The sequence below is a fragment of the Arthrobacter sp. Leaf69 genome, assembly GCF_001422645.1.
Lineage (GTDB): Bacteria > Actinomycetota > Actinomycetes > Actinomycetales > Micrococcaceae > Arthrobacter.
Genome location: NZ_LMLR01000010.1, coordinates 854,566 through 900,814 on the forward strand (window position 1 = coordinate 854,566; position 46,249 = coordinate 900,814).

Annotated in this window: 41 protein-coding genes and 1 pseudogene (1 of these 42 cut by a window edge); 23 read left to right on the forward strand and 19 right to left on the reverse strand. The window is 67.9% G+C overall.

Translation table 11 applies throughout. The features are described 5' to 3' along the window. From ASE96_RS09260 to ASE96_RS09280, 5 genes are all read left to right on the forward strand, one after another. Nucleotides 1-639 carry the 3' portion of an ABC transporter permease gene (locus ASE96_RS09260; RefSeq protein ID WP_056429059.1) on the forward strand. It extends 348 nt beyond the left edge of the window, so only the last 639 of its 987 coding nucleotides appear in the window; the start codon falls outside the window, past its left edge; its stop codon occupies nucleotides 637-639. Between the two features lie 2 nt (nucleotides 640-641). Beyond that, nucleotides 642-1,667, forward strand: a complete 1,026-nt coding sequence (locus tag ASE96_RS09265) for an ABC transporter permease (protein WP_056429063.1) — start codon at nucleotides 642-644, stop codon at nucleotides 1,665-1,667. Continuing rightward, on the forward strand, nucleotides 1,664-3,931 hold the full coding sequence (locus ASE96_RS09270; protein ID WP_056429064.1) for a dipeptide ABC transporter ATP-binding protein: 2,268 nt from the start codon (nucleotides 1,664-1,666) through the stop codon (nucleotides 3,929-3,931). The genes ASE96_RS09265 and ASE96_RS09270 overlap by 4 nt, the downstream gene beginning before the upstream one ends. 53 nt (nucleotides 3,932-3,984) lie before the next feature. Then, nucleotides 3,985-5,679 carry an ABC transporter family substrate-binding protein gene (locus tag ASE96_RS09275; protein WP_056429325.1) on the forward strand — a complete coding sequence of 565 codons (1,695 nt, stop codon included), beginning with the start codon at nucleotides 3,985-3,987 and terminating at the stop codon, nucleotides 5,677-5,679. Between the two features lie 129 nt (nucleotides 5,680-5,808). Then, complete coding sequence (locus ASE96_RS09280; protein ID WP_056429066.1) at nucleotides 5,809-6,864, forward strand: Gfo/Idh/MocA family protein; 1,056 nt, start codon at nucleotides 5,809-5,811, stop codon at nucleotides 6,862-6,864. A 145-nt stretch (nucleotides 6,865-7,009) separates the two neighbouring features. Here the strand turns inward: ASE96_RS09280 and ald are convergent, their stop codons facing one another. After that, nucleotides 7,010-8,128, reverse strand: coding sequence for an alanine dehydrogenase (gene ald, locus ASE96_RS09285; protein ID WP_056429068.1), 1,119 nt, complete (start codon nucleotides 8,126-8,128; stop codon nucleotides 7,010-7,012). Between the two features lie 258 nt (nucleotides 8,129-8,386). Between ald and ASE96_RS09290 the strand changes: the two genes are divergently transcribed. Continuing rightward, nucleotides 8,387-9,607, forward strand: coding sequence for a PucR family transcriptional regulator (locus ASE96_RS09290; protein WP_056429072.1), 1,221 nt, complete (start codon nucleotides 8,387-8,389; stop codon nucleotides 9,605-9,607). Between the two features lie 367 nt (nucleotides 9,608-9,974). Here ASE96_RS09290 and ASE96_RS09300 read toward each other — a convergent pair whose 3' ends face one another. Both ASE96_RS09300 and ptsP read right to left on the reverse strand, forming a co-directional pair. Further along, nucleotides 9,975-10,397, reverse strand: coding sequence for a helix-turn-helix domain-containing protein (locus tag ASE96_RS09300; protein WP_056429078.1), 423 nt, complete (start codon nucleotides 10,395-10,397; stop codon nucleotides 9,975-9,977). 77 nt (nucleotides 10,398-10,474) lie between these two features. Continuing rightward, the gene (ptsP, locus tag ASE96_RS09305; RefSeq protein WP_056429081.1) at nucleotides 10,475-12,160 is read right to left on the reverse strand and encodes a phosphoenolpyruvate--protein phosphotransferase; all 1,686 of its coding nucleotides are present in this window, start codon (nucleotides 12,158-12,160) and stop codon (nucleotides 10,475-10,477) included. A 204-nt stretch (nucleotides 12,161-12,364) separates the two neighbouring features. Here ptsP and ASE96_RS09310 point away from each other — a divergent pair, with 204 nt between their 5' ends. The 5 genes from ASE96_RS09310 to ASE96_RS09330 all read left to right on the forward strand — a co-directional run bounded on the left by ASE96_RS09310 (nucleotide 12,365) and on the right by ASE96_RS09330 (nucleotide 18,228). Continuing rightward, nucleotides 12,365-13,093 carry a TetR/AcrR family transcriptional regulator gene (locus ASE96_RS09310; RefSeq protein WP_056429084.1) on the forward strand — a complete coding sequence of 243 codons (729 nt, stop codon included), beginning with the start codon at nucleotides 12,365-12,367 and terminating at the stop codon, nucleotides 13,091-13,093. A gap of 59 nt (nucleotides 13,094-13,152) precedes the next feature. Continuing rightward, nucleotides 13,153-15,135: a PTS mannitol transporter subunit IICBA gene (locus ASE96_RS09315; RefSeq protein ID WP_056429087.1), complete on the forward strand. Its 1,983-nt coding sequence runs from the start codon at nucleotides 13,153-13,155 to the stop codon at nucleotides 15,133-15,135. After that, the gene (locus ASE96_RS09320; protein ID WP_056429091.1) at nucleotides 15,135-16,283 is read left to right on the forward strand and encodes a mannitol-1-phosphate 5-dehydrogenase; all 1,149 of its coding nucleotides are present in this window, start codon (nucleotides 15,135-15,137) and stop codon (nucleotides 16,281-16,283) included. Before ASE96_RS09315 ends, ASE96_RS09320 begins: the two co-directional genes overlap by 1 nt. Before the next feature lie 191 nt (nucleotides 16,284-16,474). Further along, nucleotides 16,475-16,963 carry a MarR family winged helix-turn-helix transcriptional regulator gene (locus tag ASE96_RS09325; protein WP_056429094.1) on the forward strand — a complete coding sequence of 163 codons (489 nt, stop codon included), beginning with the start codon at nucleotides 16,475-16,477 and terminating at the stop codon, nucleotides 16,961-16,963. 38 nt (nucleotides 16,964-17,001) lie between these two features. Further along, nucleotides 17,002-18,228, forward strand: a complete 1,227-nt coding sequence (locus tag ASE96_RS09330; protein WP_056429097.1) for an MFS transporter — start codon at nucleotides 17,002-17,004, stop codon at nucleotides 18,226-18,228. 114 nt (nucleotides 18,229-18,342) lie between these two features. Here the strand turns inward: ASE96_RS09330 and ASE96_RS09335 are convergent, their stop codons facing one another. Then, nucleotides 18,343-19,794: a sugar porter family MFS transporter gene (locus tag ASE96_RS09335; RefSeq protein ID WP_056429099.1), complete on the reverse strand. Its 1,452-nt coding sequence runs from the start codon at nucleotides 19,792-19,794 to the stop codon at nucleotides 18,343-18,345. A 268-nt stretch (nucleotides 19,795-20,062) separates the two neighbouring features. Between ASE96_RS09335 and ASE96_RS09340 the strand changes: the two genes are divergently transcribed. After that, nucleotides 20,063-20,578: a hypothetical protein gene (locus ASE96_RS09340; protein ID WP_056429101.1), complete on the forward strand. Its 516-nt coding sequence runs from the start codon at nucleotides 20,063-20,065 to the stop codon at nucleotides 20,576-20,578. A 148-nt stretch (nucleotides 20,579-20,726) separates the two neighbouring features. Here the strand turns inward: ASE96_RS09340 and rraA are convergent, their stop codons facing one another. Continuing rightward, on the reverse strand, nucleotides 20,727-21,203 hold the full coding sequence (rraA, locus tag ASE96_RS09345; RefSeq protein WP_056429102.1) for a ribonuclease E activity regulator RraA: 477 nt from the start codon (nucleotides 21,201-21,203) through the stop codon (nucleotides 20,727-20,729). Nucleotides 21,204-21,313: 110 nt separating this feature from the next. Here rraA and ASE96_RS09350 point away from each other — a divergent pair, with 110 nt between their 5' ends. From ASE96_RS09350 to ASE96_RS09375, 6 genes are all read left to right on the forward strand, one after another. Then, the gene (locus ASE96_RS09350; protein WP_056429105.1) at nucleotides 21,314-22,630 is read left to right on the forward strand and encodes an MFS transporter; all 1,317 of its coding nucleotides are present in this window, start codon (nucleotides 21,314-21,316) and stop codon (nucleotides 22,628-22,630) included. Between the two features lie 192 nt (nucleotides 22,631-22,822). Beyond that, on the forward strand, nucleotides 22,823-23,389 hold the full coding sequence (locus ASE96_RS09355; RefSeq protein WP_442853890.1) for a TetR/AcrR family transcriptional regulator: 567 nt from the start codon (nucleotides 22,823-22,825) through the stop codon (nucleotides 23,387-23,389). 301 nt (nucleotides 23,390-23,690) lie between these two features. Continuing rightward, a complete protein-coding gene (locus ASE96_RS09360) occupies nucleotides 23,691-24,902 on the forward strand; it encodes an NAD(P)-dependent malic enzyme (RefSeq protein ID WP_056429111.1) in 1,212 nt (403 codons plus the stop codon). Between the two features lie 108 nt (nucleotides 24,903-25,010). Continuing rightward, entirely contained in the window at nucleotides 25,011-25,511 is a 501-nt protein-coding gene (locus ASE96_RS09365; RefSeq protein WP_056429113.1) for a DUF456 domain-containing protein, read from the forward strand. Between the two features lie 37 nt (nucleotides 25,512-25,548). Further along, a complete protein-coding gene (locus ASE96_RS09370; RefSeq protein ID WP_056429116.1) occupies nucleotides 25,549-26,538 on the forward strand; it encodes a hypothetical protein in 990 nt (329 codons plus the stop codon). 75 nt (nucleotides 26,539-26,613) lie between these two features. After that, the gene (locus ASE96_RS09375) at nucleotides 26,614-26,970 is read left to right on the forward strand and encodes a nuclear transport factor 2 family protein (protein ID WP_056429120.1); all 357 of its coding nucleotides are present in this window, start codon (nucleotides 26,614-26,616) and stop codon (nucleotides 26,968-26,970) included. Between the two features lie 42 nt (nucleotides 26,971-27,012). Here the strand turns inward: ASE96_RS09375 and ASE96_RS09380 are convergent, their stop codons facing one another. Continuing rightward, nucleotides 27,013-27,663 (reverse strand): LysE family translocator, encoded by a 651-nt coding sequence (locus tag ASE96_RS09380; protein WP_056429123.1) that lies wholly within the window; start codon nucleotides 27,661-27,663, stop codon nucleotides 27,013-27,015. Nucleotides 27,664-27,766: 103 nt separating this feature from the next. On the opposite strand from ASE96_RS09380, the gene ASE96_RS09385 reads away from it, so the two are divergent. Further along, nucleotides 27,767-28,222 carry an Lrp/AsnC family transcriptional regulator gene (locus ASE96_RS09385; RefSeq protein ID WP_082492652.1) on the forward strand — a complete coding sequence of 152 codons (456 nt, stop codon included), beginning with the start codon at nucleotides 27,767-27,769 and terminating at the stop codon, nucleotides 28,220-28,222. A gap of 9 nt (nucleotides 28,223-28,231) precedes the next feature. On the opposite strand, the gene ASE96_RS09390 is transcribed toward ASE96_RS09385, so the two are convergent. Further along, nucleotides 28,232-28,690 (reverse strand): Lrp/AsnC family transcriptional regulator, encoded by a 459-nt coding sequence (locus ASE96_RS09390; RefSeq protein WP_200913032.1) that lies wholly within the window; start codon nucleotides 28,688-28,690, stop codon nucleotides 28,232-28,234. Nucleotides 28,691-29,114: 424 nt separating this feature from the next. On the opposite strand from ASE96_RS09390, the gene gluQRS reads away from it, so the two are divergent. From gluQRS to ASE96_RS09405, 3 genes are read left to right on the forward strand one after another with little or no spacing between them, the layout of a single operon-like run. Next, the gene (gene gluQRS / locus ASE96_RS09395; RefSeq protein ID WP_056429126.1) at nucleotides 29,115-30,011 is read left to right on the forward strand and encodes a tRNA glutamyl-Q(34) synthetase GluQRS; all 897 of its coding nucleotides are present in this window, start codon (nucleotides 29,115-29,117) and stop codon (nucleotides 30,009-30,011) included. Nucleotides 30,012-30,020: 9 nt separating this feature from the next. Then, on the forward strand, nucleotides 30,021-30,716 hold the full coding sequence (locus ASE96_RS09400; protein ID WP_056429129.1) for an HD domain-containing protein: 696 nt from the start codon (nucleotides 30,021-30,023) through the stop codon (nucleotides 30,714-30,716). 2 nt (nucleotides 30,717-30,718) lie between these two features. Further along, nucleotides 30,719-31,720 carry an NADP-dependent oxidoreductase gene (locus tag ASE96_RS09405; RefSeq protein ID WP_056429134.1) on the forward strand — a complete coding sequence of 334 codons (1,002 nt, stop codon included), beginning with the start codon at nucleotides 30,719-30,721 and terminating at the stop codon, nucleotides 31,718-31,720. A gap of 22 nt (nucleotides 31,721-31,742) precedes the next feature. On the opposite strand, the gene ASE96_RS09410 is transcribed toward ASE96_RS09405, so the two are convergent. The 10 genes from ASE96_RS09410 to ASE96_RS09455 form a co-directional block, all read right to left on the reverse strand. Beyond that, complete coding sequence (locus ASE96_RS09410) at nucleotides 31,743-33,059, reverse strand: ATP-binding protein (protein ID WP_056429135.1); 1,317 nt, start codon at nucleotides 33,057-33,059, stop codon at nucleotides 31,743-31,745. A 121-nt stretch (nucleotides 33,060-33,180) separates the two neighbouring features. Beyond that, nucleotides 33,181-34,764, reverse strand: coding sequence for an amino acid permease (locus ASE96_RS09415; RefSeq protein ID WP_056429136.1), 1,584 nt, complete (start codon nucleotides 34,762-34,764; stop codon nucleotides 33,181-33,183). 27 nt (nucleotides 34,765-34,791) lie between these two features. Further along, nucleotides 34,792-36,207, reverse strand: coding sequence for an aspartate ammonia-lyase (locus tag ASE96_RS09420; RefSeq protein ID WP_056429139.1), 1,416 nt, complete (start codon nucleotides 36,205-36,207; stop codon nucleotides 34,792-34,794). A gap of 8 nt (nucleotides 36,208-36,215) precedes the next feature. Further along, entirely contained in the window at nucleotides 36,216-37,265 is a 1,050-nt protein-coding gene (locus ASE96_RS09425) for an asparaginase (protein ID WP_056429142.1), read from the reverse strand. A 71-nt stretch (nucleotides 37,266-37,336) separates the two neighbouring features. Then, entirely contained in the window at nucleotides 37,337-38,044 is a 708-nt protein-coding gene (locus ASE96_RS09430) for a FadR/GntR family transcriptional regulator (RefSeq protein ID WP_056429144.1), read from the reverse strand. A 92-nt stretch (nucleotides 38,045-38,136) separates the two neighbouring features. Then, a complete protein-coding gene (locus ASE96_RS09435; protein WP_056429147.1) occupies nucleotides 38,137-38,736 on the reverse strand; it encodes a DUF305 domain-containing protein in 600 nt (199 codons plus the stop codon). A 124-nt stretch (nucleotides 38,737-38,860) separates the two neighbouring features. Continuing rightward, a complete protein-coding gene (locus ASE96_RS09440) occupies nucleotides 38,861-39,412 on the reverse strand; it encodes a hypothetical protein (protein ID WP_056429149.1) in 552 nt (183 codons plus the stop codon). A 166-nt stretch (nucleotides 39,413-39,578) separates the two neighbouring features. After that, nucleotides 39,579-40,535 (reverse strand): L-lactate dehydrogenase, encoded by a 957-nt coding sequence (locus ASE96_RS09445; RefSeq protein WP_056429152.1) that lies wholly within the window; start codon nucleotides 40,533-40,535, stop codon nucleotides 39,579-39,581. Nucleotides 40,536-40,552: 17 nt separating this feature from the next. Beyond that, on the reverse strand, nucleotides 40,553-41,296 hold the full coding sequence (locus tag ASE96_RS09450; RefSeq protein WP_056429155.1) for a glucose 1-dehydrogenase: 744 nt from the start codon (nucleotides 41,294-41,296) through the stop codon (nucleotides 40,553-40,555). A 213-nt stretch (nucleotides 41,297-41,509) separates the two neighbouring features. Continuing rightward, the gene (locus ASE96_RS09455) at nucleotides 41,510-42,127 is read right to left on the reverse strand and encodes a uracil-DNA glycosylase (protein WP_056429157.1); all 618 of its coding nucleotides are present in this window, start codon (nucleotides 42,125-42,127) and stop codon (nucleotides 41,510-41,512) included. Between the two features lie 484 nt (nucleotides 42,128-42,611). Here ASE96_RS09455 and ASE96_RS09460 point away from each other — a divergent pair, with 484 nt between their 5' ends. Then, nucleotides 42,612-44,744, forward strand: a complete 2,133-nt coding sequence (locus ASE96_RS09460; RefSeq protein ID WP_200913017.1) for a beta-glucosidase family protein — start codon at nucleotides 42,612-42,614, stop codon at nucleotides 44,742-44,744. A 23-nt stretch (nucleotides 44,745-44,767) separates the two neighbouring features. Here ASE96_RS09460 and ASE96_RS09465 read toward each other — a convergent pair. Together ASE96_RS09465 and ASE96_RS19815 are read right to left on the reverse strand one after the other, a co-directional pair. After that, nucleotides 44,768-45,945: HNH endonuclease (locus ASE96_RS09465; RefSeq protein ID WP_235500182.1), on the reverse strand; the 1,178-nt coding region annotated here is incomplete at its 5' end. Nucleotides 45,946-46,075: 130 nt separating this feature from the next. Next, nucleotides 46,076-46,249: pseudogene (locus ASE96_RS19815) on the reverse strand (HNH endonuclease); the annotation flags it as partial.

The window sequence follows — 46,249 nt, forward strand, 5'->3', positions numbered from 1 at the left end:
ATCGCCCTGGGCGTCTACACGGCGGCCCGGCAGTACAAAGCCTCGGACCGGGTCATCACCTCCTACAGCTACCTCGTCTACATTGTGCCCGCGCCGATCGCCTACTTCCTGGTGCAGCTCGGAGCCATCAACATCAACGAGACGGTCGGTGAACGCATCTTCTTCGTCACCGGCATTTCGACGCCCGGCCTGGAGGGGGACGGCTGGGCGCAGTTCGTGGACATGCTGGCCCACTATGCGGTGCCGACCTTCGCGATCACCATCGTGGGCTGGGGCGCCTACCAGATCGCCCAGCGCCAATACCTCCTGGACAACGTCAACGCCGACTTCGTCCGGACCGCGCGGGCCAAGGGACTCACCCGCAACCAGGCCATCAGCCGGCACGCCCTGCGTGTGTCCTTCATCCCTGTCGCACAAAGCATCGCCTTCACGATCCCGGCGATCTTCGCCGGCGGCTTCTTCGCTGAAAAGATCTTCGCCTGGCACGGCGTCGGTTCGTGGAGTATCGACGCGATCGCCCTGCAGGACGTCAACGCCGCGACGGCTACCCTCGCCTACGGCTCCGTGATCTTTGCGATCGGCGCGATCCTCGCGGACTTCGCCACCACGCTGGTCGACCCGAGAGTGCGGGTGCAGTAACCATGACAAACCTCAACACCATCGACCCGGCCGCCGTCACCGGCGAGGCCAAAATCGAGAACAACGACGTCGTCATCGCGAAGTCGACGATCATCCTCCGCCGCTTCCTGCGCAACAAGACAGCCGTCGTGGGCCTCGTCATCTTCGTGGCGCTGACCCTGTTCTCCCTGGTCGGCGGCCTTTTCTCCAGCTGGGACAAGGAAACGATCGACCCCTTTAGCATTGGCATGCCGCCGTCGGCCGAGCACCTGCTGGGCACCTCGCAGGCCGGCATCGACCTGTACGCCCTCACCGTCGAGGGCACCCGGGTCTCGATCCTGATCGGCCTCGTCGTCGGCCTCGTCTCGGTCCTGATCGCGGCGGTGTACGGCTGCACCATGGCCTACTTCGGCGGGAAGGTGGACAAGGTCATGCTGTTCATCCTTGAGGCCCTGATCATGATGCCGGCGCTGCTGGTCGTGGCCGTGGCCACGAGCGGCGGCGGCAACGGCCTGCAGGAGAGCCTGCCCAGCTGGCTGCTGCTGATCATCGTGCTGCTCGTCTTCAGCTGGATGGGCACTGCCCGCCTCATCCGCTCGCTGTCCATGTCCCTGATGTCCCGCGACTTCGTCAAGGCAGCCCAGTACATGGGCATCCCGCCGCGGCGCATCGTCTGGCGGCACCTTGTCCCGAACATCGGCTCGCTCCTTGTCCTTGACATCACCCGCGGAGTCACCGGCGCGATCCTGGCCGAGGTTGCCTTCTCCTTCATCGGCATCGGCATCAAGGTTCCGGATGTGAGCCTGGGCGTGCTGATCGGCCAGGCGACGTCCCAGGTCTCCACGTTCCCGTGGATGTTCTGGGTCCCGCTGACCGTCATGTTCCTGCTGACCGGTTCGCTCGCCATGATGAACGACGGCCTGCGGGACGCGTTCGACCCCAGCTCCAGCTCCATCGGCGGCGCCAAGAAGCGCGCCTCCGGCAAGGGCAGGACCGGCAGGAATCAGAAGAAAGGCCAGACCGGCAAGACACAGGAGAAGGCCTCATGAGCCACGAAATGACCGCCAGCGCCGAATCCTCCGAGCTCTCCGCCTCCGGTCTCTCCACTGCTGAGCGCCTGCGCGTCGCCGGTCTGCACGCCGCAGGTGATGCCGTGCTCTCCGTCCGTGACCTGAACGTCCGCTTCAACACGGAGAACGGGGTGGTCCACGCCGTCCGCGGCATCGACTTCGACCTCCATGCCGGCAGGACGCTGGGCATCGTCGGCGAATCGGGGTCCGGCAAGTCCGTCACCTCCATGGCCATCCTGGGCCTCCTGCCGGACACCGCCCAAGTCACCGGCTCGGTCCGGCTCCAGGGCAAGGAGCTGCTGGGCCTCAGCGACAAGGCGATGTGCCGGCACCGCGGCAACGACATCGCCATGGTCTTCCAGGATCCGTTGTCCTCCCTGACCCCGGTCTACACGGTGGGCACCCAGATCATCGAGGCGCTCACGGTCCACAACCCCGCCATGAGCAAACAGGCGAAGGAGGCGCGCGCCGTCGAACTCCTCGGCATGGTGGGCATCCCCAGCCCGAAGGACCGGCTCAAGGCCTTCCCGCACGAATTCTCCGGCGGCATGCGCCAGCGCGTGATGATCGCCATCGCCATCGCGAACAACCCGCGGGTGCTGATCGCTGACGAGCCGACGACGGCGCTCGACGTCACCATCCAGGCGCAGGTCCTCGAGGTGCTGCACACCGCGCAGGAGGAAACCGGCGCCGCCGTCGTGATGATCACCCACGATCTGGGCGTCGTCGCCGGCATGGCGGACGACATCATGGTGATGTACGCCGGCAAGCCCGTGGAGACCGGCAGCGTCGATGACATCTACTACAACCCGCGGATGCCTTACACGATGGGCCTGCTGGGCGCGGTGCCGCGCGTCGACGTGGCCGAGAAGACCTCGCTGGTACCGATCGAGGGCATCCCGCCGAATCTTGTCCACACCCCGACGGGCTGTTCCTTCGCGCCGCGCTGCCCGCTGGCCGGCGACGCGTGCCTCGACGGGGAGCCGGAGCTGTGGCCCGTCGCGGGGGCCGGACTGGACGGCGGCCTGCAACACAAGGCCGCCTGCATCAAGACCGACTCCCTCGGCGGTGACGTGGACGTCCGCGAGGTCTTCCGGGCCCCGGCCGTGCCGGTGTCACACTTTGACGCGATCCCGCGTGCAGAGCGCCGGACCGTGCTGGAGCTCCGGGAAGTGCGGAAACACTTCCCGCTGATGAAGGGCGCCCTGATCAAGCGCCGCATCGGCACCGTCAAGGCCGTCGACGGGCTGAGCTTCGATATCCGCGAGGGTGAGTGCTTCTCGATCGTCGGCGAGTCCGGCTGCGGCAAGACCACCACCCTGCTCGAAATCATGGAGTTCCACAAAGACCAGGACGGCGAGGTGGTCATCGGCGGCCTCAGCAACAAGCAAGCCGCGGATGCCAGAACCAAGGGCGCCATGCGCAAGGAACTCCAGATGGTGTTCCAGGACCCCACCGGCGCCCTCGACCCGCGTTTCACCGTCTTTGAAGTGCTGTCCGAGCCGCTTGAGAACGCGGGCATGGCCAAGCCCCAGATCCGCGCGCGGATCATGGAGCTGATGGAACTCGTGGGCCTCCAGCCGGACCACGTGAACCGCTTCCCCAACCAGTTCTCCGGTGGCCAGCGCCAGCGCATCGGCATCGCCCGCGCCCTGGCCGTGAACCCCAAGCTGGTGGTCCTGGACGAACCGGTATCGGCCCTGGACGTGTCCGTTCAGGCCGGCGTGATCAACCTCCTGGACAAGCTCCGCGCCGAACTCGGGCTGAGCTACCTGATGGTGGCCCACGACCTCTCCGTGGTGCGGCACATCTCCAACCGCGTGGCCGTGATGTACCTGGGCAAGATTGTGGAGATCGGGGACGTCGACGCGGTCTTCGACAATCCGCGCCACCCCTACACCCGGGCACTGCTCTCCGCGATTCCGGTACCCGACCCGGTCCTGGAGCGCACCCGGGAACGGATCATCCTGCAGGGGGATCTGCCCTCGCCGCTTGAGGCGCCCAAGGGCTGCAACTTCGCCACCCGCTGCCCGGTCTTCGCCGCCCTGCCGGCGGCCAAGCAGGAGAAATGCCTCACCCTTGAGCCGGCGCTGGAAGCGGCCGCGGCTCCCGCCCCGGCCGCAGGTTACCGGGCTGCCGGCCTTCCGGCCGCACCCGCGGCCCCCACAGACCAGCACTTCGCCTGCTTCTACCCGGACGGCGAACTGGACGCGGACATGTTGGTTGTCCACGAGTCCCTCTGACTTACCAAACCGCACCTGCATCACAACTCGCACAAAAAATGAAGGGGATCATGATGAAGAATCTGACCAAGATCGGCGGGGTGGCCGCCGTCGCGGCAGCACTCGCGCTGACCGGCTGCGGCGGAGGCGGCGCCACCACGTCCGCCGAGAGCGCCAAGGCCCAGGACGCCTCCGGCGACATCAACAAGCTCATCAGTGTCAACGCCAAGAAGGCCGATGAGCTGAAGCAGGGCGGCACCGTGACGCTGCCGGTCGGCAACATCGGCCCGGACTTCAACGGCTTCTCCAACGCGGGCAACTCCGCGGACAACACGGAACTGCACTACCCGATCGACGAGGCCGGCTACGTGGGCTGCTGGAAGCTCGACTTCGACGGCACCAGCAAGCTGAACACCAACTTCTGCGAAGACTTCCAGAGCGAGGTCAAAGACGGCAAGCAGACCATCACCATCAAGATCAACCCGAAGGCCGAGTACAACGATGGCACCCCCATCAACGCCGACACCTTCGTGAACACCTGGACGATGCTCAACGGCAAGAACAAGGACATCGACATCGTGTCCTCCGGTGCCTACGAGTTCATCGACTCCGTCAAGGCCGGAAGCAATGACAAGGAAGTCATCGCAACCACCACCCAGCCGGTCTACCCGCTGAGCGACATCTTCGGCGGCTTCATCCCGCAGGCAGTCAACACCCCGGAGCTGTTCAACACCGGTTTCTCCGGCGAAATGCACCCCGAGTGGATGGCCGGCCCGTTCAAGGTCGAAAAGTACGACTCCGCGGCCAAGACCGTCTCCATGGTTCCGAACGAGAAGTGGTGGGGCGAGAAGCCGGTCCTGGAAAAGGTGATCTTCCGCCAGCTCGAGGCAAGCGCCGAGATCGCCGCCTTCAAGAACAGCGAAATCGACATGGCCGACGGCCGCACGCTGACCAAGTACAAGCAGCTCGAAGGCACCAAGAACTCCGAGGTCCGGCGCGGCCAGCGCCTGTTCGCCGGCGGCCTGAACCTCAACGCTATGAAGGCCCCGCTGACTGACGTCGCGGTCCGCCAGGCGATCTTCACCGCCGTCGACCGTCCGGCCGTCCGCGCCGTGCGGTTCGGCGGGTTGAACTGGGAAGAGGAAAGCTCGGGATCGATGATGCTGATGCCGTTCTCCAAGTACTACCAGGACAACTACCCGGTCAAAGAAGCGGGCACCGACGCGGCCAAGAAGGTCCTGACCGACGCCGGCTACGCGCCGAACGCCAAGGGCACCATGGAGAAGGACGGCAAGCCCGTCTCCTTCAAGATCACCAACTTCGGTGACGACCCGACGTCCCTCGCCACCGTGCAGACCCTGCAGAAGCAGCTCCAGGCCGCCGGCATGGAGGTCGGCATCGACCAGCGCGGCGACGCGGACTTCGGCAAGGTCCTGGGCAGCCGCGACTTCCAGCTCACCATCAGCGGCTACACCGTCGGCGCGGACGCCACCGCAGGCGTAAAGCAGTTCTACGATTCCAAGACCAACGAGAACGAACTCGGCGACGCCGAACTGGACAAGGCCATCAAGGACCTCGCCTCCATCCAGGACGACACCGAGCGCAACAAGGCCGCCATGGAGGTCGAAAAGAAGCACATGGCCAAGTACTACTCCATGGGCGTCCTTATGAACGGCCCGCAGATCTACTTCGCCCGCACAGGCCTCGCCAACTACGGCGCGTCCCTGTTCCAGACTCCGGACTGGAGCGTCGTCGGCTGGCAGAAGTAACCCCTCCGACGCTCCCTCACCTTTAGCAGCTTTTCGGGCGACGCTCCCTCACCTATTGAGGGGGCGTCGCCTGTCTTGTTGCGATATCTGAGGGAGCGTTGAATGGGCTCGCGGGAGTAGCGTGGGACCATGACAACAGACTCCAACCGGCCCGTCCGCACGGCCGTCGCCGGCTTTGGCCTCTCGGGCAGCGTCTTCCACGCGCCCTTGCTCGCCGCCGACCCCGCCTATTCCCTGGAGATGATCTCCACGTCCGACGCCGGCCGGCAGTCCGCCGCGTCCGCCCGGTATCCCGGCGTCTGGATTGTGGACACCCCGGCGGACATCCTGGCGCGCGCCGGTGAGCTGGACCTGCTGGTCCTGGGAACCCCGCCGGCCACGCACTACCCGCTCGCGAAAGCCGCGCTGGAAGCCGGGCTGGACGTCGTCGTCGACAAGCCGTTTACGGTGCGCAGCGCCGAAGGCGGGGAGCTCATCCGGCTCGCAGAGCGGCTGGGCCGCGTCCTCACCGTCTTCCAGAACCGGCGCTGGGACGGCGACTACCTCACGGTCCGCGGGCTGCTGGACAGCGGTGCGCTGGGCGGCGTTACACGGTTCGAATCCCGCTTTGAACGCTGGTCCCCGACGGTCGCCAAGGCCTGGAAAGCGGAGGCGACCGCGGACGACGGCGGCGGGGTGCTGTTCGACCTCGGCACCCACCTGCTGGACCAGGCCGTGCAGCTGTTCGGACCCGCCACGGTTACCCACGCCGAACTCGCGGCCCGCCGGGCGGGGGAGAAGACCGACGACGACGTGTTCCTGGCCCTGCGGCACGAATCCGGCGTGACGACCCACCTGTGGATGAACATGCTCTGCGCCCAGCAGGGGCCGCGCTTCCGGCTGCTGGGCAGCGACGGCGCCTTCACCAAGCACGGCGTCGACCCGCAGGAGCCCTTCATCGTGGCCGGCGGCAGCCCGCTGGATCCGGACTACGGGGTCGAGGACCGCGAGTGGGCCGGGCTGCTGGGCCGCGACGGGCACCTGGACCGGCTGCCCACCGAACGCGGCGCCTACCCGGAGTTCTACCGGATCCTCGCGGAGAAGATCAGGGGCGGCGGGGCGGCGTCGGCACTGCCGGTCCCGGTGGATCCGGCGGGGACGGTGGAAGTGCTGCGGCTGATCGAGCAGGCGCGGGCGCTGGCCTAGCCGTTAGACAGCAATCGGCTGCTCCGTAACTGCCCTTCTGGGGGTCCAAAAGGGCGGTTTGGGCCCACACCGGCAGGGTTCCCTGGCCGAGCTTGCGAGGCGAGGGGGCCGGTGGGGAGGAGCAACCGATGCTAACTCCGGGGTGTTACGCGGAGACCAGTTCGTGCCAGTCGGCGACGAGGGGCAGGTTGTGCGCCTCGGAGACCGAGCGGTGCGCCACCTTGCCACCGGCGATGTTCAGGCCGGCGGCCAGGGCGGCATCGCGTTCGAACGCGGCCTTGACGCCCAGGTTCGCCAGGGCGACGGCGTAGCGCAGGGTGACGTTGGTCAGCGCGTAGGTGGAGGTGTTCGGGACGGCGCCCGGCATGTTGGCAACGCAGTAGAAGATCGTGTTGTGGACCTTGTACGTCGGTTCCTGGTGCGTGGTGGGGTGCGTGTCCTCGAAGCAGCCGCCCTGGTCAACGGCGATGTCCACCAGCACGGAGCCGGGCTTCATGCGGGAGACGAGCTCGTTGGTGACCAGCTTCGGGGCCTTTGCGCCCGGGATCAGCACGGAGCCGATCACGAGGTCGGCGTCGACCACGGACTTCTCGATCTCGTAGGCGTTGGAGGCAACGGTCTTCAGGCGGCCCTGGTACTGGGCATCCAGTTCGCGCAGGCGGTTGATGTTGATGTCCAGGATGGTGACGTCGGCGCCGAGGCCCAGGGCCATGGCGGCGGCGTTGGTGCCGGCCACGCCGGCGCCGAGGACAACCACCTTGGCCGGGCGGACGCCCGGTACGCCGCCGAGCAGCACACCCTTGCCGCCGGCCGGAGCCATCAGCGAGGTGGCGCCCACCTGGACGGACAGGCGGCCCGCGACCTCGGACATCGGGGCGAGCAGCGGCAGGGCGCGGCCTTCCTGGACGGTCTCGTAGGCGATAGCGGTCACGCCGCTGTTGATAAGCGCCTGCGTCAGCTCCGGCTCGGCCGCGAGGTGCAGGTAGGTGAAGAGGATCAGGCCCTTGCGGAAGCGGTGGTATTCGGCCTTGACCGGCTCCTTGACCTTCAGGACCATGTCGGCGCGCGCCCAGACGTCATCTGCTTCGGTGACGATCTCGGCGCCGGCGATGGCGTATTCCTCGTCCGTGATGCCCGAGCCCAGGCCCGCGCCGCGCTCCACCAGGACCGAGTGGCCGTGGGTGCGGAATTCGTGGACACCAGCAGCTGTGATGGCGACGCGGAATTCGTTGTTCTTGATCTCTTTGGGGACACCGATGATCATTTGGGGACTCCATTGCTGGCGGCTTTATGGGCCTGGGTGTGTGGGGGAAGTTGTACTTCCAGAATAAATCCGGCTGTGAGGCAAGCGACAGGCCCGGCCGCGCGTCAGCACCCGGCTTCCGCGGAATTCCGCGCTTTTCCAAATAGTGTGTTGGACATTTGTCGAACCCGCGAGCGTCAGGTGTCGCCTGCTGTCCGTTGGGGGTGACATTCGCCGCCGCATTCCCGGCGCGGGGCCAATGCGCAGTAATGTGGCAGCATGCAGCAGCAGGACGTCGAACAGCTCGTGGAGCAGGTCGCACTGAAACTGGGCCGCGGCCTCTCACTTGAGGACCTGGACGGCCTGCTGCTCGCCTACAGCTCCAACCAGTCGCACGCGGACCGGGTCCGGGTAAATTTCCTGCTCAGCAAGCGGGTCCCGGTGGACGTCAGCGCCTGGCAGCTCTCGCACGGTATCGCGACAGCGGTGCGCCCGGTGGTTGTGCCGGCCAACGAGGACCTGGGCATGCTGGGCCGCGTCTGCGTTCCCCTGCTGCTGCGCGGTTTCCGGGTGGGCTACCTCTGGGTCCAGCTCGACGCCGAGGAACCGAACGCGACGGCGGTCCTCGGCCAACTGCCCGACGTGGCGCGCGAGCTCGAGCAGCTTTCGGCCCTGCTGCTGGAATCCAACACGGCCGAATCCGAGTTCCGCCGCCGCCGCGAGCAGGAATTCCTGGCCGCCTGCCGGGGCGAGTCCAACGCCGTCGCGGCTGTGGGCGGGTGGAAGGAAGTGCAGGGGCGCGGGCCCTGGCAGCTCGTGACGGTCCTGGATGCGGACGGTTGGGCGGAAGGATCGGACCCGATCGCCTCCACGCTGATCCACCGTTCCGCGGCGCTGCAGTCCACGATCGGGGTGGACGCCGCCCTGTTCAGCGCGGGCACGGAGACGCACTCCGTGGTCCTGTTCAAGGAATCTACCGGCCGGGCGGACCACGCCCAGGTGCTGGTCCACTACCAGCTGGAGCTGGCCAAACGCTCCGGCAGGGCGGTCGATCGGATCATCCTGGGGACCTCCGAGGGCTTCGCACGGCCGCGGGAACTGGCGGACGCCTACCGCCAATCCCGGCAGGCCGCACAGGCGGCGGCGGTGGATCCCCAGCTGGGGGAGCTCGTCGACTGCCGCGCCACCGGAATCTATCAGCTGCTGGCCTCGGCGGGCGGCGGTGCGGGGGCATGGGCGGACGCCGGGTCTGTCTATTTCCGCCTCCTGGAGGACCATGACCGGAACCAGGAGCTGCTGCCGGTGCTGGAGCTCTTCTACGACAACGACGGCTCGGTCCAGGAAGTGGCGGACAAGCTGCACCTGCACCGGAGCAGCATCTACAACCGGCTGGGCCGGATTCGGCAGCTGCTGGGCGTGGACCCGCTCAAGGGGATGGTGCGGCTGGAGCTGCATGCGGCGCTGAAGGCGCGGCGCTGGGCGGGAAGGCCCAGGATTTAGTGCTCGCGGTTGGAGGAGTCGGAGTCCAAGGCAGGGTCCCGTGCCGTCTCCCGCGCTGCCTCTCGCGCCACGTCCCGCGATGCCTCTCGCGCGCTTTCTCGCGCGCTTTCTCGCGCGCTTTCCCGCCTGCGGCGGGTAATCCTGCCGTCCATCCACATCGCCACAGCCACAAACGCAACACAGCTGGACATAAAGGCTGCCGTATTGTTCAGCCCCATCGCGGTTCCGAGGATGCCGGTGAGCACCATGGCGGCAATGCCTGCCACAATGTGCCACCCTCTGAACTTACCCACAATCCAAGCGTAACCCCGGCCTTCCCCACGTTTCCGCGCAGGGCCGGGATCGTTGTTTGATCCTTATCACGCCGTCACGAAGCATCCGCGGCACCGTCATTTCCGTGGCCCCGGGCGCCGTCGGCGGTACTGTTCTTCTTCTGCTTCTCAAGCCAGGCCATGATGTCGGCGAGTCTGATCCGACGGTGCGTGCCCCGGTATTCCACCGGAATTTCACCACGGTCCGTCATGTTCCGCAGGTAGGTGTGCGAGATTCCCGCCAGCTCCGCGGCCCGCGACGTGGTGAGCATTTCCTCCACGCTGCTGACCGTCACCGCCTCGCCCCGGCTGAACCGGGCCAGCAGGTCGACGACGGCGTCCCGCGCCTGGGCCGGCAGCCGGTGGACGGTGCCGTCCACGAACACCGTGATGTCGTCGCTGCCGTGGAGAGCGTACTGGAGTTTCTGCGCCTCATCGGCCGGAAGGGCGGCCGCCACCCGGGGAGCTATCTGTGTCATGGAGTGCATCCTAGCGCCCGCGGATCAGCCGCACACTGCCGCCTGCCAGCCATGCCATGCCATGCCCTGCCGCGCCGCTACAGCCCCAGCTCCTCGAGGATCGGAAGCTTCGCCCGGACCCAGGCGCGGGCCTCGGTGGCGCTCGGCGCGGAGAGCGCCAGTTTGGCCAGCTCCTGCGCCTCGGCCAGGGTGACGGTCTTCAGCACTGCCGCCACGGCGGCGAGCGACCGGGCCGTCATGGACAGCGTCGAGACGCCAAGCCCGGTCAGGACGACGGCGAGGGCGGGATCCGCGGCGGCCTCGCCGCAGACGCCGACGGGCTTGTTGTGGCCTTCCGCGGCGGAACCCTCCACGGTCAGCCCGACCAGCCGAAGGACGGCGGGCTGCCAGGGCGTGTTGAGAGCGGCGAGCGGGCCGAGCTGGCGGTCCGCGGCCATGGCGTACTGGGTGAGGTCGTTGGTGCCCAGGCTCGCGAACCCCACTTCCCGGAGGATGGCCTCGGCGGTGAGCGCCGCGGACGGCACTTCCACCATCACGCCTGGGGTCTTGATTCCGGCCTCGGCGCACAGCGTGGCGAAGCGGGCGGCCTCCTCGGCGGTGGAAATCATCGGCGCCATCACCCAGACGTCCGCCTCGGATTCCTGCTCGGCCCGGGCGATGGCCTGCAGCTGGCGTTCCAGCACGCCCGGCGTCGTGAAATCGGTGCGGTACCCGCGGACGCCGAGGGCCGGGTTCGGTTCGGTGGCGTCGGTGAGGAACGGCAGCGGCTTGTCCGCGCCGGCGTCAAGGGTCCGGAGCACCACCTTCTTGCCCGGGAAGGCGTCGAAGACGCCCTTGTACGCGGCAGCCTGTTCGTCCACGGTGGGCTCGGTGTCCCGCTCCAGGAAGCAGAATTCGGTCCGGAACAGCCCCACCCCCTGCGCGTTGAGCTTGGCGGCGGCCACGGCGTCCTTGGCCCCGCCGACGTTGGCGAGCAGCGGCACCAGGTGGCCGTCCGCCGTCGCGCCGGTGCCGTCAAAGTCGGCCAGCAGCGAGGCGGTGGCGGCCCAGTGTTCGGCCGCGGCCCGCTGGGAGTCATCCGGGTCCGCCGTGATCAGTCCGGCGGCGCCGTCCACGTACACCTCCGTGCCGTCCGGCAGCTGGTCGACGCCGGTCGCGGCGACGACGGCGGGAAGGCCCAGCGAGCGGGCAATGATGGCGGTGTGGGACTGCGGCCCGCCGCCTGCCGTGAGCAGGGCGAGGATCTTCTCCGGGTCCAGGGTGGCGGTGTCCGCCGGGGCCAGGTCCTCGGCGATCAGGATGAACGGGGTGGGCGAGGACGGGATGCCCGGTGCCGGGACTCCGCGCAGTTCGGCCACGATCCGGGCCCGGACGTCCAGGACGTCGGTGGCGCGCTCGGCCATGTAGCCGCCCAGGTTGTGCAGCATTTCCGAGACAGAGCCGCCGGCTTCCCAGATGGCCCGCTGGCTGGACGTGCCGCGGCCGATCAGTTTGGCGGCCGATTTCAGGAGCATGGTGTCCGTCGCCATGAGCGCAGTCGCTTCCAGGACCGCCTTGCCGTCGCCGCTGACCGTCTCCGCCCGGGCCTTCAGCTCATCGTGGACGGCTTTGGCGGCGGTCTTCAGCGCCGCCGTCGCGTCCTCGGCGGTGACGCCGGCCGGCAGCTGTTCCCCGGCCGGCGGTTCGCTGACGGGTTTGGGCATCTGGCGGATGGTTCCGATGATGCGGCCGGGGCTGACGCCTACTCCTGGGAAGTTCTGCACTGAAGGTCCTCATTCTCTGCCGTGGGCCCGTAAGCCGGTGAGTCAGGTAGCGCCGGAGCCGGCCGTCCGATCCGGCCGGAGACTCCGTGCCGGATCGTCCGGGTAGGCCAGTCGACGGCTACGTCGGCGGGCGGATCCGGTACCTGAAAAAATTGTATGTGATGCACTTCATATAGCGTTGCTATAGGTGCTAGGGTAGCGGTTATGAGTTTCGATGGCCAGCTTCCGCCAAAGACGCGGCTGCTCCGTGCAGCCGCCGAGTTGCTGGCCAACTCCGCCGGGGGTGCGGTTTCCACCCGCCAGATCACGCAGCTGGCTGGCGTCACGGCGCCCACCCTCTACCACCACTTCGGTGACAAGGAAGGGCTGTTCGACGCCGTCGTCGCGGCAGGTTTCGAAGAGTACGTCGCGGGCGAACGTGACTTTGCGCCGTCCGGGCAGCCGCTGGAAGATATCCGGCGGATGTGGGACAACCATGTGCAGTTCGGGCTCAACCAGCCGGAACTGTACCTCGTCATGTTTGGGAATATCCGCCCCGAGAGCCGCCCGGCGGTCGTCGCCGACGCCGAGGGCCTCATGGAGGAGATGCTGAACAAGGCCGCCGTCGCCGGCCAACTGAACGTCCCTCCGCGGGAGGCAGCCAGGAGCATCCTGGCTGCCAACGTGGGGGTGACGCTGATGCTGATCACGGAAAAGGCGCCCGAGCGCAACCTCGAGCTCTCCACCATGACCCGCGACGCCATGATCTTTGCGGTGTCCTCGGACCAGGCCAAGAGCAGCAGCCCTGAAGCCTCCGGGAAATCCTCGGTGGTTGTGGCGGCGATCGCCCTGAACGCGGCATTGCAGGCATCGCACTCGGACCAGCTGTCCAGCTCGGAACTCAAGCTCTTCCTCGAATGGCTCCACCGGATCTCAACCAGCTCCACCAGCTAGCTTTCGCGAAATTATCGGACGATCCTGCGATGCAGCAGGAATGACGGTTAGGAATTCACATGGCAACAGAGACAGTTGCGAAACCCCGCACCAGCATGCGGGTACACGTCCAGAAATTCGGGACGTTCCTGTCCGGAATGATCATGCCCAACATCGGCGCGTTCATCGCCTGGGGCATCATCACGGCGCTGTTCATCCCGGCGGGATTCCTGCCGAATGAGGAGCTCGCCAAGCTGGTCGGACCAATGATCACCTACCTGCTGCCGCTCCTGATCGGCTACACCGGCGGCCGGATGGTCTACGGCGTGCGCGGCGGCGTCGTGGGCGCTGTGGCCACCACGGGTGTCATCGTCGGCACGGACATCCCCATGTTCATCGGCGCCATGATTCTCGGCCCCCTCACGGCCTGGCTCATGATGAAGGTGGACAAGATCTGGGAAGGCCGGGTCAAGCCCGGCTTCGAAATGCTCATCGACAACTTCTCGGCCGGCATCCTGGCCGCCGGCATGGCGGTCGTCGGCATGCTGGTCGTCGGCCCGGTGGTGAAGGCCTTCAGCAACGGCGCCAGCGCCGTCGTCGAATTCCTGGTTCTTAACGGACTGCTGCCGTTCACCAGTATCTTTATCGAACCCGCCAAGGTCCTGTTCCTGAACAACGCGGTCAACCACGGCATCCTCACGCCGCTGGGAACGCAGCAGGCCCTTGAGGAGGGCAAGTCCCTCCTGTTCCTGCTCGAAGCCAACCCCGGTCCCGGCTTCGGCATCCTGCTGGCCTACTCGATCTTCGGCACGGGGCTCGCCCGGGCGTCAGCGCCGGGCGCAGCCGTCATCCAGTTCGTCGGCGGCATCCATGAGATCTACTTCCCGTACGTGCTGATGAAGCCCATCATGATCCTCGCCGCCATCGGCGGCGGCATGACCGGCATCTTCACCCTGGTGGTCACCGGCGCCGGGCTCCGCTCACCGGCAGCCCCGGGCAGCATCCTTGCCGTCTACGCAGCGACCGCACGCGACAGTTACGTCGGCGTGACACTCTCCGTGCTGTTCGCCACCATCGTGTCCTTCCTCATCGCCTCGGTGATCCTGAAGGCCAGCAAGGCGACCGCGGAGGACGACCTGGACGAAGCCACCCACCGGATGGAAGCCCTCAAGGGCAAGAAGAGCTCGATTTCCTCCGCCCTGACCGGCGCGGGCATGAACGCCGGCGGCGTCGCCGTCCTCGCCGGACCGGTCAAGAACATCGTCTTTGCGTGCGACGCCGGTATGGGCTCCAGCGCGATGGGCGCCTCGGTGCTGCGGAACAAGATCAAGGCGGCCGGCTTCCCGGACGTCAAGGTCACCAATTCCGCGATCGCCAACCTCACGGACACGTACGACGTCGTCATCACGCACCAGGATCTGACGGAGCGGGCCAAGCCCGTCACCGCCAGCGCCGTCCACGTTTCGGTGGACAACTTCATGAACAGCCCGCGCTACGACGAGATCGTGGAGCTCGTCCAGGCCAGTAACACGGACGGGGGAACGGGCGCCGCCGCCCCGGCGGCTGGTGCTGCTCCCGCCGTCGGCGCTCCTGCCGCTGCCGCGGCGGAAGCACCCGAGGAGGCCGGTCCCGCCGGCATCCTGGTGGCCGAAAGCGTTGTCCTCAACGGCGCCGCAACCACGCGGGACGCCGCCATCGACGAGGCCGGCCGGCTCCTGCTGGACCGCGGCGCCGTCGACTCCGGCTACCTGGACGCCATGCACGAACGCGAGGAGTCCGTGTCCACGTACATGGGCAGCTACCTCGCCATCCCGCACGGGACCAACGCCGCGAAGGACCACATCATGAAGTCCGCGGTTTCCGTGGTCCGGTACCCGGACGGCATCGACTGGAACGGCAAGGAAGTGAAGTTTGTGGTCGGCGTCGCCGGCATCAACAACGAACACCTGCAGATCCTGTCCTCGATCGCCAAGGTCTTCACCAACAAGGCGCAGGTGGCACAGCTTGAGGCGGCCACCACCGTCGAGGAAGTCCTTGACCTGTTCGGAAAGGTCAATTCATAGTGAAGGCCGTTCATTTTGGAGCCGGGAACATCGGACGCGGGTTCGTGGGCTTGCTGCTGCACGAGGCGGGGTATGAGGTGGTGTTCGCGGATGTCGCGGAGGACCTTATCAACCAGCTGGCCGCCGCGGACAGCTACCAGGTCCACGAGGTGGGGGACAACCCCGCCGTCCGCACCGTGGAGAACTTCCGCGCGCTGAACTCCAGCACCCAGGAGGCGGACGTCATCGCGGAAATCGCGACGGCGGACATCGTCACCACCGCCGTGGGGCCCCACATCCTCAAGTTCCTGGCGCCTGTGATCGCCAAGGGGATCACGGCCCGCGCCGCCGGGCTGGCGCCACTGCAGGTGATGGCGTGTGAGAACGCCATCAACGCCACGGACACCCTGAAGGCCGAAGTCGCAGCGCAGTGGGATCCGGCCGCCGGCTCCCTGGACGCGGCCGCCGTCTTCGCTAACACGGCGGTGGACCGGATCGTGCCCAACCAGGAGCCCGGGCAGGGCCTGGACGTCACGGTGGAGACCTTCTACGAATGGGTCATCGACCGGACCCCGTTTGCGGGCAAGGAGCCGGTGATTCCGGGAGCGACGTTCGTGGATGACCTGGAGCCGTACATCGAGCGGAAGCTGTTCACCGTGAACACCGGGCATGCCGCGGCGGCCTATTTCGGTTTCGAAGCCGGCCTGGGCAAGATTTCCGAGGCCATGGCCGATCAGGATGTCGCCGCGGACGTGCGCGCCGTCCTGGACGAAACCAAGGAACTGCTGGTGGCCAAGCACGGCTTCAACCGTGACGAGCAGGAGGCCTACGTCCAGAAGATCCTGGGCCGTTTCTCCAACCCGCACCTGCCGGACGCCGTGAATCGGGTGGGACGGGCGCCGCTGCGCAAGCTCAGCCGGCACGAACGCTTCATCGGGCCCGCAGCGGAGCTGGCCGAACGCGGGATCGTCCCGGAGGCCCTGCTCGGTGCGATCGCCGCGGCCCTGCGCTTCAACGATCCGGCCGACACTGAAGCCGTGGAGCTCGGGAAGATTCTGGCTTCCTCGGGCGCGGACGAGGCGACGGCGACCATTACCGGTCTGGCGCCGGACCACCCGCTGTTCAAGGCCGTCTCCGCCATGGTCGAGGAGGCCAAGGCCGCCGTCTAGCCCGATTCCCATCGCGAAAGCAAGCCGCCGGCGCCGGAACTCACCCGAGTTCCGGCGTCGGCGTCTTTGTTGGCGCCCCCTCGGTTGCGCTATCACTTGGTGCGCCCAAATCCGGGTTCTAACCACCGGAAGTGATAGGGCGACTCCTTCTCTTTGACCATTAGGTAGCCTAACTGTTAGGCTACCTAACTATGAGTGTGAGCGAAACGACCGACCCCGGCCTTCTGGCCCTGGCCCAGGACTTCCGTGAGGCCCTCCGCCACAGCATCTACCTCGTCCGCCGACTGGACGCTGACGGCGAGCTCAGCGCCGCCCAGCTCAGCACGCTCAAGATGCTGATGGACGCAGGAACTTCCCGCGAAGGCGACGGTGGTTCCTCCGCCGCCGGAGTGCGGGTCGGTGAAATCGCCCGGAACCTAGGCGTCAGGGTACCCAGCGCCACCGAGCAGATCATCAAGCTCGAGCGCGCCGGCCTCGCTCGGCGCGAACCGGACCCCGAGGATTCCCGGGCCGTCCGGGTGAGGCTCACCGAAGCCGGGGTCGCCGCCGTCGCCTCCGCCAATGAGCGCCGCAATGCCGTCATGGCCGGCGTCCTCTCCTCCCTTTCGGACGATGAACGCGCCGCCCTGGCTGCCGCCCTGCCGGTCATTGGCAGGATCAACGCGACGGTCCAGGCCTGATCTTCAACCGACATTCCAATCAACCAGGAGTACCCAATATGCACGGCCAGCCAGCCGACACCCTACCGGCAGCCGACGTTACCCTCGAGGCGGAGAAGGCCTCACTACTCAAGCAGCCCAGGGCGGTGTGGGCCACGGCTCTCGCAGCCGTCTTCGCCTTCATGGGCATCGGGCTGGTGGATCCCATCCTGCCCGCGATCGCCAAGAACCTGGATGCCTCGCAAAGCGAGGTATCCCTGCTCTTTACGAGCTATTTCCTCGTTACCGCCGTTGCGATGCTGATTACCGGCTACGTCTCCTCCCGGATCGGCGGTAAGCGGACGCTGCTGATCGGGCTGGCAGTGATCGTCGCGTTCGCCTCGCTGTCGGGCACCTCGGGCAGCGTGGCTGAGCTCATCGGCTTCCGGGCCGGCTGGGGGCTGGGCAACGCCCTCTTTGTGGCCACGGCGCTGGCCGTGATTGTCGGCGTCGCGAGCGGCGGAGCCGGCACGGCGATCATCCTGTACGAGGCCGCCCTCGGCCTGGGCATCTCCCTGGGCCCGCTCCTGGGTGCACTGCTTGGCGGCTGGCAGTGGCGCGCCCCGTTCTTCGGCACCGCCGTGCTGATGGCCTCCGCGTTCATCGCGCTTATTGCCCTGTTACCCAAGACGCCGCTGCCTGAGCGGAAGGTCCGGCTCCGGGATCCGCTCCTCGCGTTGGGGCACAAGGGACTCCGGACGACGGCGGCCAGCGGCCTGTTCTACAATTACGGCTTCTTCACCGTCCTGGCCTTCACGCCCTTCATCCTGGGCATGGACGCGTACGGGATCGGTGGGGTGTTCTTTGGTTGGGGCGTCGCCGTTGCTGTGTTCTCCGTGTTTGCTGCGCCTGTGCTGCAGAACCGCTTCGGGGCCGTCCGGGTGCTCACCGGCACCCTGGTCCTGCTGGTGCTGGACCTCGTGGGCTTGGGACTGGCCGCCGGGCACTCGGTGCCTGCCGTCGTGGTCCTGGTGGTGGTTTCCGGGGCGCTCCTGGGCGTCAACAACACCATCTACACGGAGCTGGCCATGGGGGTTTCCGATTCGCCCCGGCCGGTGGCCTCCGCCGGGTACAACTTCGTGCGCTGGATGGGCGGCGCACTGGCGCCCTTTGCCGCCGCGCAGCTGGGCGAGCACTTCGGCCCGCAGGTCCCCTTCTTCGCCGGTGCGCTGGCCATGGTGGCCGCGATTGCCGTGGTCTTCGGCGGACGCCGCTACCTGACCGCGCACGAGCCGCGAGTGGTCTAGCCAGCCCGCGGCCGCGGGCACAACCCTCCAAGGTCACAGAAAACGCCCATGTTCCGCAGGAACACGGGCGTTAGCTGTCACCTCGCGGGGTGCAAGGCGCGGGTGCCGAACGGCTCAGGCTTTTGCCGACTCCTTCGCGGAACCCTTGGGCACGAAGAGGGTCTCGGCCTGCTCCAGTGACATTCCGTTGGTCTCCGGCACCTTGAACTTCACGAAGAAGAACGACGCCGCCGCGAACATCGCGTACATGGCGTAGGTCAGGGGCAGCGAGGCAGCCGCCATGGCAGGGAAGCTCAGGGTGATGGCGAAGTTCGCGATCCACTGCGCGGCCGCGGCGAGGCCCAGGGCGCGGGCACGGATCCGGGACGGGAAGATTTCGCCCAGCAGCACCCAGACGAGCGGGCCCCAGGAGGCGCCGAAGCTGATCACAAAGACGTTGGCGGCCACCAGGGCGGCAGGGCCCCATGCGCCGGGCAGCGAAATCGCGTCGCCGGTTCCGGTGGCGGACCCGAAGGCCAGGGCCATGGTGCCCAGCGAGGCGGCCATGCCGATGGAACCCGCGAGCATGATGGGACGGCGGCCGATCCGGTCTACCAGGGCGATCGCCACGAGGGTCACCAGGATGTTCGTGACGGCCGTGGCCACGGAAATCGTCAGGGAGTCCTTTTCCTGGAACCCGACAGCCTTCCACAGGGTGGTGGAGTAGTAGAAGATCACGTTGATCCCGACAAACTGCTGCAGCACCGACAGGATGATGCCGATCCACACCACGGGCTGCAGGCCGAAGGCCTTGCCGCGCAGGGACCCCTTCTGGCCCGCGACCTTGTCCTCCTCGATGGCGGTCTTGATGTCGCGCAGGTGGCGGTCTGTGTCCTCATCCGGGGCGATGGACTGGAAGACCTTGAGGGCTTCCTCATCCTTGCCCTGGAACACCAGGAAACGCGGCGACTCGGGGAGGGTGTAGGCAATCCAGCCGTAGACGACGGCGGGGACCGCACCGGCGAGGAACATCCAGCGCCAGGCCTCGAGGCCGAACCAGAGATCCTGGTCTGCGCCGCCGGCGAAGTTCGCGAAGAGGGCGTCCGAGAGCAGCGCGGCGAAGATACCGGTGGTGATGGCGAGCTGCTGGAGCGAGGCCAGGCGTCCGCGGACGTGGCGCGGGGAGATCTCGGAGATGTAGGCCGGGGCGATCACGGAGGCAAGGCCGATGCCCAGTCCGCCGACGAGGCGCCAGAAGATAAGGTCCCACACGCTGAAGGCGAAGCCCGTGCCGATGGCGCTGACCAGGAACAGCAGCGCACCGATCTTCATGGCCGGGATGCGCCCGTAGCGGTCGGCAACCTTGCCGGCCAGGAAGGCGCCCGCCGCGCAGCCGAGGAGGGCGACGGCCACGGCGAAGCCGGTCACGGCCTCGCTGAGCGCGAACTCGTCCTTGATGGCGTCGACGGCGCCGTTGACCACCGAGGAGTCAAAGCCGAAGAGGAAGCCGCCCACGGCGCCCGCCACGGCCAGCCAAATGACCCGGTGGGGGATCTTGGCGGCGGTCTGGTCTTGGGTGGTTGTCATTCGGCTCCCTCGGCATTTCGCGTTCCACGGCCTGCGCCGCAGCTACCAAGTCTTACACCAGAGCCGGAGCGACCCCTGTCACACGCCGCAAAAAGTGAGACGAAACATACAGGGCGCCGTCGAGGTGAGACTTCGCGCCGATGTCTGGTCCAACCATGGGCGCGAACTCTCTCCTCGGTGGTTCCGGGCGGGGATGTGTGGGGGACGGGTGGAGTGCAAGGTGTGGATAACCTAAGCAGGCGGCGCCGGATCCCGTCATCATGAGGGGATGCGCCGATTTGAGCTCCCGCGTCCACTGGCTGATGGCTCTTTCTCCGTCCTTGCCGCGGATGCCGCGGGAATCCCACGGAAGCGGACCCGTGCCCAGGATCTGGTCACCGTGTCCCGTGGCATCCGCGTCCCGGTCGGGAGCGGCGCGCAAGGCACCGCTGCGTTGAGGGCCTACTGCCAGCTCGATGAATGCACGGTTCTCGGCCACTTCCCGGCGGCGCGGATTTGGAGCGTTGGCCTGCCCCTTTGGGCCGACTGCGACTGGCGGATCCATCTGGCCCGGCCCCGGGGTGGCAGCATCCCCAAGCGGGCAAACGTGGCGGGCCACCGGCTTGATCTGCGGACCGGGGACGTGGTGATTCTCGACGGCGTCCGGGTCACTTCGCCCGAACGCACCTTCCTCGACTTGGCGGCTACTCTGCGGTTGGACGACCTCGTGGCCGCCGGCGATTCCCTGGTGTCTGAGCACGGTCCGGAGTTTCCCTTTTGGACCGGTTGGGCTGGGTCGAGGTGAGGATCTCGAAGGACGACCTGCAGGGAGAGCGCCCCGCCGTCGTCGGCAGGGTCCGACGCACGATTCAGTCCCGGGGATGGACGCCGAGGTGAGAGTTCGCGCCCTTACACAGGGGAGACATGGGCGCGAAGTCTCACCTCGGCCCGGCTCAGCGCTCGACCAGGATCCCGTCCGGATCGCACCAGATCCTGGCGCCGGGCCGAATTACGACGCCGTCGATCTCCAGTTCCACGTCGCTCTCTCCGTCGCCCGTCTTGGCGCTCTTGCGCGGGTTGCTGCCCAACGCCTTCACGCCGAGCGGCAGCCCCGCGATGGCGGTCCGGTCACGGATTGCGCCGTTGATCACGACGCCGGCCCAGCCGTTCGCGACGGCGCTTGCCGCGATCAGGTCCCCCATGAGCGCAGTGCGCAGAGATCCGCCGCCATCCACCACCAGGACCGCCCCGTCGCCGGGTGTGGCGAGGGCGGACTTGACCAGGGCGTTGTCCTCGAAGCAGCGGATGGTCCGGACCGGGCCGCTGAAGTGGGTATGGCCGCCGAGCGACTGGAACTGCAGAGCCACGGAGTCAAGCTCCTCGCCCCGTTCGTCGAAGAGATCGGCGGTATTAACAGCGGATGCGGCCATGAGTTCTCCTGTGCACTGGAAAGAGGGGTGCGGATCGTGATCCCCACGATAGTCTGGCTCCACACTGACCTTCAGTCTGCGTCATCCGTTTCCGGGGGGAACCGAACCACATGAGCCTGTCCGATATGCCCGGAGCAGCTCCGGACCCTGCCCGTGGCCGCCTCGCCGCTGACGGCCCGACGGCGGTGGCGCTCGCCGAACCCGACAGGGCCGTCCGGCCGGTATGGATTGCCGGAGTCGTCCTCGTTAACCTGGGCATCAATGCGGCCTTCTTCGGCCCGATCCAGGTCCTCCTTGGCCAGCAGGCGGAAGCGTTCAGCGAAGGCGACAAAGAAGCCATCCTCGCCCTCGTGACCGGAGCCGGTGCTGCCGTCTCACTCGTGGCCAACCCGTTGTTCGGCGCATTCAGCGACCGCACCACCTCGCGCCTGGGTCGACGGGTCCCCTGGGTACTCTTCGGCGCCGTCCTCGGCGCCGCGGCCCTGATCGCGCTCGCGGGGGCGCCCAACGTGGCCATCATGACGCTGCTCTGGTGCCTGGTGCAGGCCGGGTGCAACGGTGCCTATGCCGCCATCACCGCGGCCATCCCGGACCGTGTGCCCGTGGCCCAGCGCGGCACGGTGGGGGGACTCGCCGCCATGGGACAGACAGTGGGCATCCTCGTCGGCGCCGTGATCGCCGCAGCGGTGACGGGGAACTTCGCCGTCGGCTATCTGGTCTGCGCCGTGGCGCTGCTCGCCGGCGTCGTGCTGTATTTCTTCAGGAACGACGACGTCCAGCTCCCCGCGGGGGCCCGCCCGCCGTTCAGCCTGGCCGGCTTCGCGAGGGGTTTCTGGATTTCCCCGGCGCTCTACCCGGACTTCGCCTGGGCCTGGCTGACCCGGCTCCTGGTGAACATCGGCAACCACATGGTGACCCTTTACCTGCTCTTCTTCCTCAAGGACGCGGTCCGCCTTGAAGAGACGCAGGGCATCGCGCCGGAGTTCGGCGTGTTGGTCCTGACCGGGCTTTACGCCGTCATGGTGATCATCACCAGCGTGATCGGCGGCCGGCTGAGCGACCGGATGGGTAAGCGGAAGCCGCTGGTGATCATCTCGTCCGTCATCATTGCGGTGGCCTCGCTGATCCTCGCGTTCGCGCCGAACTGGGCCGGCGCCCTCCTGGGCGCCTCGGTGCTGGGCATCGGCTTCGGCTGCTACCTCGCGGTGGACTTCGCCCTCATCACCCAGGTCCTCCCGGCGGCGCTGAGCCGCGGAAAGGATCTGGGTGTCCTCAACATCGCCAATTCCCTGCCCCAGGTGCTCGCTCCGCTCATCGCCTTCCCCTTCGTGACGCTGTGGGGCGGCTACGTTTCCCTGTACGTCGCGGCGGCTGTGATCGGCCTGCTCGGGGCCGTCTTTGTGGTCAAGATCAAGGGCGTCGACTAGGGCCCGGACCCGCCGCCGGGGAGGCTGTGCCCGGGTGCGGGCGGCACCGCCTGTGACTCGCTGAGGGCCCGGGAGCGTGGCGTATAGTGGACGGAATTGCCGCGGCAGTGCTGTGGGGGATCCCTCCGGGCTGCCGAGAAAACCGACCCCGGAACGCTGCTGATGCCTGAATTCCACTCAGAACTTCCACCGATGGCTCCTCCGCCCACCCTGCCCCGGCAGCGGCTCCGCTACACGCGGATCCTCGACGTTGCCGCCGGGTTCGCCCGCAAGGGCCTGGACTCCGTGGTCCTCTCCGAAGTCGCTGCCAAGGCCGATGTTCCGCTGGGCACCCTGTACCGCTACTTTCCCTCCGCCACCCAGCTCATGCTGGCGCTCTACCGCAAGCAGCTCACGGAACTGCATGCGGCCAACTCGCCGGCCGGAGTCCCCGAACGGGACGTTCCGGCCCAGGCTCTCGTCGGGGTTGTCATGGAAATTTTCCACATGCGCCTGATGCAGCCCGCCGTGGAGCAGTGCCTGAACAAAGCCGTTTACACCAAAGGCACGGACACCACGAGGCTGCTCCGCGAGATCGACTCCACGGCTGAGAAGGCCGTCACCGAAGTGAGCGGCGACGCCGCCATTTCCCGGGTCCTGCTGCTGACCGTCACCGGACTGGTCCAGTCCGTCCGCTGCCGCCGCCTCTCGCTCTTCGAGGCCGAGGGAGACCTCAAGAAGGCCTGCTTCCTGCTGACATCCAGCCGCCCTGCCGCGTAACTGGTCTAGACCAATCCGGTTTTCTACTGGGCAGTAGGGGCCGTTTTGCGTGATGCGGCTCACCAGAAACGCGGGATAAACGTTTCACCGGATGCCGGCGTGTGTCGTGTGACACCTTGCGCCCGGAATGTTGTGTTTACCATTGCAGAACCGGAGCGGCCCTGCCGCCTGCAGTACCCGGAGCGTCACCGCAGACCCACCACCTCGGGTCGCTGCCGACGTTCCCCAGACCATCTTGAGCATGCCTGTGCTTGAGCTTCCATGAGCCGTACGCCCACGGTGAGCCCCAGGAGACAACGACGTGTCCACTGAAACGATCAACCCCACCGACGCCACTTCCCCCGCCGAGCCTGTAGCGGTGCTCACCGACGAGGAAATTTTCGCATCCCACCAGGGCGGCAAGCTTTCCATTTCCAGCACCGTGCCGCTGGCCAGCAAGCGCGACCTGTCCATCGCCTACACGCCCGGCGTTGCCCAGGTCAGCCGCGCCATCGCCGCCACCCCGGAACTCGCCAAGACGCTCACGTGGGCCCAGCGCCTCGTCGTCGTCGTGAGCGACGGCACCGCCGTCCTGGGCCTCGGCGACATCGGCGCCAGCGCCTCGCTGCCCGTGATGGAGGGCAAGTCGGCCCTGTTCAAGGCCTTCGGCGAGCTCGACTCCATCCCGTTGGTACTCAACACCACCAACGTCGACGAGATCGTGGAGACCCTGGTCCGCCTGCGCCCGAGCTTTGGCGCCGTCAACCTCGAGGACGTCTCGGCGCCGCGCTGCTTCGAACTTGAGGACAAGCTCATCGAGGCCCTCGATTGCCCCGTTATGCACGACGACCAGCACGGCACCGCCGTCGTGGTCCTCGCGGCCCTGACCGGCGCCGCGAAGGTGACCGGCCGCGGGCTCGAAAAACTCCGCGTTGTCGTCTCGGGCGCCGGCGCGGCCGGAATCGCCGTCGCGCAGATGCTTCTTGCCGCCGGGATCACCGACGTGGTGCTGCTGGACTCCCGCGGCGTCATCAACAGCGACCGTCCGGACATCGCCGCCGACCCCGCCAGCAAGAAAGCGCAGCTGGCCGCGAGCGGCAACCCGCGCGGCGTCTCCGGCGGCCCGGCCGAGGCCCTGCTGGACGCCGACGTGTTCATCGGTGTCTCGTCCTCCAAGCTGGCCGAGGAGCACCTCCAGCTCATGAGCCAGGACGCGATTGTGTTCGCCCTGTCCAACCCGGACCCCGAAGTCCTGCCGGAGGTCGCCCGCAAGTATGCGGCCGTCGTCGCCACGGGCCGCAGCGACTTCCCGAACCAGATCAACAACGTCCTCGCGTTCCCCGGCATCTTCCGCGGCGCCCTCGACGCCGGCGCCCGCCGGATCACGCCGGCCATGAAGCTGGCCGCGGCCCGCGCCATCGCCGAACTGGCCGATGAGGACCTGTCCGCCGACTACATCGTCCCCAGCCCGCTGGACTCGCGGGTGGCCCCGGCGGTGGCCGCCGCCGTGGCCGCGGCGGTTGAAGCCGAGTAACCACAGCTGAACAGACGTCGACGGCGGCACGTCCTTGGGGGATGCGCCGCCGTCGACGTGCCGGCCTCCGGCCCGCTCCGAGGCCGGGCCGGCCCATAGACTGGGGCCATGAACCCCGAGACTGTTGTGACGATCCTGTGCGGCCTCGCCATCCTGGTGGGCGTGGCCGGAACCGTCATCCCCGTGCTGCCCGGCAGCATCCTGATCGGGCTGAGCCTGCTGGCATGGGCCATCTGGGGCGGCGCCGGAACCACCGGCTGGGTGGTGTTCGCGATCGGCATGGTCTTCGTCTTAGCGGGGATGGCCGCCAGCGCGGTCCTGACAGGCCGGAAACTCAAACAGCACAGCATCCCGGGCCGCTCGGTCGTCACCGGGCTGGTGTTCGGTGTGGTGGGGATGTTTATCATCCCGGTGGTGGGCCTGTTCGTCGGTTTCGCCGCGGGCCTGCTGCTGAGCGAGCTGCACCGCACGCGGGTTTTTGGTACCGCCGTGGCCTCCAGCTGGGCGGCGCTGAAAGCCACCGGACTGGGAATGATCGTCGAGTTCGGACTCGCCTGCCTCGCCGGCAGCACCTGGGTGATCGGCCTGTGGGTTTCGGCCGCGGCCTAGTCTGCCCCCGCCTGCCCGCGCCCATTAACATGGATACATGAGCTCCGGACCAGGAGGATCCACACCCCTTTCCGCGCTGTACCGCGACCACCGCGACCTGACGCCGTTCCGCACCCCGGTCATCCGGACACCCGTCCGCGGCCTCGCCGACGGTGTGGGAGGTGTGGTGTCCGGGGTCCTGGCCGGGCGGATCCGCGGCGCCTTGCCTGTGGAGGGCGGCGCGCCCCGGCTCGGCAAGGTCGGCGGGAGGGCGCCGGCCAAGGCGGCGAGGGCAGTCCATGCCGCCATCTTTGGTAGCTCCGACCCGGACCGGCTGATCGCGCTGGCGCACACCTACCCCGGCTGGGCAGGGCTGTGCTACCTGATGGCGGGGTTGCAGAGCTACGCCCAGGGCGGCCATCTTCGCGCATCCGAACTGCTCCAGCGCGGACTGCTGACCAGGAATGACGACGACGCCAACCGTTACGCCTTTACGTACCTGGCCCGCGTCATCACCAGGGTGTCCGTGGCGGAGCGGGTCGAGGTTCCGGTCCTGTTCAGCGAGGAAGCCGTGTTCCTGGCGTTGTCCCATTCGCTGCGCGAGACCGGCCAGGGGGAGGCCGCCCTCGCGGCCCTGACCGGGCTGCCGCCGTCGTTACCCATGGCCCTGGCGCGCTGCTCCTTGGCCGCTTCGCTGGGACGGGATGCGGACGTGGTGGCGGATACGGAAGGACTGCTCAACGGGGATGACCTTTCGGCTGCGTTGCTTCTGGTCCGGGCGCGCTCGCTGCGGAAGTTCGGTGCCAACGCGGCGGCCCGTGCCGCCCTGCAGGAAGTCCTGCGCCGACGCGGAACCGACTTGACGCTCCGCAGCGATGCCCTGACGGACCGGACCCTCCTGCTGCTGGACAATGGGCGGAGGGCGCTCAGCCGCCGTGAGTGGCAGCCCCGCCCGCCCGCCGCTCTGGAGCCGGTCCGGGCTGTCCGGAAGGACGCCGAATTGCATGAGCTCTGGGACCGCGAATACGGCCGGGCCGACGACGCCTGAATCCCCGGCGCAATGAGCTTCATGCCGGATCAATTACCCTTGCGGGCGGGCGAAAACAGGGAGTACAAACGAGGGATGAGAGACGCGGCAGCACGCTGGATGCGGCACTACGTCACGGCCTGGACGTCGAACGATCCGGAGGACATCCGCGCGCTGTTCACCGAAGGCGCCGTGTACGCCACCCGGCCGGATGATCCCGAGCCGTGGATCGGGCGCGAGCAGATTGTGGAGCGCTGGATCGCCGCGGGGGATGCGCCGGGGGACTGGACTTTCGAGTGGAAACTCCTCGGAGTCGACGGCGGGAGGGCCTTCGTGCAGGGCCGCACCGACTATCGGGGGGACAGCCGCAGCTACGACAATCTCTGGGTCATCCAGCTCACCGGGGACGGCCGGGCCACGGAATTCACCGAATGGTATATGCCGCGCAAGTGACCGGCCCTGCGGTCCGCCGCGCCGGCTCCATGCACGGGGGCCTCAGCCCCGCGACAGGGCCTGGCCCAGGAGCGGCAGCAGCTGTTCGGACAGCAGCACTGCGCCCAGTGCAACCATGATGACGCCGCTGGCCAGCGTCACTTTCCGTGCCGCTCCCGGCCGCGAGTGCAGCAGCTTGCGTGCCAGCAGTGCGACGCAGGTGTAGACCACGGCAACCAAGAGAACAAAGGTCAGGCCGAGGAGGCCAGACTGCACCGGCACCGGGAGGGATGCCTGCGGGCTGACAAACTGCGGCACCAGGGCCACATAGAACAGCAGTCCCTTCGGGTTGATGCCGCTGGTTCCCATGCCCCGCAGGAACGTTTGGAACTGGTTCGCCGGCGCCCGCACCTCTGCGCCGCCGAAACTTGCTCCGCGCCAGGACCGGATGGTGGTAAGTCCTAGCCACAGAAGATAGGCCGCCCCGGCCACCGTCAGCCAGCCCAGCACGCCGGGAATCCCCGTCAGCAGGGCCGCCAGTCCCGCCACCAGCAGCACCGTGTGCAGCACGTAGCCGCCGCAGAGTCCTGCGACCGCGGGCACGAAGCTGCGCTGCTTCAGGCCCGCGGTGATGGAATACGCCCAGTCCACCCCGGGCGTGCAGGCCAGCGCGCCGGCGACCACCAGAAAGGCGAAAAACAGCTGGGGGTTCATGGTGATCTCCTGACGTGTGGGTACAGGAAAAGTCTAGGAAATCCGGCGCCGGAAGTGTTCCCTCTTTTCGCCCAGAAACACCTCGCGGCGGTACGATTATTGCGTGATTGACCATTTGGACAGAAGTATTTTGCGCTACCTCAAAGAGGACGGCCGCATGACTGCCACGGCCCTCGCCGCCAAGGTGGGACTGACTGTGGCTCCCTGCCACCGGCGGCTCCGCGACCTGGAGGCCTCCGGCGTCATCCGCGGCTACCGGGCGGACATCGATCCGGCCGCCGTGGGGCTCGGGTTCGAGGCGATCGTGTTCGTCACCCTGCGCCAGGTGGACCGGGCCACGATGGAGATTTTCGAGAACCGCGTGGCGGACAACCCGAATATCGTGGAGGCGCAGCGGCTGTTCGGTTCCCCGGACTACCTGTTAAAGGTCATCGCCGAGGACCTGCCCGCCTACCAGCGTTTCTACGACGCCGAACTGACTTCGCTGCCTGGCGTCGAACGCCTCACGTCGACGCTGGTGATGAAGAACCTGAAGCCCAATACCGGTCCGCCCGTGTAGGCCATTGGTTCAGGCGCCCAGCAGCCCCGTGGTCCGGTAGGGGATGACCTCACGCAGGAACATGCTGGTGGACGTCCGCACGATCCCGGGGCAGAGCCGGATTTCCTCGGCGACGCGATACAGATCGTCCGGACTCTTCGCCACCACGCGGATCAGCAGGTCGGTCTCGCCGGCGGGGGCGTGGCACTCCAGCACCTCCGGGATGTTCCGCAGCGCAGCGATCGCCTCATTCAGGTGGCTCTGGTCCAGTTCGGCGCTGACCGACGCCGCGACGCCCCGGCCCAGCGCCGAGGGCAGGACCCGGCTGCTGTTGGGGCGCAGGGCGCCCGACGCCGTCATCCGCTCCAGGCGCGACTGTACGGTGCCGCGCGCCAGGCCGAGTTTCTGGGCCAGTACCATGATCGGCAACCGGGGGTCTTCGTCGAGGGCGAGGAGGATCCGCCGGTCCGTCGCGTCGAGTTCCTGCAAAGTGACCACTTCCTGCACGTAGTTGCGTCCCGACTTGATCAGATTGACCAGTGCAACCCAAGTCCGTTGCACCAACTGTAGGGCTTCTGTTGAAATAGTGACAACGAAGGGACGCCGGCCACCGCCGCATCCCAACAGGCTACAAGCACCCCGGCACACCACCCGGACCTTGGATGAGGCTTCCCGCAAGGAACCCGCCCGCTGACTGACTCTTGTTCACACCATCGTCATTCCGCGTCGTTCACCGCAGTTCTCCTTATTCGCAGTGCCATGGCCCGGAGCAACGCCCCGGGCCCGGCACGGCAAGAGCCCCTGAGCCACCGACGTCGGTTTTCCGAAGTCATCGGTAGCTGAGGGGCTCCTGTGCTGTGACCCCGCGTTGCTGCTGGAGTGACCACGGGGAGGCTGCGCTTAGGCTGGTGACATGACGTCTGCCGGCCGCTTCGCCCCCAGCCCCTCCGGCGAACTGCATGTCGGCAACCTCCGCACCGCCATTCTCGCCTGGCTCTTCGCCCGGTCCACCGGCAGGCGGTTCCTGATGCGGGTTGAGGACCTCGACCGGGCCCGGTCCGGCGCCGAGGCGGAGCAACTCCGGGACCTGGCCGCCGTCGGGGTTACGTGGGACGGCGATGTGGTGCGCCAGACCGACCGCGGGACCCTCTATACGGAAGCGATCGGCCGGCTGGCCGCGGCGGGTCTTACGTATGAGTGCTTCTGCACCCGCCGGGAAATCCAAGAGGCCCCGTCCGCGCCGCACGCCCCGCAGGGAGCCTACCCGGGCACATGCCGGGAGCTGTCCGCGGCGGAACGTGAGGCGAAGCGTGCCGTCCGGCCCGCGGCGGTCCGGCTCCGGTCGGCCGTCACGGAGGTGACAGTGCAGGACGTGCTGCACGGCAGCTATACCGGCGTCGTGGATGACTTTGTGCTCCGCCGCAACGACGGGGTGACGGCGTACAACCTCGCCGTCGTGGTGGACGACGCCGCCCAGGGGATCGACCAGGTGGTCCGCGGCGACGACCTGCTGCCCTCCACGCCTCGGCAGGCCTACCTCGCCTCGCTGCTGAATATTCCCGTTCCGGAATATGCCCACGTTCCGCTCGTCCTGAACGCCGACGGCGCACGGCTGGCTAAGCGCGACGGCGCCGTTACGCTCACGGACCTCGCGGCCGTCGGGGCACCCGTAGACGAGGTGCGGGACGCTCTGCTGGGGTCCCTTAGGCTGCCGGGCGGGCCGCTGGCGCACGCCCTCGCCGCATTTGACCCTGCCGCGCTGCCGCGGGAGCCGTGGATCTGGCCCGGGATGGCCGGGCCGGACGCGTAGGCTGGATGCATGTCAGAACCAGAGTTCAGGGAATCGCGCAGCCCGCAGCCGAGTTTTACCGTCGAGACGGCCAAGGTTCTCGCCGAAGTGGCCCACAACCGGCAGAAGGACAAGCTCAAGCGGCCCTACCGCGAGCACGTGATCGCCGTCGGGGATGCCCTGGCGGACTTCGACGACGACATCCGGATTGCCGGTTATCTGCACGACATCGCAGAGGACACCCCGATGACCCGGCAGGCTCTGCTGGACATGGGCGTTACCGAGCGCGCCGTGGACATCATCGAGCGCGTCACCAAGCGCCTGCACGAGAACCCGGACGACTACCAGGCCGGCATCCGTTACATCGCCGAGGACCACGACGCCACCCTCGTGAAGATCGCGGACAACGCGCACAATTCGCTGCCGGAGCGCGTCAAGGCGCTGGCTGAGAAGTGGCCGGACAAACCGCCGGTAACCCGCTACAACGATGCCCGCCCCGTGCTCTACGCCGCAGTTCCGGTGGAGGAAACCCGGAAGATCCTGGCCCGGATCAACCCGTGGCTGCTCGAGGAACTCGACGACCTGCTCGACGAGGCGGATGACACCGACTACGAGAACCTCTCCTATGACGACGCGCCGACGGAAGACCCGACGGCGGGGCCGGACGAGGTCCCAGCCGCTGCCGCCGAGCCTGCTGCCGCTGAGGCCGAGCCGCGCCGGGGCTGACAGTGCGCGGCTACGTCCTCACCCGCTACGGCGGGCCGGATGCCATGGAGCTCCGGGACCTCGCTGAGCCCCAGCCCGGGCCCGGCGACGTCCGGATCCGGGTCGCCGCCGCAGGCCTGAACCCGGTCGACTTCAAGCTCCGCGAGGGCGGGCTGCGTCCCATCAGCCCGTTCCGGCTGCCGGTCGTCGCCGGCTGCGAAGTCGCCGGAACGGTCGACGTCGTCGGACCCGGCCCGAGCCGCTTCGCGGTAGGGGACCGTGTCTACGCGCGGGTGGACAAACGCAGGCTGGGTGCCTTCGCCGAGTTCGTGTGCGTGCAGCAGGAACTCGTTGCCGCCATGCCGGCGTCCATCGGGTTCGCCGAGGCCGCCGGACTTCCGCTGGCCGGGTTGACTGCGCTGCAGGCGCTCCGCGACGAACTCGACGTCGGCCCCGGCACCCGGCTTTTCATCGCCGGCGGCGCCGGGGGCGTGGGAACGCTCGCCATCCAGCTCGCCAAGCACTTCGGCGCCGAGGTCGCCACTACAGCCTCTGCCCGCGGCGAGGCCCTGGTGCGGCGGTTGGGGGCGGACCGGATTATCGACTACACGCGGGAGGACTTCGCCGGTGCGCTGCAGGATTTCGACGCCGTGCTGGACCTGGTGGTCGGCGCGACGCTGGAGAAATCCTTCCGCATCCTCCGGCCGGGCGGGCGGGTAGTCTCCATCGCGGGGGTTCCGGAGCCGCTCACCGCGACGAAAGACCTTGACGCTCCGCCGTGGGTCACCGCCGCATTCTGGGTGATGAGCCTGGGCATCCGCAGGCGCGCCCGCAAGGCGAAGACCAGCTACCGCTACCTGTTTATGCACCCGAGCGGGGACGGGCTGCGCTTCCTGGCAACGCTCGTCGACGCCGGCCAGCTGCAGCCGGTGGTGGACAGCAGCTATCCGTTCGACCGGATCGCCGAGGCCTTTGCCGCGCTGGAGCAGGGCCGCGCCAAGGGCAAGATCGTCGTCACGTTCTGACCAGCGTGCGGCAGGCCGGCGGCTACACCCGGCCCAGGGCGTCGATGTCCTCGAGGAACTGCTGGTGGACCTCGTCGCTCACCGTGGTCCGGGTCTCCGCAATCGCGTCGAGGTAGTCCTGCGTCGCGGGGCCCTTCCGGACGGCCTCGCGGATGGAGGCGTTGCCGCTGGAAGCCAGCCCGCCGTCGTCGTACACCGCTTTCTCCAGAGCCCGCTGGGACGCGCTCCGGGCCGCGTATTCGATGTCTGCGGGGGAGAATCCCTCCGTGCGGTCCACCAGCAGCTCCACGTCCACGTCGTCCACAACTGTGGCGGGAATGAACCGCTGCCACATAGCCTCGCGGGCCTGGCGGTCGGGCAGGCCGATGGGGATGACGTAGTCGAAGCGGCCGTGGCGCAGGAACGCGGTGTCCAGGGCGCGGATGAAGTTCGTGGCGCAGACCAGCAGGCGCCCGGGCTGTTCGCGGAAGGCAGGGATGATCTTCAGGAGCTCGTTGGTGACGCCCTGCAGCGGCGACGGCGGTTCACCGGAGCGCTGGGAGGCAATCTCCTCCACCTCATCGATGAACACCACGGCGTGTTCCAGCTCGGCAATCTCCAGGAAAGTCTCGCGCAGCGCACCCGCAAGACCCTTGGGATCGGAGGCCAGCCGGGAGGGGAAGACCTCCACGAAGGGCCACTCCAGCCGGGACGCAATGGCCTTCGCGAACGTGGTCTTGCCGGTGCCGGGCGGGCCGAAGAGAACGACGGCGCGCGGCGGCACCACACCGTACTCGTCGGCGAGGTCGGCCTCGGCCAAGGGCAGGACCAGCCGGCGTTCCAGCAGTTCCTTCTCGTTCCGCATGCCGGCGACATTTTCCCAGAGGTCGCGGGCCAGGATCCGGCCGCCCAGCAGGCTGAGCGGTTCGAGTTCCTGGCGCTGCACCGGAATCTTCCGTTCGAAATAGCGCAGGTTCTTCTTCAGCACAAACCCGCGGCCCAGGAACGCCTCCACCCGGGTCTCGGATTCCGGCATGAGCGCGGAAAGCTTGTTCAGGCCGTGCGGCGCCATCCGGTTCTCGACGGCGGCCAGCAGCGACGTGCCGATGCCGCGGCCGCGGTACTCGGGGAGGGTGGCGAGGAACACGATCCAGCCCTGGTCATGGGCGGCGCGCCCGACGGCGGCGCCCACCACCTGATCCCCCAGCACCGCGACGACGGCGTGGTCCTTTTCGCACGAGGCCAGTACCTCGGAGAGTGCATAGACCGGCTCCACGTTGGTGGCCTTGAGCGTTTCCCAGAGGTGCAGGATGCCGTCAAGGTCGGCGGAATGGAAATCCCTGATTCGCCAGTTGGTCATGAGGTGTCTCCCGGGTGGTTCGTCGCTGAGCCAGTGTGAGTCTGTCTGCTGAGCATATGCGAACCCTATCCGCGAGGGGTTGCGCCGACGTTGCGTTACGGGGAGGCGGAACCCCGGAAGACTACTCCGAATCTCCGCCGGCGGACCCGTCCGTGCCGCGCGCGGGACGGGCCGCCACAAGCGGATACGGGCCGGTGAAGCCGTCGCGGACGGCGGCAATTTCCAGGATGCGGTGCCGGCTGAGGCGCCAGCCGAGCATCAGGAGCGGAACGATGACCACGATGGACGCGATGGTCCACGTTCCGACGGGCGAGTCGAATGCCATGAGGATCAGCACCGCCAGGAGGAAGGCCAGCGTGACCCAGCCCGTGACGGGGGCGCCCGGCATCCGGAAGGTGGGCCTGAGCAGTTCCCCGCGGGCTGCGAGCCGGGCAAGCTGCATCTGGCACAGGACGATCATGGCCCAGGTGCAGATGATGCCCAGCGACGCGACGTTCAGGACGATCTCGAAGGCCTCGGCCGGGACCAGGGCGTTCAGGATAACCCCCAGGACGGCGACACAGGCGGTAAGGGCGATGCCGCCGTAGGGGACACCGGACTTGTTCATTCGGCCAGCGAATTTGGGCGCAGAACCAGCAACGGACATCGAACGCATGATCCGGCCGGTGGAGTAGAGGCCGGCGTTCAGCGAGGACAGGGCCGCGGTCAGGACCACGAGGTTCATGATGGCGTCCACACCGTCGACGCCGATGGAGCCGAAGAACGTCACGAAGGGGCTTTCGCCGGCCTTGTAGGAGTTATAGGGCAGCAGCAGCGAGAGCAGTACCAGCGAGCCAACGTAGAACACCGCGATACGGACGATCACGGTGTTGATGGCCCGCGGCATGATTTTTTCCGGGTTTTCCGTCTCACCGGCGGCGGTGCCGATCAGCTCGATCGAGGCGTAGGCGAACACGACGCCCTGCATCACCACGACTGCGGGCAAGAGACCGTTGGGGAACATGCCGCCGTTGTCCGCGATGAGGCTGAAGCCGACCTCCTGGCCGGCGACAGGGGTGCCGAAGATGACGAAGTAGGTGCCGATGAGCAGGAAGGACACGAGCGCCACAACCTTGATCAGCGCGAACCAGAATTCGAGCTCGCCGAACACCTTGACACTGATGAGGTTGAGGCCCAGGACCAGGACGAGGGCGGCCAGGGCCCAAGCCCACTGCGGTACGTCCGCGATCGGCGCCCAGTACTTCTTGAAGAAGTTCATGTACAGCGCGACGGCGGTGATGTCCACGATCGCCGTCATGGCCCAGTTCAGCCAGTACAGCCACCCGGTGACGAACGCGGCCTTCTCGCCGAAGAATTCGCGGGCATAGGAGACGAACGAGCCCGACGACGGCCGGTGCATCACGAGTTCGCCGAGGGCACGCAGGATCATGAAGGCGAAGAACCCGCAGACTGCATAGCTGATGACCAGGGCGGGTCCGGCAGTGGCGAGGCGGCCGCCCGCGCCCATGAACAGGCCGGTGCCGATGGCGCCGCCGATCGCGATCATTTGCACCTGCCGGGGTTTCAGGCCCTTGTGGTAGCCCTGGTCCTCGGCGTGCAGCGCCGCCTCGGAGGCATGGGCATGCGCGGGAATGGTGTGGTCGGAGATGGCGGGCTGGTTTTGGGTCGTTTGTTTTTGGGCGCGGGCAGTTTCGGGATAAGTCATGGGGGTCCTTCGGGGTTCGAGGGTGCGCTATTTGCTCAGGTTGGCCAGGCGCTGCGGGCTGAGGAGGTCGGTGAGCTGCTCGGCGGTGAGCAGCCCGTGTTCGAGTACGAGTTCCGCGACGCCCTTGCCGGTGGCGAGGGCTTCCTGCGCGATGGCCGTGGCCGTGGCGTAGCCCAGGTGCGGGTTGAGTGCGGTGACGAGGCCGATTGACTGTTCCACCGTGAGGCGGAGGTGTTCGGTGTTGGCGGTGATGCCGCGGACGCAGCGGGCCGTAAGGGTGCGGCAGGCGGCGTCCAGGTGGGAGATGCTCTTGTGGAGGCTGTGGACGATGATGGGTTCGAAGGCGTTGAGCTGGAGCTGCCCGGCTTCGGCCGCCATGGTGATGGTGACGTCGTTGCCGATCACCTCATAGGCCACTTGGCTGACCACTTCGGGGATGACGGGGTTGATCTTGCCCGGCATGATCGAGGACCCGGACTGCACGGCGGGGAGGTTGATTTCGCCGAAGCCGGCGCGCGGGCCGGAGGAGAGCAGCCGGAGGTCGTTGCAGATCTTGGACAGTTTCACGGCGACGCGTTTGAGCACGCCGGAGAGGTGCACGAAGGCGCCGACGTCCTGGGTGGCCTCGATCAGGTCCGCCGCCGTGACGAGCGGCAGGCCCGTGATTTCGGCCAGGTGCCGGCAGGCGGCCGCGGCGTACCCTGCCGGTGCGTTGAGCCCGGTGCCGATCGCCGTGGCGCCCAGGTTGATTTCGTGGATCAGCAGGTCGGCTTCGGCCAGGCGGAGCCGGTCCTCACCGATCGTGACGGCGTAGGTGCCGAATTCCTGGCCGAGGGTCATGGGGACGGCGTCCTGCAGCTGGGTGCGGCCCATCTTCACCACCGTGCGGAATTCGAGGGCTTTGGCGGCGAAGGCGTCTTCGAGGTCGGTGAGGGCATCGAGCAGTTCCCGGGCGGCGAAGATCGTGCCCAGCTTGACTGCGGTGGGGTAGACGTCGTTGGTGGACTGGCTGAGGTTGACGTGGTCGTTGGGGTGCAGCCGCGCGTAGTCGCCCTTGGGGTGTCCAAGGATTTCCAGGGCTCGGTTGGCGATGACCTCGTTGGCGTTCATGTTCGACGACGTCCCGGCACCGCCTTGGATGACGTCCACCACGAACTGCTCGCTGAGCTTGCCGTTCATGACGTCGGTGCAGGCCTCCTCGATGGCACGGGCGCGCCCGGCGTCGAGCAGCCCGAGTTCGTGGTTGGTGCGGGCGGCGGCCAGTTTGACGGCCGCCAGCCCGCGGACCAGGTACATGTTGGAGGCGAGCGGCTGGCCGGTGATGGGGAAGTTCTCCACGGCCCGGAGGGTGTGGACACCCCAGTAGGCGTCGGCGGGGACATCCCGGTCGCCCAGGAGGTCGTGTTCGGAGCGGAAGTCTGAACGTTCGTCGAGGAATGTCATGTCGGTCCTTACAGGGCGTCGGGGGAGTTGGCGGTGCCGGAGGTTTCGGGCGAAGCGAGGAAATCGACGGCTTGCAGCAGCCCGACGGGCCGGCCGCCGCCGAGCACGGGTGCCGCGGCGATGCCCGCCAGGGGAGACGTATCGACGTCGAGCGCGGCCAGCAGGCGCACGGTGACAGGCATCCGGGCGCGGTCTCCGCCGTCGGAGATCTTCACGGCGACGGCACGGCCGTCCGGCAGTCCCACCAGCTGGACGCCTTCGAATCCGTCCTTGGCCAGGAGTCCGGGCACCAAGCGCATCAGTGCGGTGACATCCCGGTCCTCGCCCGCGGCCATCTCCGGGTGACGGCGCATGGCTCCGGCGACGGCGGCTTCCGCGCTGCCGGGTCCCGTTGCCGAGGCCAGCCGGCCAAAGGCGCGGGCCATGCCTCGCAGGGTAAGTGCGAAGAGCGGGGTGCCGCAGCCGTCAGTGGACGTGCGCTCCGGTTCCTCGCCGGTCAGGTCCGCGACGGTCCTGGCCACGAGCTGCTGGAGCGGGTGCGCCGGGTCCAGGTATCCCGGGACCGGCCAGCCGTTGACGACGCAGGTGGCTGCCATGGCCGCGTGTTTCCCGGAGCAGTTCTGCGCCAGCCGGGTGGCCTTCCCGCCGCCGCCGACCCATTCCTCGCGCTCGCGGACGCCGTAAGGGAGGTCGGTGCTGTTCTCGAGGTCGGCAGGGGTCAGCCCATGCATGTCCAGGATGCGCAGGGCGCCGTCGCGGTGGGCGGCGGCCCCGGAGTGGCTGGCGGATGCCAGGGCGAGGAGTTCGTCGGGGAGCTCCAGGCCGGCACGGACCATGGCGACGGCCTGCAGGGGCTTGAGGGCGGATCGCGGGTAGAACGGTGCCAGGGGCTCGCCGGCGGTCAGGAGGGCCCGGCCGTCCGCCGCGATGGCGATGACCGAGCCGCAGTGGACGCTTTCGACCAGGCCGTCGCGGGTCTGGACCGCAAGCGGCACGTGCTCCGGGAGCCGCTCCGGAGCCAGCGGAGTCGGGATGTGAGCGGGGGCAGGAGAAAACATGACGTCCTTTGGCGGTGGTGTTGGTTGTCGCTGGTCAAGCCGCTGCTGAATCTGCACGTCCTGGCGCAGGGTCAGGCGCCGTCAGCGGCGTGGAGAATCGAATCGAGGGCAACGCCAACAGCATGCAGGTGCTGGCTCATGGCGATGCCTGCCGTTGCAGCGTCGCCGGCCTCGATGGCGGCCAGGATGCGCCGGTGCTCCTCGTTGGACGCGTGTCGCCGGTCCGTCACCATGTTCAGGGTCTCGGACTGGTGGGCAAGGGCCTCCCGGATGTCGGAGACGACATTTTCGAAGACCTTGTTGCGGCTGGCCCTGGCGATCAACGCGTGGAAGCTCGAGTCCAGGCCCACCCACACTTCGGGGTCGTCCTCGGCGGTCATCGCGGCAACGATGTCCCGCATGGTGTCCAGTTCCTCGGGCGAACGGCGTTCTGCCGCCAGCGCGGCGGCAGGAACCTCGATGTGGGGGCGCGCCTCGGTGAGGTCGCGTGCCGAGTATTGGCCAAGGACCAGGTCCTTGGCCACGTGGTCGGCGACGACGAACGTGCCCCGCCCGGTCCTGGTGACGGTCAGCCCCAAGGCGGTGCAGGAACGCAAGGCCTCGCGGACCACGGAGCGGCTCACTCCGTACTGCTGGGCGAGCGTGGCCTCGGAGCTCAGCTTGGCGCCGACGATGAGCTTGCCGGACTCGATTTCGGAGCGGAGGACATTAAAGACCGCTTCGGCTGCGCTAAGGCGGGCGAGGGGCTGTCCTGCTGTCCGGCTGTCTGACAGGTTCATGTTTGAAATATGGCAGAGGTCACACCGGGGTGTCAACTGTGACGGCGGCCCAGGGGCCGGTGGCCGCCGTCACAGCGAGCGCTGATCTCCGCCTACAGCAGGGCGAGCAGGTCCTTCATGTCCTGGATCTCGCCCGTCTGGGAGGCCGCGATGTCCTTGGCCAGCATGACGGCTTCGGCGTTCTTGCCGGAGCGGACCTCGGCGTTCGCCATCTCGACGGCGCCTTCGTGGTGCGCGATCATCTGGCTGAGGAAGAGCATCGCCGCGTCGGTGCCCTGGGCGGCGCCGAGCTTGGTGAGGTCATCGCCGCTCATCATGCCGGTCATCGAGTGGCCGCCGGGCGCCTGGGTGGGTTCGTTCCAGTCACCGAGCCAGCCGGTCATCTTGTCGATCTCGGGCGCCTGGGCGGCTTTGATTTTCGTGGCCAGCGCGGTGATCCTGGCGTCGACGCCCTGCTTCTTCAGGATGATGTCGCTCATCTCCACGGCCTGCGCGTGGTGCGGGATCATGGCCTGGGCGAACATCGTGTCCGAGCCGTTGTGGTCCGCGGCGGCGCTCGAGCCCGGCATTGCGCTGCCCGTGCTGTGGACCATGCCGGGCATGCTGCTCCCGGGGGTACTGCTGGCCGAGCAGCCGGCCAGTGCAATCACCGCGGCCATGGCCGCGGCGGAAATCGTAAGGGTTTTCTTCATGGCACATCGTGTCTTTCGTGGATCCGGCGGAGACACCGGGGGGATGGGCGCGCAGCAGCCAGTGCGTGGATGCCGGGCGCGGGTGGCGGGAGGTGGCCGGCGGTGTCACGGCGCATGCCCCGTCTTACGTGCGACTGATGGACAAGTCGTTGGGGGATGGCGTACCGGGCCGGTAAGCATAGCCGGACGGGAGGTCCGCCAGCCCCGCGGTCCACGGCCGGGCCGCCGGCAGGGCTGCGCCGGGCTGCGGTGCGCTCAAGGTGGCGCCCGCCGGTGAGGGCGTGCAGCCGACGTGCATCGCCGGCTTCTCGGCGCAGCCGCCCTGGCAGACGCACGACGGCGGCACCACGGTTCCGCCGACGGTCACCGACGCGGGGATCACGTCCGGGCCCGGAGGTGGAGCCGGTGATCCGGCCGGAGCCGTTGAACCGGATTGGTGGCTGGAGTGCGTGTTGTGGCTGGAGTGTGTGCCGTGGGCCGGGGCAGGCGCCGGTGCCGCGTGGTGTTCCGCCGCGGTGTGTCCGGTGGCGCCCGAAGGCGCCGCCTGAGAGTGCATCCCGTGGGACCCCGAGAGGATGTGCATGCCCAGGAAACCCGCGATGACGGCGAGGAGTGCGGCCAGCAGCACGGCGTGGCGGAGCCAGGCCGCGGCTCGGGCCGGGGTGGCGGCGGGCATGGCGTCCTCCTCTCCGGGGCCGGCTTGGTGGTCAATAGGCTACCGGTGTCCAACGGCGCCGCCGCCCATTGTGTTCCGACCGCTGTGTTCCGGCCGCGGACATGCCGCGCCTGGCGGCCCGCGCCGCCGCAGCCACCGTCAGCTCGCCGGGGTTGGATTCCCGGCGTCAGATTCCCAGGGTCGCCAGGCTCTGCCGCAGCGTCTCGGCAGAGTGGTGCAGGGAGGCCAGTTCGCCGTCGTCCATGGGTGTGTCAAGCACCGTACGGACCCCGCCGTTCCCCACGATGCTGGGCAGGGACAGCGCCACCCCGGAGATTCCGTATTGGCCGTCCAGCACGGTGGAGACTGGAAGGACGGCGTTCTCCGAGCGCAGCAGCGCCTCCACGATCCGGGCCCCCGAGAGGCCGATGGCGTAGTTCGTCGCGCCCTTGCCGGCGATCACCTTGTAGGCCGCGTGCGTCACTTCCCGCGCGGTGTCGGCGAGGTACTCGGGCGTAAAGACGCGTTCGCCGTCGACCGTCCACTGGCGGATCGGGACCGGACCGATCGTGGCGCCGGACCAGATGGGGAACTCGGTGTCGCCGTGCTCGCCTACCATGCTCGCGTGCACGCTGGTGAGGGAGACTCCGGCCTTGTGCGCCAGCACCCAGCGCAGCCGGGACGTATCGAGCACCGTGCCGGAGGAGAAGATGCGCGATGACGGCAGGCCGGAGATCTGCTGCGCCGCGACGGTCAGCACGTCGCAGGGATTGGTGACCAGGACGTAAACGGCTTCGGGGGCGTGCGTGAGCAGTTGCGGCATGAGCTGTTCGAGGATCCGGACGTTGGTGCTGGCCAGGTCCAGGCGCGTCTGGCCCGGCGCCTGTTTGGCCCCGGCGGTGATGACGACGACGTCGGCCCCTTCCGTCGCGGTAATGTCCCCGCCGCCGGTGACGGTCGACGCGGCGGCGGCGAACTGGGTGCCGTGGGCGAGGTCGAGCACTTCGGCTTCGGCCTTGGTGGCGTTGACGTCAAAGAGGGCCACATTGCTGGCGGAGCCGCGGATCAGGGCGGCGTAAGCGAGGGAGGTGCCCACGCTGCCAGCGCCGACAATTGCCAGTTTGGTACCGGGATTCTGGGACATGGGCTTCTGCTTTCGTGTCAGGCGGAGGGTGGCGCCACGGTACCGGCCGTCTCGCCGCCGTCGATCACGAACTCGGCGCCCGTGACGAACGAGGACTCATCGGCTGCCAGGTACACCGCCAAATCCGCGATCTCCCTCGGTTGGCCGGTCCGGTGCAGGGGGACATGTCCGGTGTCGAAGGTCATGCCCGCAGTCATGGGCGTCTCGATGACGCCGGGGTGCACCGAGTTCACGCGGATTCCGGACCCGCCGAGGTCCAGGGCCGCGCTCTTGGTAAGGCCCCGGACGCCGAACTTCGACGCCGTATAGCCGGAGAGGGACTCGTAGCCCCGGATTCCCGCGATCGAGGAGATGTTGATGATGGACGCGGCGCCGGCGCGCGCCAAGGCCGGGGCCCCAGCCTTGATGCCGTTGAAGACGCCGGTCAGGTTCACATCGATGATCCGGGCCCAGTCCCCGTGCGAGTACTCGTCGATCCGGCCGAAGTTCACAATGCCGGCGTTGTTGACCAGAACGCTGAGGCTGCCGAAGGCGGCCACGGCCTCGTCCACCGCCGCTTCCCAGTCCGCCGGCTGCGTTACGTCCAAGTGGACATAGCGGACGCCGTCCCCGAGGTCGGCGGCTAACTGCCTCCCGTCCTCGTCCAGGACATCACCGGCCACGACTTTCGCGCCTTCGTCGAGGAACCGCCGGGCGATGGCTGCGCCGATCCCCCGGGCGCCGCCGCTGACCAGGGCCACTTTGCCGTCCAACCGTCCCATCGCTGAGTCCTTTTTTCGGGAGCGAGCCTCTCCAGGGACGCGGCCGTCCGGGCTCCGCTTCAAGCTCACCAAGGACCGTCCGGCTTGGGCAGGGCCGTTGGACCCTACGCGCGCCGGGCGACGACGGACCGGGCGGTGGAGACGGGCGGCGGGCGACCGCCGTCGTGCAGTCCCGGCGGTGTTACATCAGAGGTGTCAGATCAGTGGGCCGGATCAGAGGTGCTGGATGCCTGCCCGCTGCATGGCGTCGCGGTATACCTCGACGTTCTTGCTCAGGAGTTCCTCCTGCTTGGCGGCGGAGACGGCAAAGGCGCGGCCGCCGAGGGCCGTGGCCTTGTAGATCTTGACGCCGCGGTTCTTCAGCGAGGAGTGGTACGTCTTCTCGAACAGCGTCAGGAAGGCGTGGGCGTCGGCACCATGGGCGATGACGGCGGAGACGCGCTTGTTGATCTTGAGGAACTGGCGGAAGGGCCGCAGGCCGTCGGTCTTCTCCTGGACGTTCAGCGCGGACGGAAGCTCGGGGTCGCGGACCCACGGGTAAGCGTTCCACGGCATGACGTAGCGCGGGTCCAGCTCGACGGCCTCGTAGATGGAGGTGGCGCGGCGGGCGGCCTCGTCATCGTTGAAATGGGAGACGAAGCCCGATTCGGTGCCCTTGCCCGGTGCTATGTGGAGGCTGACGATCCGGCATTCGTCCTCGTCATGGACAGGATCGATGTACGGGACGACCGACCCCGGCTTCTTTTCCATCAGTTCGTCGCAAAGCTGCGTTACGGCGGCGATGTTCGGTTCCTGCAGCAGGGTCTTCTTTTCGTCCCAGTCAATCGTCACGATTTCTCCCTCAGCACTTGGCGTCCAGAATCAGGCGTCGCCTTCCACTCTACGCTTCCGGGCCGGGCGGCGGTTTTGTTGCCCTGGTGGGCAGCCTGCTTTACTTCGTGCCGGGACGTGTCGGAGAACAAAGCGACCGAAAGCCTGGCCCCTTGCCCTACCCATGTCCGCGGACCGGGCGTAGGCTTAAAGCGCCTGCAGGTAACCATCTGATTAAGCCGGGTCGTTCCGGATATGAAAATGTCCGAGCCAGCTCATAGCGAGATCGCGAAGGTACCTGCAGGCCTTGTGTTTAACGGGAAGGACTTGGTGAAGCCGCCCGAATCCACGACAGAATCCAACGGGATACCGTCTGACAACCGACGCAGGTACCCGCAAACCTCTGGCCCCTCCCCGCCGCCAACGGCATGATGGAACCCAACCGCAGGTCCCCAACCCGGCGCGGCGCCAAACGCCCGCGGGCTGACCCCTAAGGCAGGCACGCGTGAACCCAGAAGCGATGGAACGGGCCCGGAAGGTCGAGGCGCAGATGACTGATGAGGAGCGCTTCTCCCTCCTCATCAGCGTCATGGGCACCAACGCGACGCTCACGGACAAGGACCCGCGCATCCCGGAGGACGTCCCGATGAGCGCCGGCTACACCCCCGGGATCCCGCGGCTGGGCATCCCCGCCCTGTTAATGAGCGACGCGAGCCTGGGCGTCACCAACCCGGGCTACCGGGAGGGCGACACCGCCACGGCCCTCCCGGCGTCGATTGCCCTCGGGGCCAGCTTCAACCCCGAACTCGCCCGCCGATCGGGGCAAATGGTGGGCAAGGAGGCCCGCAGCAAAGGCCTCAACGTCCAGCTGGCCGGTGGCCTCAACCTGCACCGCGATCCGCGCAACGGCCGGAATTTCGAGTACCTGTCCGAGGATCCCTGGCTCACCGGCGTCCTCGGCGCGGAGTCGGTGAAGGGCATCCAGGGCGAGCAGGTCATCTCCACGGTCAAGCACTTTTCGCTGAACTGCAATGAAACCAACCGGCACTGGCTGGACGCGATCATCGACCCGGCCGCGCACCGGGAATCCGATCTCCTCGCGTTCGAAATCGCCATCGAGCGCGCCCGGCCCGGCTCGGTCATGACCGGCTACAACAAGGTCAACGGCACTTACGCCGGCGGCAACGAGACGCTGCTTCAGGGCATCCTGAAGGGCGCCTGGGGCTTCCCGGGCTGGGTGATGTCCGACTGGGGCGCGACGCCGAGCTGGGACTTCGCGCTGCGCGGCCAGGACCAGGAATCCGGCGTCCAGATCGACGTAATGATGTGGGGGCAGGAGACGTTCCCCGGCCCGCTGCGTGAGGCCTACGCGGCGGGTGATTTCCCCAAGGAACGGCTGTCCGAGATGGTGCAGCGCATCCTCTACGCCGTGTTCGACGTCGGGACCGACCGCTGGGAGGGAACTCCCGACGTCGACCTCGCCGCCCACGCGGACATCGCCCTGGAGACGGCGCGGCAGGGGATTGTCCTGCTCAAGAACGACGGCGTGCTCCCGCTGGACGCGCTGTCCGGCAGTGGCGGGCCGCTCAAGATCGCGGTGATCGGGGGACATGCCCAGCTCGGCGTGCCGATCGGCGCCGGGTCCAGTGCGGTGGTGCCGCCCGGCGGCTACGCCGAAAGTCACACCATCGGCGGCCCTGGCATCATGGGCGGCATGCGGAATCTGTACCTGCTGCCGTCCTCGCCGCTCGCGGAACTGCAGAAGCTGCTGCCCGGCGCCGCGATCGAATACGATCCCGGGATGAGCCCCGCCGAGGCGGCACTGTTGGCCCGACGCTCCGACGTCGCCGTCGTCTTCGGCATCCGGGTGGAAGGCGAAGGGTACGACAACGCTGACTTGTCCCTGCCGTGGGGGCAGGACGCCGTGATCGAAGCCGTCGCGGACGCCAATCCGGCCACCGTCGTCGTCCTCGAAACCGGCAACCCCGTGGCGATGCCGTGGCTCCCGAAGGTCCGGGCCGTCCTGGCGGCCTGGTACCCCGGCCAGTGCGGCGGGCAGGCGATCGCCGAGATCCTCACCGGCGACACCAACCCCTCCGGGAAACTCCCGCTGACCTTCCCCGCGGGCCTGGACCAGACCCCGCGGCCGGAGTTGCCGGGCCTCGGCACGCCGTGGGGGACGCCGACGACCATCCACTACAACGAAGGATCAGACGTCGGCTACCGCTGGTTCGCCAGAACCGGACAGCGGCCGCTGTTCCCCTTCGGCCACGGGCTCAGCTACACCCGGTTCGACTACGCAGGCCTGACAGTGTCGGACCGGGACAGGGTGCGGGCCAAATTCACAGTCACCAATAGTGGGCCGCGCCGCGGGGCCGACGTCCCCCAGCTCTACCTCCTGGAAGATCCTGCCGGCGCCCGGATGAGGCTGCTCGGCTTTGAGCGCGTGAATCTCGACGCCGGCGAATCACGGACCGTCTCCCTGGATGTTGATCCGCGGCTGCTGGCGTCCTATGACACGGATCGCGGACAGTGGCACACCCCCGGTGGCAGCTACCGTGTGGCGCTCGGGCACGCGGCCGGCAACTACGCCTTGGAAGCCGACGTGTCACTGGCCGAGGCGTGGTTCGGGCGCTAGCCAAGCGACCGATTCAGGAGGGTTCAGGCCGCTGCCGGTGCCTTTGACCCAGGTTCTTGGGCCCCACATCTGCGAAGTCTGAGCGACTTGGCCCGGTGTCGGAGTTCACGGCGGTGATGGTTGGTGTCGGTGGCCGGCACGGCCGTGTTGGGCAGCGGAGGCGAGTCGGTCAGTTGGGTGCCCGGCAGCGGGGGTGGGGTGGAGTGGTAGGTGTTGCCGGCGGGGGTCTGGATCTCGAGGGTGTGTCTGGGGCCGGGCCGGGGTGTGGCGGTCCAGCCGGGGTTTTCTTTGGTGTGGTTGCAGGCTTCGCAGAGTCCGGCGCCGTTGGCCTGGGTGGTGGGTCCGCTGCGGTGCCAGGGGATGATGTGGTCGAAGTGGCGGATGGGTGCGTCGCAGTACGGGGTGCGGCAGGTGTCGTCCCGGGCCTGGATGAAGCGGCGGAGTCCGGGCGGGAAGAGCCGGGCGCGGGAGTCCAGCGCGGTGAGCTCACCGGTGCCCGGCGCGGTGTAGAGCCGGCGGAGCCAGACGGTGAAGGCCTTGTCCACGTCCCCGTCCGAGTTCTTGGCCGTATCAGTTGTCGTATTCGTGTCTTCGGTTCGCGCGCGGGTGGCTTGTCCTTCATTTTGGAGGAGTTCCCGGGCCCAGGCTGCGGGGACGATGCCGTAGCCGGGGAGGCGGGCGGGTTCGCTGTCGCCTTGGAGGAGGGTGCGGTCGGTCATGACGAGCTGGAGTTCGATGCCGGTGATCCCGCCGGAGGTGCCGGTGGTGCGTTCGACCAGGGTATCGGTCATGAGCTGGCCGCGGGTGCGGGAGTCCCCGGCGTTGTGGAGGGTGTCGGCGTGCCGGGTCAGGGCGGCGTACATCGCGACGCCCTGACCGGCGGGCAGCAGGGCGGTGACGTACCACATGGTGTCCGGGGCCGGGCGGAGACTGACGTGCCGTTCGGTGGCGGCGTGGCTGGCCCGCTGGGTGACGGTGCGCGGGTCCCGGCGGTAGGCCGCGGCCCGGGCCGCGGCGATGATGCGCCGGTCCCCGGCGCCGTCGAACGTCCCGGTGTCGGCGGCGAGCTCCTCATCGACGGCGGCCCGGTCCGCCGCGGACAGGCACGCGGTCTCCCGGACCAGGAGGGTGGCGCGCCATTCGTTGAGCTGCCCGGCCTCCAACGCAGCGAAAGTGTGGGGCATTTCGGTGACCAGGGCTTNGCGCGGGAGGCGAAGGCGGTCCGCCGCGGACAGGCACGCGGTCTCCCGGACCAGGAGGGTGGCGCGCCATTCGTTGAGCTGCCCGGCCTCCAACGCAGCGAAAGTGTGGGGCATTTCGGTGACCAGGGCTTTCGCCAGGCCGAGGAGCCTGCCGCCCTTGGCCGGGGATTCGCGCCGGGCCAGGGCGATCTGCGCGCCGACCCCGGCCCCGAGCTCGGCCGCCGGCATCCCGGCGTCGGCCTGTTCACGGCGCTGCAGCAGATCGAACGCGACGGACAAACGTGCCTGACGGGCAGCCAGGGC

Coding starts and splice junctions, on each gene's coding strand:
- ald (WP_056429068.1), bottom strand. CDS start 8,128: ATGATCATCGGTGTCCCCAAAGAGATCAAGAACAACGAATTCCGCGTC.
- ASE96_RS09435 (WP_056429147.1), bottom strand. CDS start 38,736: ATGAAGAAAACCCTTACGATTTCCGCCGCGGCCATGGCCGCGGTGATT.
- ASE96_RS09400 (WP_056429129.1), top strand. CDS start 30,021: ATGTCAGAACCAGAGTTCAGGGAATCGCGCAGCCCGCAGCCGAGTTTT.
- ASE96_RS09270 (WP_056429064.1), top strand. CDS start 1,664: ATGAGCCACGAAATGACCGCCAGCGCCGAATCCTCCGAGCTCTCCGCC.
- ASE96_RS09365 (WP_056429113.1), top strand. CDS start 25,011: ATGAACCCCGAGACTGTTGTGACGATCCTGTGCGGCCTCGCCATCCTG.
- ASE96_RS09325 (WP_056429094.1), top strand. CDS start 16,475: ATGAGTGTGAGCGAAACGACCGACCCCGGCCTTCTGGCCCTGGCCCAG.
- ASE96_RS09310 (WP_056429084.1), top strand. CDS start 12,365: ATGAGTTTCGATGGCCAGCTTCCGCCAAAGACGCGGCTGCTCCGTGCA.
- ASE96_RS09340 (WP_056429101.1), top strand. CDS start 20,063: ATGCGCCGATTTGAGCTCCCGCGTCCACTGGCTGATGGCTCTTTCTCC.
- ASE96_RS09335 (WP_056429099.1), bottom strand. CDS start 19,794: ATGACAACCACCCAAGACCAGACCGCCGCCAAGATCCCCCACCGGGTC.
- ASE96_RS09300 (WP_056429078.1), bottom strand. CDS start 10,397: ATGACACAGATAGCTCCCCGGGTGGCGGCCGCCCTTCCGGCCGATGAG.
- gluQRS (WP_056429126.1), top strand. CDS start 29,115: ATGACGTCTGCCGGCCGCTTCGCCCCCAGCCCCTCCGGCGAACTGCAT.
- ASE96_RS09415 (WP_056429136.1), bottom strand. CDS start 34,764: ATGACTTATCCCGAAACTGCCCGCGCCCAAAAACAAACGACCCAAAAC.
- ASE96_RS09440 (WP_056429149.1), bottom strand. CDS start 39,412: ATGCCCGCCGCCACCCCGGCCCGAGCCGCGGCCTGGCTCCGCCACGCC.
- ASE96_RS09315 (WP_056429087.1), top strand. CDS start 13,153: ATGGCAACAGAGACAGTTGCGAAACCCCGCACCAGCATGCGGGTACAC.
- rraA (WP_056429102.1), bottom strand. CDS start 21,203: ATGGCCGCATCCGCTGTTAATACCGCCGATCTCTTCGACGAACGGGGC.
- ASE96_RS09430 (WP_056429144.1), bottom strand. CDS start 38,044: ATGAACCTGTCAGACAGCCGGACAGCAGGACAGCCCCTCGCCCGCCTT.
- ASE96_RS09380 (WP_056429123.1), bottom strand. CDS start 27,663: ATGAACCCCCAGCTGTTTTTCGCCTTTCTGGTGGTCGCCGGCGCGCTG.
- ASE96_RS09265 (WP_056429063.1), top strand. CDS start 642: ATGACAAACCTCAACACCATCGACCCGGCCGCCGTCACCGGCGAGGCC.
- ASE96_RS09330 (WP_056429097.1), top strand. CDS start 17,002: ATGCACGGCCAGCCAGCCGACACCCTACCGGCAGCCGACGTTACCCTC.
- ASE96_RS09450 (WP_056429155.1), bottom strand. CDS start 41,296: ATGGGACGGTTGGACGGCAAAGTGGCCCTGGTCAGCGGCGGCGCCCGG.
- ASE96_RS09425 (WP_056429142.1), bottom strand. CDS start 37,265: ATGTTTTCTCCTGCCCCCGCTCACATCCCGACTCCGCTGGCTCCGGAG.
- ASE96_RS09420 (WP_056429139.1), bottom strand. CDS start 36,207: ATGACATTCCTCGACGAACGTTCAGACTTCCGCTCCGAACACGACCTC.
- ASE96_RS09290 (WP_056429072.1), top strand. CDS start 8,387: ATGCAGCAGCAGGACGTCGAACAGCTCGTGGAGCAGGTCGCACTGAAA.
- ASE96_RS09370 (WP_056429116.1), top strand. CDS start 25,549: ATGAGCTCCGGACCAGGAGGATCCACACCCCTTTCCGCGCTGTACCGC.
- ASE96_RS09445 (WP_056429152.1), bottom strand. CDS start 40,535: ATGTCCCAGAATCCCGGTACCAAACTGGCAATTGTCGGCGCTGGCAGC.
- ASE96_RS09410 (WP_056429135.1), bottom strand. CDS start 33,059: ATGACCAACTGGCGAATCAGGGATTTCCATTCCGCCGACCTTGACGGC.
- ASE96_RS09355 (WP_442853890.1), top strand. CDS start 22,823: ATGGCTCCTCCGCCCACCCTGCCCCGGCAGCGGCTCCGCTACACGCGG.
- ASE96_RS09350 (WP_056429105.1), top strand. CDS start 21,314: ATGAGCCTGTCCGATATGCCCGGAGCAGCTCCGGACCCTGCCCGTGGC.
- ASE96_RS09280 (WP_056429066.1), top strand. CDS start 5,809: ATGACAACAGACTCCAACCGGCCCGTCCGCACGGCCGTCGCCGGCTTT.
- ASE96_RS09375 (WP_056429120.1), top strand. CDS start 26,614: ATGAGAGACGCGGCAGCACGCTGGATGCGGCACTACGTCACGGCCTGG.
- ASE96_RS09275 (WP_056429325.1), top strand. CDS start 3,985: ATGAAGAATCTGACCAAGATCGGCGGGGTGGCCGCCGTCGCGGCAGCA.